We start from the raw sequence: 55,962 nt of genomic DNA, 5'->3' as shown, positions 1-55,962 counted from the left end.
TATTGCAGGCTCGGCCAACAGTCGCCAGCCTGGTCGGGTGCGGCATTTTGCAACAGTACCTGGCGCACGGCAGTGATGGCGCCGAGTAACGCGCAGCCCATGCTCGCCAGACCGTACAGGTAGATGGCAGAACGCTTGGGGCTGTAGAGCGCGGCGGCCAGGTTGATCAGCGTGAAGGCCGCCAGGAAGACCCTTTGCAACTGGCACAGGAAACAAGGCCGCAACGACGCGCCAAATTCCAGGTAGAAGGACGCACCCAACGTCAGCCCACCTGCCAGGAATGCAAGGAAAAACAAGGAACGTGAAGGGGCCAAAGACATGCTTTATCCGCACCGCGAAATATAGGTCAATACGGTAGAGGAAAGGCCCGACCCCTTTCAATACATGCTAGAGCAGACGATTCCGCAAGAGGATAAGGACAACCCGTCAGAGGATGGAAGACTTCAAACTATTGAACGTAGGAGCATGCCTATAAAGGCTCTAGCCAACGCGTTTGCGAGACATTGAAGGGTTGGCTATCAGATTTGTCTGAGCCAACCCTTGGATAACATCCTACTTCAAACTCGCGCAGGTACCGGCAGCGGTGACGCCAGCAAGCGGCTATCCAGCAGGCCCAGCCCCTCCTGGAACAGCTGGTTGCTGCGCTCGGTGTCGCCCAGTTGGGCCAGCAACCGCGCCAGTTCGGCACAGGCTTCCGGATTGCGCTGTACCTGCAGGCTGCTCTCCAGGTAGTCACGCGCCTTGCCCCACAGGCTGTTTTGCAGGCACAAGCGGCCCAGTGTCAACAGCAGGCTGGCATCGCCGGGATGGTCCTTGAGCCAACCTTCGGCAAACTTCAACTGGCGGGCGGGATCACTGCCACGCAACAGGCCGTAGAGACGGATCAGGTGGCTGTCGTAGCCGCGCTTGATTGCGCCACGCAGCGCTTCTTCGGCCTTCGCGTCGGCACCCAACTGACGCAACTGCTCGGCATAGGCCAGGACCAATTGCGGCTCCTGCCGCTGCGCAGAGGTGAGTTGTTGCCAGGCCCGCTCAAGTGACTGCAAGCCCGCTTCACCCTGGTCTTCGCGCTGTGCAGCCAGGCTCAGGTTTTCACCCCAGGCGCGGCGCTCGAGTTCGGCCAACTCGCTGGCAGGCAGCACCTTGTCCTTGCGCAGTTCCGGCAGCAGGCGGATCACTGATGACCAGTCGCCCCGCTGCTGATGCAGGCGCTGCAATTGACGCAACACCTGCGCGTTGTGCGGGTGACGTTCGTGCATCGCCTGCAAGGTGGTCAACGCGCCCTCCGTATCGCCTCGGTCCAGCTGCAGCTGCGCGTGGCTCAAGGCAACCGCCAGCTCGGCCTGGGGCTGACGCTCCAGGGCACGTTCCAGCAAGCCGTCAGCCTCTTCGTAGCGGCCTTGCTCATTGGCGGCACGAGCGGCGCCGAGGTAATACAGCAATGGCTGGCGCTCGGCTTCGGCGGCACGGTGCAAATGGCGCTCGGCGCTGGCCCAGCGGCCCTCGGCGAGGTCCATCTGGCCTTGTTCGATGGCAATCTGCACGCGGCGGCTGCGGTTACGCCGCGACCACGGGTTGACCACCCCACCGGAGGTGGTCACCAGGCTCAACAACACGCGGATCAGGTAGATCGCCAGGCCGATGGCAAACACGGCCACCAAGGTGGCCCACAGGCTCGACTCGTAATGCAGCACATGCGGGTAGGTAATCAGCACGTAGCCGGTGTGCTTGGAAATGCCCACGGCCAGTGCCAGGGCGATCGCAATCGCCAGCACCAGGATCACATAGAAACGCTTCATCGGCTCTACTCCTGGGTTGCCGGCGTGCCTGCGGCCGCCTTGGCTTCGTCGGCAGACAGATGACGACGGTCAAGGTACGCCTGCACGGCGGCCAGGCTCGCGGCCAGGTCCGGGGTCACCACCGAGACGGCCTTGGGCTCAAGCTCGGCGATACGTGCCAGCATCGCCTTGCTTTGCGGGTTGTCCTGGTTGAAGTTGTCCTGCAGCACGCTGCGCGCCTCGCCCAGCGAGCGGCTGTAGACCGCCGACTCGCCATTGAGCGCGGCCCACTGTGCTTGCTCCAGGGCCAGGCTCAGGGCCAGGCGTACCTGGTTCAGGCCTTGGCCGGCCAGCAACGGACGGATGTTGTCGTCAGGGTTGAAGTCGATGCGGAAGTACCGCGAAATCTGCTCCCACCACTGGCTCCAACGACTCTCGGTATCGGTGGTCGGGCGTCCTTGGGAAGCGGGATCGGTCAGTTGATATTCAGGGGCGATGGCCGCCAGTTGCACGACCTGGTCACGCAAGGCCGCCAATTGCAGGTACAGCCCGGTGCGGTCTGGCTGCTCAGTGCTGCGCAGCGCGGCCAGGCTCTTGGCCAATTGCTCGCGAGCGGCATACGAGCCCGGATCGTTTTGCTCGCGAAGGATCTCGTCGGCGCCCTGCACCAGCGACTGCGCACTGTTGATGTCTTGCAAGGCCGACAGGCGCAGGCTCGCCAGGCGAATCAAATGCTCGGCCTCAGCCAAACGCCAATCCTGGCGGCTGGCGCCCAGCACGGTTTCCAGCCGCTGGCTCAAGCGTTGCTGGTCACCCTGCAGTTGCGCGACCAGACGGCGACGTTCCTCCAGCTCATCGGCACCTGGCAACTGGGCCAGGCGCGCCGCCAGTTGCTGCTGGCTTTGCTTGAGGGTCTGGGACTGGTCGTCGAGGGTCTGCACCTGCCCCAGCTGTTGCTGGCTGCTGGCTTGCAAGGCGCGGACCTGCACGATCCCCCAACCGCCTGCGGCAACGCCGGCAGCGCCCAGCAGCAGGGCGACAATTGCCAGGCCATTGCCACGGCGCGGCGCGGTGACCGGTGACTCAGCCGGCGCATCGAGTGCGGGCTGGGTTTCATCTTTAGGCAAGGCTGTTTCGCTCACGTATCCGTCCTTTGCGTATCAGAGAGTGGGGGCGGCCGTCACAAGACACAGCTGCCCAACGCCACTAACAAAGCCGCGGCACTCGCGCCGCGACAATCCACCACTTTTTCTGCGCCTGCGGCCCGCGCCATCTCCTGGACTCGCGGACTGGGCACGAACAACGGAAGCCGGGCCACCTGAGACCAATCGGCGCCAGCCAGGGCCTGCAAGTGCAAGAAACCCTGCCCACTGCTGACCACCAGGCCGTTCAGGCGTTCCAACTGGATGCGTTGCATCAGTACTCCCGCCTGATAGTCCGGCAAGAAACGACGATACAACTCCAGATAGTCGACACTAGCACCTTGCTCACGCAAACGCTCAGCCAGCAACTCCCGCCCCCCCTCGCCGCGCAGGATCAACACCCGCGCATCCGGGCGCGCGATAGCCTCGCGCAACGCAGGCAATTGAAGCAAGGCCTCGCTGTCATCGCCAGACTGGGGGTAGTCAACGTTTAGGCCGTGCTCGGCCAACACCTGCGCGGTGGCGCCGCCGACGCTGAACCATGGCAGTTGCGGCCAGGCTTGGGTCAGCTGTTGCACGGCAAGGCGCGCAGCCGGCTTGCTTACCACGATCACTGCGCAGTAACGGTCGAGGTGGCGGAACACGGCCTGCTGCTCGGGGGTAACAGCAAAGGGCTCGATGTCCAGCAAGGGTAAGCTGCTGCTGAAGATTCCGGCGTCTGATAATGCCGAAGCCAGGGCTGCTGATTCCTCGGCAGGCCGCGTCAGCAGCAGTCGCCATCCGGTCACTGCGGGCCGGCCTCGCCATAGACTTTTTGCAGGATGGCGCCAGCGCCCTTGTCCAGCAGCTCCTCCGCCACCTGGATCCCCAGGGCCGTGGCATCACGCTGCGGACCACGCACCTCGGCAGTCAGCAGGGTGCCGCCATCCGGATCGCCTACCAGGCCACGCAGCCACAGATTGTCGCCTTCGAGCACGGCGTAGCAGGCAATCGGCACCTGGCAGCCGCCGTTGAGGTGCTTGTTCAGGGCGCGTTCGGCCGTGACGCGCACTTCGGTGTCGTGGTGGTCCAGGGGTTTGAGCAAGGCGTGAATTTCAGTATCGGCGGTGCGGCATTCGATGCCCACTGCGCCTTGCCCACCGGCCGGCAGGCTGTCCTCGACACTGATGGCCGAGGTGATGCGATCTTCGAAACCCAAGCGGATCAAGCCGGCCGCGGCGAGGATGATCGCGTCATATTCGCCGGCATCCAGCTTGGCCAGGCGGGTGTTGACGTTGCCGCGCAGGAAACGAATCTGCAGGTCCGGGCGGCGAGTGAGCAACTGTGCCTGGCGACGCAGGCTGGACGTGCCGACGATGCTGCCCAGCGGCAGCTCATCCAACGACGCGTAGGTGTTGGAAACAAAGGCGTCGCGCGGGTCTTCACGCTCGCAGATGCAAAACAGGCCCAGGCCTTCAGGGAAATCCATGGGCACGTCTTTCATCGAATGCACGGCGATGTCGGCTTCGTTTTCCAGCAGCGCGGTTTCCAGTTCCTTGACGAACAGGCCCTTGCCGCCGATCTTCGACAGCGGCGAGTCCAGCAGCTTGTCGCCGCGACTGACCATGGGCACCAGGGTCACCTTGAGGCCGGCATGGGCCTGCTCAAGGCGTGCTTTGACGTATTCGGCCTGCCACAAGGCCAAGGCGCTTTTACGGGTGGCGATGCGGATTTCGCGAGAGGACATGGATCAATCCGTACTGAATAGATACGGCAGATAATAACAGCTCAGGCAAATACGCTTTGATTTGAATCAGCAAGTGCGGGGCCTCCCTGGCCGCGTCGCACCGGGATAAGAGGTACAGGCATCGCCGCAGGCCCCAGGCTAAAGCTGTTGCATCATCTTGCGCACACCGGCGACATGGCGTCGGCTGACGATCAATGCATCGCCATTCAGCCCTTTGAGGAACAACTGGAAATGCCCCAGGGGTGTGCGCTGCAATCTTTCGATTCGCTCGCGGGCCACCAGCGCGTTGCGGTGGATCCGCACGAAGCGGTCGCCGAATTCATCTTCAAGCGCCTTGAGCGGCTCATCGAGCAGCACTTCGCCGCCCTGGTGGCGCAGGGTCACGTACTTGTGATCGGCAATAAAATAGACCACCTCGCCCAGCGGAATCAGCTCGATGCCTTTGCGTGTACGGGCGCTGATGTGGCTGCGTGGCCCGTTACCACTTTGGGCGGCGGGCTGGGTCAGTGCGGCGAGCTGGACACGATTGGGCCGCTCGGCCTTTTTCAGCGCCTTGAGCAACGCCTCGCCAGCCACGGGTTTGGTGAGGAAGCTGACACCGCTGGCTTCGAGCGTGTCGGCGGAAAACTCTTCCTGGGCCGCGCACAGCACCACGGCAGGTGGCGATTCTCGCTCACTCAGGCGGGCGGCAACTTGCAGGCCATCAAGGCCCGGCAGGCGGATATCGAGCAGCACCACATCGGGCTTGAGGCTGTCGATCAACGCCAACGCCTCCTCCCCGTTGGTGGCGCTCGGCTCAAGGACTGTATAACCCTCGAGTTCACTGACCAAACGGCTCAGTCGCTCGCGGGCTTGGGGTTCGTCATCAACGATCAGGACATTCATATTGCGCTGGATTCCTGCGTGAGTCTCGCACAAGGATAGCGTAGACAGGTGCGGTGACTTGCGTCACAGCGATCCACGCTAAGACTAGCGCGAGCGGCAAAAAGTGCCCCGACAGCGGCACCCATATTTACCCGGACCTGTTCAATAGCGCCCAAGACCTGCTGCCTGCGGGCACTGTCGTAGGGTTTGCTGATACACAATCCGAATACCCCCCTTTTTAATGGTTAGTCTGGGCTATGACCGCATCACCCGACTTTGGTGCATTCACACACTATCAGTCCAACTGTAGACGCTCACTGAGACGACATTGCTCAATCGTCAAATATCGTTTCAATAAAGCCTTGTCCCAGTCTCTTCCCGGACGCGTTCGACGGCAAGGCACTTAGCCAGCTTTGCACAAATAAAAATGCCGACGACCCGCAGCACCGCCTCAACGGGCAACCCTGTTATTATCGCCGGCACACTTCCATGCCTCTTTATTAAGCAGATCACGAGCGAATCCATGAGCACCGACAAGACCAACCAGTCCTGGGGCGGCCGCTTCAGTGAACCCGTCGACGCCTTCGTCGCCCGCTTCACCGCCTCCGTCACCTTCGACCAGCGCCTGTACCGCCACGACATCATGGGCTCCATCGCCCACGCGACGATGCTGGCCAAGGTCGGCGTGCTGACCGACGCCGAGCGCGACAGCATCATCGACGGCCTGACCACGATTCGCAGCGAGATCGAAGCCGGTACGTTCGACTGGCGCGTCGACCTGGAAGACGTGCACATGAACATCGAGGCCCGCCTCACCGACCGCATCGGTGTGACCGGCAAGAAGCTGCACACCGGCCGCAGCCGCAACGATCAGGTGGCTACCGATATTCGCCTGTGGCTGCGTGACGAAATCGACCTGATCCTGTCCGAAATCACCCGCTTGCAAAAAGGTCTGCTGGAGCAGGCCGAGCGTGAATCGGACACCATCATGCCCGGCTTCACCCACCTGCAGACCGCACAGCCCGTGACCTTCGGCCATCACCTGCTGGCCTGGTTCGAGATGCTCAGCCGCGACTACGAGCGCCTGGTGGATTGCCGCAAGCGCGCCAACCGCATGCCGTTGGGCAGCGCCGCACTGGCCGGCACCACCTACCCGATCGACCGCGAATACACCGCACAACTGCTGGGTTTTGACGCCGTGGGCGGCAACTCCCTGGACGGCGTGTCGGACCGTGACTTCGCCATCGAATTCTGCGCCGCCGCGAGCATCGCGATGATGCACCTGTCGCGCTTCTCCGAGGAGCTGGTGCTGTGGACCAGTGCGCAATTCCAGTTCATCGACCTGCCGGACCGCTTCTGCACCGGCAGCTCGATCATGCCGCAAAAGAAAAACCCCGACGTGCCCGAGTTGGTACGCGGCAAAAGCGGCCGCGTGTTCGGCGCGCTGATGGGTCTGCTGACCCTGATGAAAGGCCAGCCGCTGGCCTACAACAAGGACAACCAGGAAGACAAGGAACCGCTGTTCGACGCCGCCGATACACTGCGCGACTCGTTGCGCGCGTTTGCCGACATGATCCCGGCGATCAAGCCCAAGCACGCGATCATGCGTGAAGCGGCGTTGCGCGGGTTCTCCACCGCGACTGACCTCGCGGACTACCTGGTGCGCCGTGGCCTGCCGTTCCGTGATTGCCACGAAATCGTCGGCCACGCCGTGAAGTACGGCGTGGACACCGGCAAGGACCTGGCGGAAATGAGCCTGGAAGAGCTGCGTCAATTCAGCGACCAGATCGAGCAGGACGTGTTCGCGGTACTGACCCTGGAAGGGTCGGTGAATGCCCGTAACCACGTGGGCGGCACTGCACCGGCGCAGGTGAAGGCTGCCGTCGCGCGCGGCCAGGCCCTGCTCGCCAGCCGCTAAGCACTCTCTTGCCGGCGATGAGGTCCTTGAGATCGCAGTTGATCTTGAGGCCGCCATCGCCGGCAAGCCGGCTCCTACAAGTGTGATCGTCGCTATTTCTTCGCCGCCACCATGGCCATGAACGCCGGCATCGCCGCTTCCCTGTCCGCCGCCACTTTCTGCGCGTTGGGCATCCCGTGCAAACGTTCCAGCAACGCTTTAGCTTTCGGCATCTCAGCCAGCAGATCCAGGCCAAACAGCTTCTCGCCCACCGCGCAGGCGAGGTTCACGCTGTACATGAAATACAGATCCGCAATCGTGAAGCTCTCCCCCGCCACAAATGGCGCGAATTTACCGTGCCGGCCTAATGAGCCAACCCCGAGCAACAGCTCCGCCTTGGATTTTTCCTTGATCGCCTCCGGCACCGGCATGCCGAAAAAGGCCTCGGCGAAACAGGCGCGAGCCGGCAATTCGATATACAGCTCGATTTCTCGGCACAGCGCCAGCACTTGGGCGCGCTGGAACGGCTCGGCCGGGAGCAGCGAAGGCCCTTCCTGGGTTTGCTCGATGTATTCGAGGATCACGCTGGTTTCGTTGATAAAGCCCTGCTTCACGCCCAGCACCGGGACCTTGCCGCGCGGGCTGACCGCCAGGGCTTCGGGGGTTTGCCCGGCGTAAAAAGGCACCTCTTCGAAAGGCAGCCCCTTCTCCAGCAACGCCAGCTTGACCATGTTGTAGTAGTTGCTGACCGAGAATCCGTAGAGCTTGAGCATTGCGATTGCCTCCAGGCCGGGAATGGGGTTGGCTGCAAGCGTTATAGCTCCCCGGGCCTGGCCTTGCCAGCAGCATCAACCGCTTGAATGGGGGTAGACTGGCGCCCTTTCCTACAGGAGCCTGCCATGAGCGAGCCGACCGATATCGACAGCGACGAAGAAGAGTTCACCGAAAGTACGCTGACCCAGGCCATCGAAAACCAGATCGAAAGCGACAACCCGCCTGCCGCCAAAGCCACCTTCAACAAGCTGACGCTGGTGGGCTATGAGCGCGACGACGTTCTGAATCTCATGGCCCATGTACTGGCCGTGGAAATCGACAAGATGCTCGAAGAAGACCGCGCATTCGATACCGAATGGTACGAAACAGCGCTGCGGGCACTGCCAGAGCTGCCTCCGGAAAACAACTAAGTCACCAGACCTGGCAGGAGCCAGCCTGCGCGCGAAAACCGCCAACGCCAACACGAGCAGCCTGAATACACGCGGCGCTCTCAGGTTTTTCGCGAGCGCGCTTGCTCCTACTGGACAGCCCGGCAAAGTGCGTTCACCTTATGCCCTGCTAGCCTCTAATAAATTTTAGAAAGTCTGGAGTCCTTATGTCGTATACCCCTGAGTTGGTTGCCGAACTGGAAATCCTTGTACTCTTCCCCTTGGACAGCACCAAGGAAGGTCTGAAAGTCCACCAGACCGCCGCTCCCACTGCCATCGCCGCTGCCAAACGCCTTCATGCGAAAGGACTTATCGACCAGCCAGACGGGGGCTACCTGACCAGCCTTGGCCGGGACGCTGCAGAGCAGGCTCAAACGCTGCTGACCATCCTCACCACTGCCACCACCAAAGAAGCTGCCTGATCCCTGAGACCGCCCATGGAGTCCGCGCTCTGCGGATTCCGGGGGCGTTGCTGTGGACGCCACAAAATTCTGGCGCCAAAAACAATTTCGCTCTAAACCTCCTACGCTACTGGCTGTAAACTCCGACACGGCCGCCCACGTTGGGCCCTGCGAGCCAACGAATTCGACATGACCCGCACCCACGAAATCCGCCCCGACCTGGACGAAGGCATTGACCGCAAGGTACTGGCCCAACTGCGCGCGCGTTTCATGGCCCTCAATGAAGGCCGCATGGCCCGGGCCGTCGAGGGGCTGACGCCACGCCAGCAAAGCGTGCTGACCCTGTTGCCGCTGTTCTTTCACGTCAATCACCCGCTGCTGCCAGGCTACGTCTCGGGCAGCACGCCTGCGGGGCTCTCAAATTTCGAACCCGACCCCCAAGCCCTGACCGAAGCCCAGCGTCTGACACGCTCGTTCTCCTACAAGCCACGCCATGGCAACCCGCCACGGCCGATTCATGGATTGTTCCTGATGGGCAGCCTCGGCACCCTGGCCCAGGCGGATCAGAGCGATATGGACGTGTGGGTGTGCCATGCGCCGGACCTCGGCGAAACCGAGCTGGCCGAACTGCGCAAAAAATGCCAGCTGCTGGAAGCCTGGGCCCTGAGCATGGGCGCCGAAGCGCACTTCTTCCTGATCGAGCCGACGCGCTTTGTGCTCGGCGAGCGCGACACGCAACTGAGCTCCGACGACTGCGGCACCACCCAGCATTACCTGTTGCTGGACGAGTTCTACCGCACCGCCATCTGGCTGGCCGGGCGCACGCCGATCTGGTGGCTGGTGCCGGTGTACGAAGAAACCCGCTATGCCGAGTTCACCCATACGCTGATTTCCAAGCGCTTTATCCGCGCCGATGAAACCCTCGACCTCGGCCACCTGGCGCACATTCCTCCGGGCGAATTCATCGGCGCCGGGCTGTGGCAGCTGTTCAAGGGCATCGAGTCACCCTACAAGTCGGTGCTCAAGCTGCTGCTGACCGAGGTTTACGCCAGCGAGCACCCGAACGTGCAGTGCCTGAGCCTGCGCTTCAAGCGCGCGGTGTTCGCCAACCAGATGGACCTGGATGAGCTCGACCCGTACATCGTGGTCTACCGTCGCATCGAGGAATACCTCAAGGCCCGTCACGAGCCGGAACGCCTGGAACTGGTACGGCGGGCGCTGTACCTGAAGGTCAACCGCAAGCTGACCGTCGGCCAGCGTGCGACCAGTTGGCAGCGGCTGTTGCTGGAGCGCCTGGCGCATGAGTGGGGCTGGGACCAACGCCAGCTGGCGCTGCTGGACAGCCGCAGCCAGTGGAAAGTACGCCAGGTGGCGTCCGAGCGCCGCGCCCTGGTCAACGAGCTGAACTACAGCTATCGCTTCCTGACCCAATTCGCCCGCACCGAACAGACCGTCAGCCTGATCAACAAGCGCGACCTCAATGTGCTGGGCCGGCGCCTGTATGCCGCCTTCGAACGCAAGGCCGGCAAGGTCGAATTCATCAACCCCGGCATCGCCCCGGACCTGGCCGAAGATACCCTCACCCTGGTGCAATCGCCCAATCGCAAGGAGCCGGGCCAGCACCATTGGGGCTTGTACAACGGCAACCTCACGGCCTTGGAATGGGAACACTTCGCGCCGATCAAGCGCAGCCGTGACCTGCTGGAAATGCTCACCTGGTGCCACCGCAACGGCGTGATCGACAGCAGCACCCGCCTGGCGCTGCATCCAGGCGTCAGCGACATGACCGAGTTCGAGCTGTTCAACCTGCTCGGCAGCCTGCAACAGACCATCGCCCTGCCACTGGCCAGCGTCGATGAGGAACGCCTGCTGCGCTCGGCGGTGCCCGAGGAGGTGTTGTTGCTGATCAACGTCGGCGTCGACCCGCTCAAGCATCACCGCGACCTGAATATCCTGATGACCACCGAGCGTACCGACTCGCTGAGTTATGCCGGGGTGCGCGACAACCTGGTGCTGACCCTGGACCAGGTCACGCTCAATAGCTGGAACGAGGTGATGGTCAGTCGTTACGACGGCCCCCATGCGCTGCTCGACTGCCTGCGCGACTACCTCAACCAACTGCCGGCCGACCATTTGCCGCGGTTGCGGGTGCGCTGTTTCTGTCACAACCGTGCGCAGTTCATTGCCCAGCGGGTCGAAGAAATCTTCGACACCGCGCAGAACCTGCTGCTCGGCCAGGGCAATCACCGCTACCTGCTCCAGGTACAGCAGCACTATCACGTGATGGAATTGACGCCGGGCCAGGCCACCCATGTGTCGTTGGCAACCCAGGACGCGCTGATTGCCTACCTCAGCGAAGAACTCGCCAGCTACAGCCCGCTGCACCTGGACGCCATGGCCCTGGAAGACCACGACCTGGCCTTGTTGCTGCCGATGGGCATGGCCGATTGCGTGCAGGTGTTCTACCGGGTCAACGAAGGTTTCGCCGAGCTGTATGTGCTGGATGAGTTCAACGCGCTCTGGCAGCAACGCTTGCCGTTCCATGATGAGCAGAGCTTGTTGGCGCCGTTGCAGCGCTTCCTGCAATCGATCATTTATCGCCGGGATGCGCTGTCACCGCTGGACCCGCAACAACCGCTGGGCGAGGTGCAAATCTTTTATTACCAGCTGTTGCCGTCGGGCAGCAGTCGCGCACGCGGCATCGAGCCGCGGCCGGCACCGCAAAACCCGACAAACAAACCGTTTTATGACGTGCAGGCGATTATTGGCAAGGCGGCGCCCGGCCAAGTGGGCATTACCCTGTACTGCAATCAGCGGGAGTTTTGCGAACTGGAGTTTGGCGACCAGCTGTTTGCAGTGGTCGCCCAGGAGATTGTCGGGCAACGTCGGGAAGCCGAACGTTACCGCTGCTACATCACCGACCTGGACCTGTCGGGCCTGCTCGGTGATGTACAGAGCCCGAGCAATTTGTACCTGCGCTACAAGGCCGAGCTGGAGCTGTCGCTCAATGCGGCGCTGAGCCAGATTTAGAGAGGAAAGGCGCCGCCATCCTTGGGCTGGCCTTCAACGCTGAGCAATTCGAGCTTGAGCGTCTTGCCGCCTGGCGCTGGCCAGTCGATATGCTGGCCCACCTGCAGGCCGAGCAACGCGCTGCCGACCGGCGCCAGGATCGAGATCTTGCCTTCGTCGGCGTTGGCGTCCTTGGGGTAGACCAGGGTCAGGTGGTAGTCCTTGCCGCTGCCTTGCTCACGGCAATGCACGCTGGAGTTCATGGTCACGACACCCGCAGGCACTTCATCGTGACCGACCACGTCTTCGGCGCGGTCGAGTTCGGCTTGCAACGCTTCGACGCCGGGAGACTCGTCGCCCAAGCGGTCGATCAGTTGCTCCAGACGCTGCACGTCAAGACGGGTAAGAATGATGGACGGTGCGGTGGTCATGATTCAGGCAGACTCCTTTTTTCTGCACAAAAAAGCAAAACCCCGCCAGGAAAAGGCGGGGTTCTCACGGGCCTCGATGAGTTGAGGCGTACCCGGACACTACCACAGCGTCACAAATAAACAAGACGACCTCAGGCGCGCGCCCTGCGCTGCTCGGCATCCAGGCAGATCACCCGGCGCCGGGCATCGTCGGCGGAGCGCCATTCACGGATGTCTTCCACGTGGCGGAAGCAACCAAGGCAGACTTTATGCTCGTCCAGACGACACAAACTGATACAAGGTGACGGCACCGCCGGGCTGACATTACTGAACAGCGGCTTCGGCGGGCGGACAGGTACAGGCTGGGTCACGGTCAGATCTCGTCGAAATCCAGCTCGGCGCCGGTATATTCGTGGACCAGGCGCGCGACCATCTCGCCCAACAGCTCTTCACTCTTGTCACACTGCCACTTGCCGCTTTCTTCTTCGTAGTCGAAGTGCACGCCACCGGAGCGCGCCGCCAGCCACAGCTGACGCAGCGGCTCCTGGCGGCTGAAGATCAACTGCTGGCCGCTCTCGAACTTGACGGTCAGCACGCCGGCCGAGTTTTCCAGGTCCACGTCCAGGCCGCTGTCGTCGAAAATATCTTCCAGTGCCTGCTGGGTCGAATCCACCAGGTCGTGAAAACGGGCTTCGGTCAAACTCATTGTGGCAACCTCAAAAGTGTCTGGTTTTGCTCAAGCGCCGCACGATACGGGCGAGCCTCGCCGATTGCAAAGGATACCGATTTCATCACGATCGACGGAATGAAATATCCCCATCGAGCGTAGGACGTTTCCCGACTATCTCGGCAAACCCCCGCTGGACGGGTATTCCAGCGCATAGGCAAGCTGGCGGGTGGTCGGTATACTCGGGCGCAATTAATGCATATTCAAGGATTTCGCCATGAAGCGCCTGATCTCTTCCCTTGCTGCGCTCGTCGCGGTCGCCTGCCTCGTTAGTGCCTGTGGTCAAAAAGGCCCGCTGTACCTGCCCGATGACAGCAAAGATCCGAATGAACAGGCGCAATCGTCGCAAAAACCCGCTAAAGCGCATAAGCACGACACCTACTAAGGGAAGATCATGGACGCTTTTAACTACCGGGACGGCGAGCTGTTCGCGGAAGGCGTGGCGTTGTCCGCGATTGCCGAGCGCTTTGGTACCCCGACCTACGTGTACTCGCGCGCGCACATCGAAGCGCAGTACCGCTCGTTCACCGACCCGCTGAACGGCGTGCCGCACCTGGTGTGCTACGCGGTGAAAGCCAACTCCAACCTCGGCGTACTGAATGTCCTGGCGCGCCTGGGCGCTGGTTTCGACATCGTGTCGCGTGGCGAGCTGGAACGAGTACTGGCCGCTGGCGGCCAGGCTGACAAGATCGTGTTCTCCGGCGTCGGCAAGAGCCGCGAAGATATGCGCCGCGCCCTGGAAGTGGGCGTGCACTGCTTCAACGTCGAATCCACCGATGAGCTGGAACGCCTGCAGACCGTGGCCGCCGAGATGGGCGTTCGCGCGCCGATTTCCCTGCGCGTCAACCCGGACGTTGACGCCGGTACCCACCCGTACATTTCCACCGGTCTCAAAGAGAACAAGTTCGGCATCGCCATTGCCGACGCCGAGGACGTGTACATCCGCGCCGCCCAGCTGCCGAACCTGGAAGTATTGGGTGTCGATTGCCACATCGGTTCGCAACTGACCACCCTGCCACCGTTCCTGGATGCCCTCGACCGCCTGCTGGCGTTGATCGATCGCCTGGGCGAGTGCGGCATCTACCTGCACCACATCGATCTGGGTGGTGGTGTCGGCGTACGTTATCGCGACGAAGAACCGCCGCTGATTGCCGACTACATCCAGGCCGTGCGCGAGCGCACCGAAGGCCGCGACCTGACGCTGATGTTCGAGCCGGGCCGCTACATCGTCGCCAACGCCAGCGTGCTGCTGACCCAGGTCGAGTACCTCAAGCACACCGAGCACAAGGATTTCGCCATCGTCGACGCGGCGATGAACGACCTGATCCGCCCGGCGCTGTACCAGGCCTGGATGGACGTCACTGCCGTGAAGCCTCGCGACAGCGCCCCGCGCACCTACGACATCGTCGGCCCGATCTGCGAGACCGGCGACTTCCTGGCCAAGGACCGCCAGCTCGCACTGGAGGAAGGCGACTTGCTGGCCGTGCATTCGGCCGGTGCCTACGGGTTTGTCATGAGTTCCAACTACAACACCCGCGGCCGTGCCGCCGAGGTGCTGGTGGACGGTGATCAAGCGTTCGAAGTGCGTCGCCGCGAGACGGTAGCCGAGTTGTATGCTGGCGAAAGCCTGCTGCCGGAGTAAGCCATGCTGCTGCGTTTTACCAAGATGCACGGGCTGGGCAATGATTTCATGGTCCTCGACCTGGTCAGCCAGCACGCGCACATCCTGCCCAAGCACGCTAAACAGTGGGGCGACCGGCATACCGGGATTGGCTTCGACCAATTGCTGATCGTCGAGGCACCGAGCAACCCGGAGGTGGACTTCCGTTACCGGATCTTCAACTCCGACGGTACCGAAGTGGAACAGTGCGGCAACGGTGCGCGCTGCTTCGCCCGCTTTGTGCTGGACAAGCGCCTGACCGCCAAGCGGCAGATTCGCGTCGAGACCAAGAGCGGCGTGATCGAGCTGGATATCCGCAGCGACGGCCAGATCAGCGTCAACATGGGCGCCCCTCGCCTGGTGCCGGCGGACATTCCGTTCCAGGCCACCGAGCAGGCCACCAGCTACGCGCTGGACGTGGAAGGCAAGACTGTCGATATCGCCGCGGTGTCCATGGGCAACCCGCATGCCGTACTGCGGGTCAACGACATCAACAACGCGCCCGTGCATGAATTGGGGCCGAAGATCGAACACCACCCGCGCTTTCCGGCACGGGTCAACGTGGGCTTCCTGCAGGTGATCGACCGTACCCGCGCGCAATTGCGTGTGTGGGAACGCGGCGCCGGCGAAACCCAGGCCTGCGGTACCGGTGCTTGCGCCGCTGCCGTGGCCGCGATCAGCCAGGGGTGGATGGATTCGCCGCTGCTGATCGACCTGCCCGGTGGACGCCTGTCCATCGAATGGGCAGGCCCTGGCCACCCGGTGATGATGACCGGGCCGGCCTCGCGTGTATACGAAGGACAGGTCCGTCTATGAGTGAGCAAAGCTAATGACCGATAAGCCTCAAGTACCCGCACAAGCTACCCCGAGCGAAAGTCTGGAGGCCGCTGCTGTCGCGGCGTACCTTGAGGCGAATCCGCATTTCTTCGTCGAGCACGAAGAGCTGCTGCCGGCCCTGCGCATCCCTCACCAGCGCGGCGATACCGTGTCGCTGGTGGAGCGGCAGATGAAGATCCTGCGCGAGCGTAATATCGAAATGCGTCATCGGCTCTCGCAGTTGATGGACGTGGCCCGCGACAACGACCGCCTTTTCGACAAGACCCGCCGCCTGATTCTGACCCTGATGGACGCCACCAGCCTGGAAGAAACGGTGATCGCCGTCGAAGACAGCCTGCGCCAGGACTTCCAGGTGCCCTTTGTCAGCCTGATCCTGTTCAGCGACAACCCGATGCCGGTGGGTCGCTGGGTCAGCGGTGGCGATGCGCAAACCGCGATCGGCGGCCTGTTGTCCGAAGGCAAGACCATCAGCGGTACCTTGCGCGAGCACGAACTGGACTTCCTGTTTGGCGCCGAACAGCGCAAGCAGATCGGCTCCACCGCCGTGGTCGCGCTCAGTCATCAAGGCCTGCACGGCGTACTGGCCATCGCCAGCCGTGACCCGCAACACTACAAAAGCTCGGTAGGCACGCTGTTCCTGACCTATATCGCCGAAGTGCTGGGCCGGGTATTACCGCGCTTTACCACCGCCCTGCGCGCGGTGCGCTAGCCATGGAACGGCAACTGGACGCTTATTGCGCTCACCTGCGCAACGAGCGCCAGGTGTCGCCCCATACCCTGGAAGCTTATCGACGGGACTTGAACAAGGTCCTGGCGTACTGCGAAAAACACCAGATCAGCAGCTGGAAAGCCCTGGATATCCAGGGCCTGCGCAGCCTGATCGCGCGCCTGCACCAGCAGGGCCAGTCCTCGCGCAGCCTGTCGCGCCTGCTGTCGGCGGTGCGCGGCCTCTATCACTACCTCAATCGCGAAGGCCTGTGCGACCACGACCCGGCCAACGGCCTGTCCCCGCCCAAGGGCGAGCGGCGCCTGCCCAAGACCCTCGACACCGATCGCGCCCTGCAACTGCTGGAGGGTGCGGTAGAGGATGACTTCCTCGCCCACCGCGACCAGGCGATCCTCGAGCTGTTTTATTCCTCTGGCCTGCGCCTGTCGGAGCTGACCGGACTCAACCTGGATCAACTGGACCTGGCGGACGGCCTGGTGCAAGTGCTTGGCAAAGGCAGCAAGACCCGCGTGCTGCCGGTCGGCAGGAAGGCCCGCGAGGCGCTGCAACTCTGGTTGCCGCTACGCGCCCTGGCCAACCCGGTGGACGACGCCGTGTTTATCAGCCAGCAAGGCCGGCGCCTGGGGCCTCGGGCCATTCAGGTGCGGGTCAAGGCTGCCGGCGAGCGCGAGCTGGGCCAGAACCTGCATCCGCATATGCTGCGGCACTCCTTTGCCAGCCATCTGCTGGAATCGTCCCAGGACCTGCGCGCGGTACAAGAGCTGCTCGGCCACTCCGATATCAAGACTACGCAGATCTATACCCACCTCGACTTCCAGCACCTGGCAACGGTGTACGACAGCGCCCATCCACGGGCCAAACGCATCAAGGGCGGCGACTCATGAGTATCAAGCTGATCACCTTCGACCTGGACGACACACTCTGGGACAACGTACCCGTCATCATCAGCGCCGAGGCGTCGATGCGCGAATGGCTGGCGGTGAACGCCGCCAAGGTCGGCGACTTGCCCCTGGAGCATTTCGCCCAGTTGCGCCAACAGGTGCTGGAGCGTCATCCCGAGCTGAAATACCGCATCAGCATCCTGCGCCACCGGGTGTTGATGCACGCCTTTGAAGAGGCCGGTTATCCACAGCCCGAGGCCACGGAAATGGCCGATGTGTGCTTCGAGGCATTCATCCACGCACGCCACCAGCTCAGCGTATTCCCGGAAGCCGAGCCGATGCTGCAAGCCTTGCGCCAGCACTTTTTGCTGGGGGTGATCACCAATGGCAATGCTGATGTGCAGCGCGTGGGCCTGGCGGACTACTTTCACTTTGCCCTGCGCGCCGAAGATGTCGGCATCGCCAAGCCGGATGCGCGATTGTTTCAGGAAGCGTTGCAACGCGGTGGCGTGGACGCCAGCAAGGCAGTGCACGTGGGCGACCACCCGGGTGATGACATCGCCGGGGCGCAGCAGGCGGGCCTGCGTGCGGTGTGGTTCAACCCGACAGGCAAGCCGTGGGAAGGTGAAAAGCGCCCGGATGCCGAGATTCGCAGCTTGACCGAACTGCCGCCATTGCTGCGCAGTTGGCATACACACTGAAGCCAGCGCCCACACAGGAATGCGGTGGGCCAGCCAGTTTGCTACAGGCATGAAAAAGCCCGCAGCGACGGCGGGCTCTTTCAGCAAGCAGGTGGCAGACCTCAGATAGGTCGGCTGCCGTACTTGTTATCTGGCTTCTTCGGTGGATCGGCCACCACGTTGGCCTCGACTTCCTGCACTTTGCCGCCTTTCGCGAGGAATTCTTCCATCGCACGGGCCAGCGCGTCGCGCTCTTTGTTCTTGGCCTCGACGCTCGGCAGTTCGTCTACCGAAACAGCAGCCTTGGCCTTGCCCTTGGCAGCCGGAACAGGCGCATCATCGCCACCGTCGTCGTCAGCAACGTCTTCAGCCGCCGCTTCAAGACCTTCTTCGGTGTCGTCTTCGTCACCTACTTCCAGTTCGTCGTTTTCCAGATCATCGTCGCTCATGTTCTACCTCATGACTTGCGAAAAGCAGATTAGTTATAGCCCAGCTTCACCCTCTGTCGAGGTCGCCGGAAAAAAATCAACATCCACTGGATAACCAGTGGCTTATGCCCCATCACCGTGCAGAGTGGCGAGGACTTTACGAGCACCGCCATGATCACGGTGCTCGCCCAGATAAACACCTTGCCAGGTCCCCATCGCCAAGCGGCCGTTCTTCACCGGCAAACTCAGCTGGCAGCCCAGGAGACTGGCCTTGAAGTGCGCCGGCAGATCGTCCGGGCCTTCGTCGTTGTGCTCGAATCCTGCCCGGCCTTGCGGCACCAGCGAATTGAAGAAACGCTCGAAGTCACGACGAACCGCCGGGTCGGCATTCTCGTTGACGGTCAACGAGGCCGAGGTGTGCTGCAGCCACAGATGCAAAAGGCCCACGCGACATGCCTTCAATTCAGGCAGGCCGGCAAGTAACTCGTCGGTTACCAGGTGAAAGCCCCGGGGCTTTGCCCGCAGGGTGACCAGGGTCTGTTGCCACATACAGTTCTCCGCCCATCGGCGCGCATTCTAGCGCGCTCTGGGAAAAAACAAAGTGCCGAATACGCCTACATGCCTGTAAGACATTCGCACGCTGGAAAGTGCCGCGTGCGCCCCATCACAAACTGGGCGCAAAAACCGACACAGCTTGTTATGACTGACAAACGCCAGGCAAAAAAATGCCCGGCAAGCCGGGCATCTTTTTTTCGCGTACTTACAAGTTGTAGCCGCGCTCGTTGTGTTGCGCCAGGTCGAGGCCGACCGCCTCTTCTTCTTCGGTCACACGCAGGCCCATCACCACGTCCAGCACCTTGAGGATGATGAAGGTCACGATGGCTGTGTAGATCACAGTGAAGCCGACGCCTTTGCACTGGATCCAGACTTGCGCCGCGATGTCAGTGGTGGCCGCGTTGAAGCCGCCCAGCGAAGGAGCAGCGAACACGCCGGTCAGGATTGCGCCGAGGATACCGCCGATACCGTGTACGCCGAAGGCGTCCAGGGAGTCGTCGTAGCCCAGCTTGCGTTTCAGCGTCGTGGCGCAGAAGAAGCACACCACACCGGCAGCCAGACCGATCACCAGGGCGCCCATCGGGCCCACGGTGCCAGCGGCTGGCGTGATTGCCACCAGGCCAGCGACCACACCCGAGGCAATGCCCAGTGCGCTTGGCTTACCGTGGGTGACCCACTCGGCGAACATCCAGCCCAGCGCTGCAGCAGCGGTAGCGATCTGGGTGACCAGCATCGCCATGCCGGCAGTGCCGTTGGCTGCCGCTGCGGAGCCGGCGTTGAAGCCGAACCAGCCGACCCACAGCATCGCGGCACCCACCAGGGTGTAACCGAGGTTGTGCGGCGCCATTGGGGTGGTCGGGAAGCCTTTGCGCTTGCCGAGTACCAGGCACGCCACCAGGCCAGCCACACCGGCGTTGATGTGCACCACGGTGCCGCCTGCGAAGTCCAGCACGCCCCAGTCGCCCAGCAACGAACCCGGGCCGCCCCAGACCATGTGGGCAATCGGTGCGTAGACCAGGGTGAACCAGACGCCCATGAAGATCAGCATCGCGGAGAACTTCATCCGCTCGGCGAAGGCACCGACGATCAGCGCCGGGGTGATGATCGCGAAGGTCATCTGGAAGGTGACGAACACCGCCTCAGGGAACAGCGCCGCAGGGCCGGTGATGCTCGCTGGGGTCACGCCCGACAGGAACAACTTGGACAAGCCGCCGACGAACGAGTTGAAGTTGACGACGCCCGCTTCCATTCCGGTGGTGTCGAACGCCATGCTGTAGCCGTACACGAACCACAGGATGGTGATCAGGCCGGTGATGGCGAAGCACTGCATCATCACGGAAAGAATGTTTTTGGAACGCACCATGCCGCCGTAGAACAGCGCCAGGCCTGGAATGGTCATGAACAGCACCAGCGCAGTGGATGTGAGCATCCATGCAGTGTCGCCGGAATTGAGGACTGGAGCAGCCACTTCGTCTGCCGCCATGGCCAGGCTGGGCATTACGATGGACAACAGGGCTCCGAGCCCTGCGAATTTACGCAGAGTCATATTGTTTTCTCCTGGGGCGTTGGGGTTTGGCGGCTTAGATTGCGTCGGTATCGGTTTCGCCGGTACGGATGCGAATAGCCTGTTCCAGATTGACCACGAAGATCTTGCCGTCACCGATCTTGCCGGTGTTGGCGGCCTTGGTTATCGCCTCGATAACCCGGTCAAGATCCTTGTCGTCAATGGCGACATCAATCTTCACCTTCGGCAGGAAATCGACCACGTATTCCGCGCCGCGATACAGCTCGGTGTGACCCTTCTGCCGACCGAAGCCTTTGACCTCAGTAACGGTAATGCCCTGCACGCCGATCTCGGACAACGACTCGCGTACATCGTCCAACTTGAACGGCTTGATGATGGCAGTGACTAGCTTCATGAAAACTCTCTCCCGAATTGGTGGACTTGCCCCAGGAAAACAAACCCGTCTCAAGTCTAAGCGCAGTGCCTGGCTTTGTAACGCGTCGTCGCAAGGGCAATTGCCGTGGCGACGCCAGCGAACCACTGGTGACGAAACCTGTACCCCTGATCCGTCGGCGCACTGCATTCGTCACAGCGACTGCATCAGTGCATGGGTCATGATCGTCTAAGCAGAAACCTTGCCAGCTCCGTAAAAATCACTGAAATCAGTCCTTTGCTCACTTATGCCCACCTGCGGGGCTTTCTGGCGAACGCAATGCGCACAAAAACAGTGCGTCGCCCTACGGCCAGCTGCGCGAAAAGCGTGCGCGGCAGGCCGTGAAAATCACTATAGACGCTGCGTGATACACTGCCGGCCAACAGTTTTCCGGAATATTTCCCATGCTCGCGCCCAAAGATCTCCTCGATGCCCTGAGCGGCCACGCCTCTCGCCTGTTCAGCGGCGACACCCCGCTGCCCCGCAATGAAATCGAAAGCCAGTTCAAGGCGCTGCTGCAAAGCGGCTTCAGCAAACTCGACCTGGTGAGCCGCGAAGAGTTTGATAGCCAGATGGTCGTGCTGGCCCGCACACGTGCGCGGTTGGAGAGCCTGGAAGCCAAAGTGGCTGAGCTGGAAGCGCGGTTGACACCCCCGGCCGAGTAACTGACGCAACGGGGTCAAAATGTGGCAGCAGGCTTGCCCGCTCCCACATTTGTTCTGCGTCGTTCTCTGGATACGTTCTGTAAAACCTCCACGCCCCGCTCTAATCCAGCTCGTCTACCCTTGAAAAACCGCAGGAAGCGGCCCTCCCTTTCAAGGAACGAGCATGTCCCTCGCCATTGTCCACAGCCGCGCCCAAATTGGCGTCGAAGCTCCTGCCGTCACCGTCGAAGTGCATATGGCCAATGGGTTGCCGTCCCTGACTCTGGTGGGTCTGCCGGAAACCGCAGTCAAGGAAAGCAAGGATCGTGTACGCAGTGCCATTCTCAATTCAGCGCTGAAATACCCCGACCGCCGGATCACCCTCAACCTCGCGCCCGCCGACCTGCCCAAGGACGGCGGGCGTTTTGATCTGGCGATTGCCTTGGGGATCCTGGCGGCCAGCGTGCAGGTGCCGGCGCTGACCCTGGATAACGTGGAATGCCTGGGCGAACTGGCACTGTCCGGCGCGGTGCGGGCGGTGAAAGGCGTGCTGCCCGCGGCGCTGGCAGCACGCAAGGCCGGACGCACCGTGATAGTGCCTCGGGCGAATGCCGAGGAAGCGTGCCTGGCGTCCGGGCTGACGGTGATTGCAGTCGACCATTTGCTCCAAGTGGTGGCACACCTGAACGGGCATGCGCCGATTGAGCCCTACAAGTCCGATGGACTGCTGTACCTGAACAAGCCGTACCCGGACCTGAGCGAAGTGCAAGGCCAGTCAATGGCCAAGCGTGCTCTGCTGGTTGCCGCTGCAGGCGCGCACAACCTGTTGCTGAGCGGGCCGCCCGGCACCGGCAAGACCTTGCTCGCCAGCCGCCTGCCTGGGTTATTGCCCCCGTTGAGCGAACAGGAAGCCCTGGAAGTGGCAGCAATTCAGTCAGTGGTCAGCCTCGCGCCGCTGAGCCATTGGCCGCACCGACCGTTTCGTCAGCCGCACCACTCGGCATCAGGCCCGGCCTTGGTGGGCGGCGGCTCGAAGCCGCAGCCGGGGGAGATCACCTTGGCCCATCACGGGGTGTTGTTCCTGGATGAGTTGCCGGAGTTTGATCGCAAGGTCCTGGAGGTGCTGCGCGAGCCCCTTGAATCGGGGCATATCGTGATTTCCCGCGCCCGCGACCGGGTGAGTTTTCCGGCGCGCTTTCAACTGGTGGCGGCGATGAACCCCTGCCCCTGCGGCTACATGGGCGATCCCAGCGGGCGCTGTCGGTGCACGCCGGAGCAGATTCAGCGCTATCGCAACAAACTCTCCGGGCCGCTGCTGGACCGGATCGACTTGCACGTCACCGTCGCCCGGGAGACCACCGCGCTGAACCCGGCCCTGCAGGATGGCGATAACACGGCGAAGGCATCGGCGCAGGTTGCCGAATCCCGGGAGCGTCAGCTGAAGCGCCAGGGCTGCGCCAATGCTTTTCTGGATCTACCGGGGCTGCGCAAGCATTGCACGCTGGCAAAGGTCGACGAAAGCTGGCTGGAGACCGCTTGCGAGCGACTGACATTGTCGCTGCGCGCGGCCCACCGGCTGCTCAAGGTAGCGCGCACGCTGGCGGACCTGGAACAAGCAGACACTATCGCTCGCCATCACCTGCAAGAGGCGCTGCAATATCGTCCGGCAGCGATCACCTGAGCCTTTTGAGCATCAGCAGGGCCTGGGCAGGAAGTGTGCGCCAATCCAGTTTCAGCGAAACCGATCCACCTCATGCCGCAAGCTCGCTGCCAGCGTCTCCAACTCTTTGGCCGTAATCGCCAGGTTCGACACCACTTCACGCTGCTCGCTGTTGGCCAGCGCAATGCTCTGTAAGTTGCTGCTGAGCAAGGTCGCGGTGCTGCTCTGCTCCTGGGTGGCGGTGGTGATCGCGGCAAACTGCTGGCCGGCCGAGCGGCTCTGTTCGTCGATCCGTGCCAGGGCCGAGGCCACGTCGGCGTTGCGCGACAGGCCTTCCTGCATCAACACATTGCCGTGCTCCATGGTGCTGATGGCATTGCCGGTTTCCTGCTGGATACTCTGGATCATCCCGGAAATCTCATCAGTGGCCTGGCGGGTACGCGACGCCAGGTTGCGCACTTCATCGGCAACCACGGCAAACCCGCGGCCCTGTTCACCGGCCCGCGCGGCTTCGATGGCGGCGTTGAGTGCCAGCAGGTTGGTCTGTTCGGCGATCGAGGTGATCACGCCGACGATCCCGCCGATTTCCTGGGAGCGCTGGCCGAGGGTGTTGATCACCGTGGCGGTGCTGTTCAGCGCAGTGGCGATGTGCTCAAGAGACGACGACGCCTCTTGCATCGAGGTACGGCCAATCCGGGTCTGCTGCGCATTTTCCTGCGCCAGGCGCTCGGTATTGCCCATGTTGTCGGCGATGTTCAGCGAGGTGGCGCTGAACTCTTCCACCGCGCCGGCCATGCTGGTGATTTCGCCCGACTGTTGCTCCATGCCCTCATAAGCCCCGCCAGACAACCCGGACAAGGCCTGGGCACGGCTATTAACTTCTTCGGCTGCGCTGCGAATGTGCGAGACCATGGTCGACAACGCCTCGCCCATCTGGTTGAAGCTGCGTGCCAACTGGCCGATTTCGTCATGGCTGGACACGTTCAAGCGGGCACTCAAATCACCGGCGCCCAAGGCCTCGGCCTGACTCACCAGATCACTCAACGGCTGCAGTTTGCTGCGCAACAGCCACACCGCCGCGCCGACCGCGAACAGCATCGCCAGCACGCTGCCGATCACCAGGCGGATACCCACGGCCCAGGTGACTTCGCGGATCTCAGCCTTGGGCATGCTCGCGACCACCGACCACGGGCCGCCTTCGAAGGGCACCGAGACGCTGTAGAAGTCTTCGTTCTTGTCGCTCCAGAAACGGCCCTCGCCCGGCTTCTTCGCCAGGTCGAGCATCACCGGGATTGCCTGATCCAGTGCCTGCACGCCAGCGGGCGGCACCAGCCAGCGCTTCTGTTCGTCCAGCAACGCGAGGGAGCCGGTCTTGCCGATGCGGAAGCGCTTGAGGTTTTCGAATTGGGCATTCTGCGCGTCGGTGTAGTCGAAGCCGACAAACAGCACCGCGATCACCTTGCCGGCCGCGTCGCGCACCGGTGTGTACTGGGTCATGTAGGAACGTTCGAACAGCACCGCACGGCCCACATAACTCTGCCCGGCAAGCAGGCGCTGATACGCCGGGTGCTGATGGTCCAGCACCGTGCCGATGGCGCGACTGCCATCCTGCTTGGTCAAGGACGTGCTGACACGGATGAAGTCTTCGCCACTGCGCACAAACACCGTGGCCACGCCGCCGGAGGTGTCCTTGAATTCATCGACCTCATCGAAATCGTTGTTCAACACGTCATTGCCCAGGTACAGGCCTGGCGTCTGCATCCCGGCGACGGTAACCGGTTGATCCGCATGCACGCTCAACCCGGCGCCGAAGCGCTTTTCAAACAGCCCGCTCAAGCGCTGGGTACTTTCGCGCAAGGTGCTGTGGAAGGTGTTGAGTTGATCGGCGAGCAGCCGCGCCTCGCTGGCCAGGTGCTCTTCGCGGGTGTCGAGGTTGGCGGAGTCCAGTGAACGCAAGGCGAATACCGTACTACCGCTGATGACAACAGCCAGTATCACGGCTAATGCGAGGCCTAACTGTGAGGCAATCCGGGCGCGAGGTTGAGACATGACGGCTCCTGGCCGAGGCCAGGATCATCCTGATCTCATAGCGCTGCTCGGCAAATTATCTGATGGGAAACGTTGGTGCACGATGGTTCCAACACACCTACTTCGGCGGACGCGGGAAATACTTGAGCGAATCACAGGGGTATCTCGCAAACGGTTGCGCACCCGTGCCTCGGGCCACTCAATCGAGGCGCTCGACCGGCGGTAAAACCATCGCCCGCACTTCGCCCTGTAGGAAGTCTGCCAGCCGGCGCAAACGCTCGCCGCCGGGGCGGGTCTTCGGCCACACCAGGTAATAATTTTCACCACTGGCCACGGCGGTCGGCCACGGCAGGCTCAACCGCCCTTGGGCCACGTCCTCAGCCACCATCAGCAAGTCGCCCATCGACACGCCGTAGCCTCGCGCGGCAGCGATCATGCCCAGCTCGAGGGTATCGAACACCTGCCCGCCCTTGAGCGACACCTGGGATGACAACCCCATGCGCTCCAGCCAATTGCGCCAATCGCGCCGGTCCGGCGTGGGGTGCAGCAACTCGGCGGTGGCCAGCCGGGCGGCATCCCAGGGCCCATCCGCCAACAGGTTCGGGGCGCCGACGGGGATCAACAGTTCAGGAAACAGGTAGCTGGCCTCCCAGTCCGCCGGGAAATGCCCGTAGCTCAGCAGCACCGCGCAGTCGAAGGGCTCCTGGTTGAAGTCCACCTCGTCCACGCTCATCCAGGCGCTGGTCAATTGCACTTCGTTGCCCGGCTGCAACGCCCGAAAACGGCTGAGCCGCGCCAGCAGCCAACGCATGGTCAGGGTCGACGGCGCCTTCATGCGCAGGATGTCATCTTCGGCGTTCAGGGTATGGCAGGCGCGTTCCAGCGCGGCGAAGCCCTCGCGCACCCCAGGCAACAACAGGCGCGCGGCTTCGGTGAGCTGCAGGTTGCGGCCGCTGCGCTGGAACAGCCGGCAGGCGAAGTGCTCTTCGAGGGTGCGAATATGTCGGCTGACCGCACTTTGGGTAATCGACAGTTCCTCGGCCGCACGGGTGAAAGAGTTGTGTCGGGAAGCGGCCTCAAAGGCACGCAACGCGTAAAGCGGAGGAAGACGACGAGACATAGGGAAAGCTCCGACAGCGCAATGCCAAAACCCTACCAGAATCAATCAGGCATGAGTTTTAATCATGCAAGCGATCGCATTTATCCCTTTGTGCAATGCGCTGAGAGCGCCGAGAATCAACCCTCCCCCAACCCTCTGACTTTTTGAGCGTGATGATCATGCAGCATCCGGCACGTACCGAACTCTGGGCCATTCTGCGGCTGTCAGGGCCGTTGATTGCCTCACAGTTGGCGCACATGCTGATGGTGCTGACCGACACCCTGATGATGGCGCGCCTGAGCCCCGAGGCCCTGGCCGGTGGCGGCCTGGGTGCGGCGAGCTATTCATTCGTGTCGATTTTCTGCATCGGCGTGATTGCCGCCGTGGGCACCCTGGTCGCCATCCGCCACGGCGCGGGCGATATCGAAGGCGCCACCCGCCTGACCCAGGCCGGGCTATGGCTCGCGTGGCTGATGGCCCTGGCGGCCGGTTTGCTGCTGTGGAACCTCAAGCCGCTGTTGCTGATGTTTGGCCAGACCGAAACCAACGTGCACGCCGCAGGGCAGTTCCTGACGATCCTGCCGTTCGCGTTGCCGGGCTTCTTGAGCTTCATGGCCTTGCGCGGTTTCACCAGCGCGATTGGCAAGGCGAAGCCAGTGATGGTCATCAGCCTCGGCGGCGCGGTGGCCAACTACCTGCTCAACCACGCATTGATCGAAGGCATGTTCGGCCTGCCGAAACTGGGCCTGATGGGCATCGGCCTGGTCACGGCCCTCGTCGCCAATGGCATGGCGTTGGCGTTGATGGTCTATATCCACCGCAATCGCGCCTATGCCGCCTACCCGCTGAGCACCGGCCTGTTGCGCCTCAACACCCAGTACCTGCGGGAATTGTGGCGCCTCGGCCTGCCGATTGGGGGCACCTATGCGGTGGAAGTCGGGCTGTTTGCCTTCGCCGCACTGTGCATGGGCACGATGGGCAGCACCCAGCTGGCCGCGCACCAGGTCGCGTTGCAAATTGTCTCGGTGGCTTTCATGGTGCCGGCGGGGATGTCCTACGCGGTGACCATGCGTATCGGCCAACATTACGGCGCCGGGCAGTTGCTGCATGCACGCCTGGCCGGTCGCGTCGGCATCGGATTTGGCGCAGCGGTGATGTTGGGATTCGCCGCAGTGCTGTGGCTGTTTTCCGTTCCACTGATCGGACTGTTGATCGACCCCAACGACCCGGCGTTCCACGACGTGATCGTCCTGGCCGTCAGCCTGCTGGCCGTGGCCGCATGGTTTGAACTGTTCGACGGCGTGCAAACCATCGCCATGGGCTGCATTCGCGGGCTGAAAGACGCCAAGACCACTTTTCTGATCGGCGCGGGTTGCTATTGGTTGATCGGCGCTCCGTCGGCCTGGCTGATGGCCTTCACCCTGGGCTGGGGGCCGACCGGTGTGTGGTGGGGGCTGGCGCTGGGCCTCGCATGTGCGGCGCTCAGCCTGACCTGGGCGTTTGAGGCGAAGATGAAGCGCATGATTCGGCAGGAGCCGCAGACCTACAGCTCCCTGCAGGCTGTCCAGGCGGACTGAAGGCTGCATGGATCAATGTAGGAGCAGGCAAGCCAGCTCCTACAGTTTGTGGCGTTCGCAACTCGATTCAGCCCAGCAAGGCCTGCTGGCCTTTGCCGAAGGTCAGGTACTCCACAAGCTCCGGCAACGGCAGCGGTTTGCTGATCAGGTAACCCTGGGCCTGGTCGCAGCCGAACAAGCGCAGCAACGCCAGCTGCTCAGGAGTTTCCACGCCTTCAGCCACCACTTCCAGGTTGAGGTTGTGCGCCAGGTTGATCATCGCGTGTACCAGCTTGCGGTTCTCTTCGCGCTCTTCCATGCCGCCGACAAAGCTTTTGTCGATCTTCAGCAAGGCGATCGGCAGGCTGTTGAGGTGCACGAAGGATGAGAAACCGGTGCCGAAATCATCCAGGGAAAACCGCACGCCCAAGCGGCCAAGGGCGTCCATGGTCTGCTTGACCAGGTCACTGCGGCGCATCACGGCGGTTTCGGTGAGTTCGAATTCCAGCCACTGCGCTTCCACTCCGCGCTCACTGATCAGCCGGCTGAGGGTCGAGAGCAACTGACTGTCCTGGAACTGGCGAAATGACAGATTGACCGCCATGTGCAACGGCGGCAGGCCGCGTTCACGCAGGTCCTGCATGTCACGCAGGGCCCGGGAAATCACCCAATAACCCAGTGGCACAATCAACCCGCTCTGCTCGGCGAGCGGCACGAACTCGCTGGGCGGCAACAGGCCGCGCTCGCCGTGGCGCCAGCGCACCAGGGCTTCGAGTCCGACGATATGGCCGTCGTCCAGGTCCAGGCGCGGCTGGTAGTGCAGCTCCAACTCGTCGCGGCGCAAGGCGCGACGCAGCTCGGTTTCCAGGTCGGCCAGGCTGCGCGCGTTGCGGTTGATGCGTTCGTTGAAGATATGAAAGGTGCAGCCCTGAGTGCTCTTGGCTTGTTGCATGGCGATATGCGCGTGCCACATCAGCGGGTCTGCACCGGCGCGCGCGCGGGCATGCGCGACGCCCAGGCTGCAGCCGATCAGCAGGCTTTCGCCATCCACCCAGTAAGGCTCGGCCATCACTTCGGTGATGCGCTCGGCCATCCACTCGGCACGCTGGGGTGCGCGGCGGGTGTCGATCAGCAGGGCGAATTCATCGCTGCCGAGGCGCGCGAGTTGGTCGCCCGCTTCGAGCTGGCTCTTGAGCCGCGAGACCACTTGCAGGATCAGGCGGTCACCGGCCTGGTGGCCGAGGGCGTCGTTGGCATGGCGAAAATTATCGAGGTCCAGGTGACCGAGGGCCAGGCCGCGACCTTCATTCTCGGCCAGCCGCGCAGCCAGCAGGGTCTGGAAGCCCTGGCGATTGGCGATACCGGTCAGCGGGTCCTGTTCGGCCAGGCGCTGCAGGGTATTTTCCAGCAGGCCGCGCTCGCGAACGTGGCGCAGGCAGCGGCGCAAGGTGTCGGCGTCCAATACCGCACGAACCAGCCAGTCACTGACGCCCAGGGGCGAAACCAGGGGTTCCTGCTCCAGCAACAACACGCACGGCAGGCTGCAACGGCCAGGGCCGGGTTGCAGGCTGGGCGTGGTCAATAGAACGGCGCTGTGATCGTCATCGAACAGACGACTCACGGACTCCCAGTTTGGTGCGCTGATCAGCACAGCCCCATCGCCCATCGGCGCCAGGCACTCGCGCAACAACGCTGCCCACGCTGGCTCATCGGCCAGTAGCAGCAAACGCAAGGGTTCGACAGGCGTAGACAAGCTAGCTCCCTAGACTCTGCAAAATTTCGTTGGCGGCGGGCATTATGACGTGCGGCCTGATAATCACCAATGATAGGGGTTATCAAATACGCCATCTGTAAAGGTTAGTGGCAGCTAATCACAAAAAGCCTCCGACATCCTGCGGCAAAGTATCAAAACCGGCAAATTTAGATCGAGTGGTACGTCACACTGTCGTTCTGACAGAGCAGAATCCTGCCAGCCTGTTAAAATGCCCGCCCTTTTGAACAACGACTCCCTGAATTCTGTATGTCCCGACTCAATCCCCGGCAGCAAGAAGCCGTGAACTACGTCGGCGGCCCTCTATTGGTGCTCGCCGGCGCAGGCTCCGGCAAGACCAGCGTGATCACCCGCAAGATCGCGCACCTGATCCAGCAGTGCGGCATCCGCGCCCAGTACATCGTCGCCATGACCTTTACCAACAAGGCGGCGCGGGAAATGAAAGAGCGTGTCGGCACCCTGCTCAAGGGTGGCGAAGGCCGTGGCCTCACCGTGTGTACCTTCCACAACCTGGGGCTGAACATCATCCGCAAGGAGCATGTGCGGCTGGGCTACAAGCCGGGCTTCTCGATCTTCGACGAGACCGACGTCAAGGCCCTGATGACCGACATCATGCAGAAGGAATACGCGGGCGACGACGGCGTCGACGAGATCAAGAACATGATCGGCGCCTGGAAAAACGACCTGATCCTGCCCGCCGAAGCCCTGGAAGCCGCGCGCAACCCCAAGGAGCAGACCGCCGCCATTGTCTATACCCACTACCAGCGCACGCTCAAGGCGTTCAACGCGGTGGACTTCGACGACTTGATCCTGCTGCCGGTGAAGCTGTTCCAGGAGCACGCCGACATCCTCGAAAAGTGGCAGAACAAGGTGCGCTACCTGCTGGTGGACGAATACCAGGACACCAACGCCAGCCAATACCTGCTGGTGAAGCTGCTGATCGGCACGCGCAACCAGTTCACCGTGGTCGGCGACGATGACCAGTCGATCTACGCCTGGCGCGGCGCCCGCCCGGAAAACCTGATGCTGCTCAAGGACGACTACCCGTCCCTGAAAGTGGTGATGCTGGAGCAGAACTACCGCTCCACCAGCCGTATTTTGCGCTGCGCCAACGTGCTGATCTCGAACAACCCCCACGAGTTTGAAAAACAACTGTGGAGCGAGATGGGTCATGGCGACGAGATCCGCGTGATCCGCTGCCGCAACGAAGACGCCGAAGCCGAGCGCGTGGCCGTCGAGATCCTCAGCCTGCACCTGCGCACCGACCGGCCGTACAGCGACTTCGCGATCCTGTATCGCGGCAACTACCAGGCCAAGCTGATCGAGCTGAAACTGCAGCACCACCAGGTGCCGTATCGCCTGTCAGGTGGCAACAGCTTCTTCGGACGCCAGGAAGTGAAAGACCTGATGGCCTACTTCCGGCTGATCGTGAACCCGGACGACGACAACGCCTTCCTGCGGGTGATCAACGTCCCACGCCGGGAAATCGGTTCGACTACCCTGGAAAAGCTCGGCAACTACGCCACCGAACGCAAGATTTCGATGTACGCCGCCACCGATGAAATCGGCCTGGGCGAACACCTGGACTCGCGTTTCACCGATCGCCTGTCGCGCTTCAAGCGCTTCATGGACAAGGTGCGCGAGCAGTGCGCCGGCGAAGACCCGATCAGCGCGCTGCGCAGCATGGTCATGGACATCGACTATGAGAACTGGCTGCGCACCAACAGCTCCAGCGACAAGGCCGCGGATTACCGCATGGGCAACGTCTGGTTCCTGATCGAAGCGCTGAAGAACACCCTGGAAAAAGACGAAGACGGCGAGATGACCGTCGAAGACGCCATCGGCAAACTGGTGCTGCGCGACATGCTCGAGCGCCAGCAGGAAGAAGAAGACGGCGCCGAAGGTGTGCAGATGATGACCTTGCATGCGTCCAAGGGCCTGGAATTCCCCTACGTGTTCATCATGGGCATGGAAGAGGAAATCCTCCCGCACCGCTCCAGCATCGAAGCCGACACCATCGAGGAAGAACGGCGCCTGGCCTACGTGGGCATTACCCGCGCGCGTCAGACGTTGGCCTTCACCTTTGCCGCCAAGCGCAAGCAATACGGCGAAATCATCGATTGTGCCCCCAGCCGGTTCCTCGATGAGCTGCCACCGGACGACCTGGCCTGGGAAGGCAATGACGACACCCCGACCGAGGTGAAGGCCGTTCGCGGCAACACCGCCCTGGCGGATATACGCGCGATGTTAAAGCGCTAGAATCGACTACTTTTTAATCTACTTTCGGCGTACAACGCGCCATTAGAGGAAGCTTTCCGTGGAAGCACTGCACAAGAAAATTCGCGAAGAAGGCATCGTGCTTTCCGATCAGGTACTCAAGGTCGACGCCTTTCTGAACCACCAGATCGACCCGGCGCTGATGAAACTGATCGGCGACGAATTCGCCGCGCTGTTCAAGGACTCGGGCATCACCAAGATCGTCACCATCGAAGCCTCCGGCATCGCCCCGGCGATCATGACCGGCCTGAACCTCGGCGTACCGGTGATCTTCGCGCGCAAGCAGCAATCGCTGACCTTGACCGAAAACCTGCTGTCGGCGACGGTGTATTCCTTCACCAAGAAAACCGAAAGCACCGTCGCGATCTCGCCGCGTCACCTCACCAGCAGCGACCGCGTGCTGGTGATCGATGACTTCCTGGCCAACGGCAAGGCGTCCCAGGCGCTGATTTCGATCATCAAGCAGGCCGGCGCCACCGTGGCCGGCTTGGGGATTGTGATCGAGAAGTCGTTCCAGGGCGGCCGTGCGGAGCTGGATGCGCAGGGATACCGAGTGGAATCCCTGGCACGGGTCAAATCCCTCGCCGGTGGTGTGGTCACCTTCATCGAATAATCGCAAAACCCTGTAGGAGCCGGCTTGCCGGCTCCTGCAGTAGGTTTGTGGCGGGTTTTAATGCGCGGTGGCTTGTAGGCCGGCGAGCAGCAAGCGTTGATACAAATCTTCTTTCAGCCCCTCCGGCTTATCCAGGCGCATCCGCTGCAGATGCTTGGGAAACGCCTCCGGCTCCGGCGCGTCCAACGCCGCCTTGCCCAGCTCCAGGATCTCCGTCAGCTTGAATTTGCTCTTGAGCCAATTCAATGCCCGCAGCAGGTCCCGCTCCTCGTCCGTGAAGTCACTGCCCAGCGGATATTCCGGAAACAGCCGACGATGCCGTGCCTGGATGGCCTTGAGGCGCTCCGGCGTGTTATCGCTGAAACGCGGGTCCAGCTCGAAATCCTTGGGCAACTTGCCGGCCTTTTGCGCCTGCTCGATCAAGTCAGCCTGGAAACGTGAGTCAGTGATGTTGAGCAAGGCCTCGATCACCTTGGCATCGGTCTGACCGCGCAGGTCGGCAATGCCGTACTCGGTAATGACGATATCGCGCAGGTGCCGCGGAATCGTGCAGTGGCCATACTCCCAGACGATATTCGAACTGACCTCCCCCGCCGACTCGCGCCAGCTGCGCAGGATCAGGATCGAACGCGCGCCTTCCAGCGCATGCCCCTGGGCCACGAAGTTGTACTGCCCGCCGACGCCGCTGAGCACGCGGCCATCTTCCAACTGGTCCGCCACCCCGGCGCCGAGCAACGTCACCATGATCGCGCTGTTGATAAACCGCGCGTCCTGGCGCTGCAGGCGCTTGAGGTCTTCCTGGCCATACAGCTCGTTGATGTAGCTGATGCGGGTCATGTTGAATTCCAGGCGCTTGGCGTGGGTCATTTCCTGCAGGCGCTGGTAAAAACTACGCGGCCCGAGGAAGAACCCGCCATGGATCGACACACCGTCGGGCTGCGCGGCATCATCGATCAGGCCGGCATTGGCCTGCTCCTGGGTCGCCACATCCGGGTACACCTTGCGCCGCACGATCCCGGCGTCAGCCAGCACCAGCAAGCCGTTGACGAACATTTCGCTGCAGCCATAAAGGCCACGGGCGAACGGATCGACGCCGCCTTCATGGCTGATCAGGGGCGCCCACTGGTACACATCCAGATCCGTCAGCAGCAAGCGGTAGGACTCGTTGTCGGCCTGACGCGCCAACAGCGCAGCCGTCAGCGCATCGCCCATCGAGCCGATGCCGATCTGCAAGGTGCCACCATCACGTACCAGGGTGCTGGCATGCAGGCCAATAAAGTGATCCTGGAACCCCACCGGCATGTTCGGCGTGGAGAACAGCGTGGTGTTGTCCTTTTCGTCGAGCAGGTAGTCAAATTCGTCCATGCCCAACTCGGCATCACCGGGCATGTAGGGCAAATCGCTGTGCACCTGACCGACCACCAGGATGGTTTCCCCGGCGGCGCGGCGCTTGGCGATCATCGGCAACAGGTCGAGGGTGATATCGGGGTTGCAACTCAGGCTCAGGCGATCAGGGTGTTCGGCGCTGCTCGCCACCAGCTGCGCCACCAGGTTCAGGCCGGCGGCGTTGATGTCGCGGGCCGCATGGCTGTAGTTGCTGCTGACGTAATCCTCCTGGGCCGAGGTGCTGTGAAGCAGGCTGCCGGGCTGCATGAAGAACTGCTGCACGTGGATATTTTTTGGAAGGCTGTCCTTCTGCAGGTCGGCGAGAAAGTCCAACTCGGGGTAATCGCCAAACACGCGCTCGATGAAGGGTTCGAGAAAACGTTTCTGCAGGCCGTCGCCCAAGGTCGGGCGGCCCAGGCTCAGCGCGGTGTAGATCGTCAGCGCCCGGTCCGGCAACTTGGCGATGCGCCGGTACAAGGCATTGGCAAACAGGTTCGGCTTGCCCAGCCCAAGGGGCATGCCCATGTGGATATGCGCCGGCAAGCGCGCCAGTACGTCGTCAACTGCTTGCTCGATTGAACACAACTGCACCATCCGACCCTCCTGAACATTCCATGATTAGGGGTTGGACAGAGAGTGGCGGGTCTTTGCTGCAAAGACCAGACTCGAAACACAAATTGCAGGCACAAAAAAGCCGCTCGTAAGCGGCATTTTTGCCGAAGATCGGCGGTTACAGGCCGGACATTTTCTTGATCGCGCCCTTCAAATCATCATCCGTGCAATCCGCGCAGGTGCCTTTAGGCGGCATGGCGTTGATGCCGGTGATGGCCTTGGCCAGGATGCCATCAAGGCCGCCCTGGTGATCGGCACGTTCTTTCCAGGCCGCGGTGTCGCCAATCTTCGGCGCACCCAACAGGCCGGTGCCGTGGCAGGCGTTACAGTGCTTGGCAATGATGTCGTCCGGCGTCTTAGCAGCGCCTCCGCCAGCGGCTACCGCCACTTCCATCCCTTTGCATTCCTGGCCCTGGACGCAGACTTGGCCGACCGGCTCCAGGCGTTTGGCAATTTCATCATTGGTCGCAGCTTGAGCGCTGACAGCCCATAGGGCCAGTACGGTTGCTGGTGCAGCCAGCATTTTCATAATTAGGTTCACGCGTTCACCCTCAATGGTGGCTATTCACGCCTGCGGCCACGGTTTCGCAGGCGGCGAAAGTATAACGGTTAGCCCGTCTTGCCGAAACAACCCTATTAAATAAAGGGAGATTCAGCCTCACGGAATACTGCCACGGGAACCTCTGCAACGCTGGCAGGGCGCCTCTATTGTTAAAAGTTCGCGGGTGTGGCTGCGCTGATTAGTCGCGCCGGCACGTCGAACGGGTTGCGAAAACGATGCGGCTTGGTGCTTTCAAAGTAGTAGCTATCGCCGGCTTCGAGCACAAAAGTTTCAAGACCGACCACCAGTTCCAGACGACCTTCCACCAGAATCCCGGTTTCTTCGCCTTCGTGGGTGAGCATTTCTTCGCCCGTGTCGGCGCCCGGCGGGTAGATTTCGTTGAGAAAGGCAATGGCCCGGCTCGGGTGTGCGCGGCCGACCAGTTTCATGGTGACGGCGCCGTCAGAGATGTCGATCAGCTCATTGGCTTTATAGACGATCTGCGTCGGTATTTCCTGGAGGATCTCCTCGGAAAAGAACTCGACCATCGACATGGGGATGCCGCCCAGCACCTTGCGCAAGGAGCTGATCGAGGGGCTGACACTGTTTTTTTCGATCATCGAAATGGTGCTGTTGGTGACACCCGCGCGCTTGGCGAGCTCACGCTGGGAAAGACCCTTCAGTTTACGGATGGATTGCAGTCGTTCGCCGACGTCCAATGCAGGTGCCTCCTAGGATTCAGGCTTTGTTGTAGTTGAGCGTTATCATGGCGACAGCGTTCAGTATTTACAACACTTGGGCCTAAATCCCGGGCAGCGGCGTTCGTAGCATGCGATCAAGCGCCGGAATAGAGCCTTGGCACCCGACGCAGGTTGCAGAAGATCTGGTAGGGAATGGTCTCGGCGGCGGTCGCGATATCACTCGCGAGGATGTTTTTACCCCACAGTTCCACCGTGGAACCCAGGCCCGCTTCAGGCACGTCGGTGAGGTCGATGCACAGCATGTCCATGGACACGCGCCCCAGCAACTGGCTGCGCTGCCCTGCCACCAGCACCGGCGTACCGGTCGGCGCATGACGCGGGTAGCCATCGGCGTAACCCATGGCGACCACGCCGATGCGCATCGGTTTTGGCGTGATGAACTTGGCGCCATAGCCCACCGGCTCGCCGGCCGGCAGCTCGCGCACGCAGATGACTTTGGATTCCAGGGTCATTACCGGCTGCAAACGCGCGGCGATGGCCTGGTTTTCGCCAAACGGCGTCGCGCCGTAGAGCATGATGCCCGGGCGCACCCAATCGCTGGAGACATTCGGCCAGCCCATCACCGCCGGCGAATTGCGCAGGCTGACCTCGGCCGACAAGCCTTGGCGCGCCGCCTCGAACACCGCTACCTGTTCATTGCTGCGCACGCAATCGAGTTCATCGGCGCGGGCGAAGTGACTCATCAATACAATCTTGGCCACTTTGCCGCTGGCCAGCAGGCGCTGGTAGGCCTCGTGGTAATCCTTGGGATGCAGGCCGACGCGGTGCATGCCCGAATCCAGCTTGAGCCACACGGTGAGCGGCTTGCTCAACACCGCCTGTTCGATTGCCTCCAATTGCCATAGCGAATGCACCACGCACCAGAAATCGTGCTCGATGATCAGCGGCAACTCGTCGGCTTCAAAAAAACCTTCGAGCAGCAACACCGGCGCACGAATGCCGCCAGCACGCAGCTCCAGCGCCTCCTCGATGCACGCCACGGCAAACCCATCCGCCTCGGCTTCCAACGCCTGGGCAACGCGAACGGCGCCATGGCCATAGGCATCCGCCTTGACCACGGCGAGGGCTTTTGCCCCGGTCACTTCACGGGCCAATTGGTAGTTGTGGCGCAGGGCTTCAAGGTCGATCAGGGCACGGGCAGGACGCATGGCGGCAGGCTTCTAGGCGGCAGAGTGAAGAAAAAACCGGCACCGACCAACCACTTCGGCACCGGGAGAGGGATCGTTGTTTAAGGCAGCGCGGCCACGACGGACAGCTCGACCAGGATTTGCGGCTCGCACAGCTTCGCCTCAACCGTGGCACGGGCCGGAGCGACGCCTTTGGGCAGCCACTTGTCCCATACCGCATTCATGCCGGCGAAATCGGCGTCGATGTCCTTCAGGTAAATCGTCACCGACAGCAGTTTGGTCTTGTCGGTACCGGCCAGGTCGAGCAGCCGCTCGATATTGGCCAGGGTTTCACGGGTCTGCTGTTCAATCCCGGCATTCATGTCGTCGCCGACTTGCCCGGCCAGATACACGGTACCGCTGTGAACGACGATCTGGCTCATGCGCTCATTGGTGAGCTGGCGCTGGATTGACATGTTTTGCGGACTCCTGGTGATTGCCATAACGGGAAATATCGAGACCTTCGGCGCTGATTTGCGGTGTTTTCTTCGCCATCAAATCAGCGAGCAAGCGACCGGAGCCACAGGCCATGGTCCAGCCGAGGGTGCCGTGGCCGGTATTCAGGAACAGGTTCTTGAACGGGGTGGCACCGACAATCGGCGTGCCGTCGGGGGTGGTCGGGCGCAGGCCGGTCCAGAATGTGGCTTCGGTTAAATCGCCGCCCTGAGGATAAAGGTCGTTGACGATCATCTCCAGGGTTTCACGCCGACGCGGGTTAAGCGACAGGTCAAAACCGGCTATTTCAGCCATGCCGCCGACGCGGATGCGGTTGTCGAAACGGGTGATCGCGACCTTGTAGGTCTCGTCGAGAATGGTCGAAGTCGGGGCCATTGCCGGATTGGTGATCGGCACGGTCAGCGAGTAACCCTTGAGCGGGTACACCGGGGCCTTGATCCCCAACGGCTTGAGCAACTTCGGCGAGTAGCTGCCCAGCGCCAGCACGTAGCGGTCGGCCGTTTCCAGCTTGCCGTCGATCCAGACGCCGTTGATGCGGTCGCCGGCGTAGTCGAGGCGCTGGATGTCCTGTTCAAAACGAAATTCCACACCCAACTGCTTGCACATGTCGGCCAGGCGCGTCGTGAACATCTGGCAGTCGCCAGTCTGGTCGTTCGGCAGGCGCAGGGCACCGGCGAGGATATCGGTGACGCTGGCCAGGGCGGGTTCAACGCGGGCAATGCCGGCGCGATCGAGCAGTTCGAACGGGACGCCGGACTCCTTGAGGACGGCGATGTCCTTGGCAGCCCCATCCAACTGGGCCTGGGTGCGGAACAGCTGGGTGGTCCCCAGGCTGCGGCCTTCGTAGGCAATGCCGGTCTCGGCGCGCAATTCGTCGAGGCAATCGCGGCTGTACTCGGACAGGCGCACCATGCGCTCTTTGTTCACCGCATAACGGCTGGCGGTGCAATTGCGCAGCATCTGCGCCATCCACAGGTATTGATCGATATCGGCGGTGGCCTTGATGGCCAGGGGCGCGTGGCGCTGCAGCAGCCACTTGATGGCCTTGAGCGGCACGCCCGGTGCGGCCCATGGCGACGCATAACCTGGGGACACCTGGCCTGCGTTGGCGAAACTGGTCTCCATGGCCGCGGCGGGCTGGCGGTCGACGACAACCACCTCGAAACCGGCCCGAGCCAAATAGTAGGCACTGGTCACACCAATGACGCCGCTACCCAAGACCAGAACGCGCATTTTTATATCCTCATCACGGGCTTAGCCGCTGACGTGTGTTATTCGAGCAATGATGGGCGCAGTATAAAAAGCAATCGCCAGTGCATTTCACTATATAAATGCCTATATTTGGCGACAATTCTCGGCAAAAACCCTTTTCACAGAGGCGTATCCCCTATGCGTACCAACACCCAGACCAAGCGGGAGCTGGACAAGATCGACCGCAATATCCTGCGCATCCTGCAGACCGATGGGCGTATTTCGTTCACGGAGCTGGGAGAAAAGGTCGGGCTGTCGACCACGCCGTGCACCGAGCGGGTCCGTCGGCTGGAGCGTGAAGGGATCATCATGGGCTACAACGCACGGCTCAATCCGCAGCATTTGAAGGGGAGTTTGCTGGTATTTGTCGAGATCAGCCTGGATTACAAGTCCGGCGATACCTTTGAAGAGTTCCGCCGCGCCGTACTGAAACTGCCCCACGTACTGGAATGCCACCTGGTGTCAGGCGACTTCGACTACCTGGTGAAGGCGCGGATTTCCGAGATGGCCTCGTACCGCAAATTGCTCGGCGATATCCTGCTCAAGCTGCCCCACGTGCGGGAGTCGAAGAGCTATATCGTGATGGAAGAGGTGAAAGAGAGCCTGAACCTGCCGATCCCGGACTGACCTCACAGCGCAGATCACTGTAGGCGCCGGCTTGTCGGCGCTAGCGATTTTAGCGTCGATATCTTCATCGCCAGGCCAGCGTCTACCGCTTGATCGGGTTACACCAGCACCTGCCGGGTGCCCGCCATGTATTCGTGAATCTGCTTCTCGACCCGCGGGTGAATCAGCTCCACCGGCCGCCGCCCATTCGGGCATGGCAAGGTCTTCGTCGTGCCGAACAGGCGACAGATCAGCGGGCGCTCGTCATACACGGTGCAGCCATTGGGGCCCAGGTGCACACAGTTCAGCTCATCCATGGCCGCGTCCTGCTCGGCGGCGGTCTTGCGTGGCAGGCGCGACATTTCCTCGGGCGAAGTCGTCACCGGCCCACAGCAATCATGACAACCGGGGACACACTCGAACGAAGGAATCTGTCGACGCAGCGCGCTGATTTTCTGACTGTTGCAACTCATCGAAACACGTACCGAACGGCGAATAGGCGTGGATTCTGACGCAAAACGCCCTGCGCAGACAGCTTCGTCCGACCGCTGTATCCTGCGTCAAATTTTCCAAACAGGGATGCTCCCGATGACTGCCAGCGCCCGGCACACCAATTCCTACTACGCCGCCAGCAGCGTGCCGCAGCCCGATTACCCGGTGTTGACGGGGGATGTGCGCGCCGATGTTTGCGTGGTCGGCGGTGGTTTTTCCGGGCTCAACACCGCCCTGGAGCTGGCCGAGCGCGGCTTCAGCGTGGTGTTGCTGGAAGCGCGCAAGATCGCCTGGGGCGCCAGTGGGCGCAATGGCGGCCAGCTGATTCGCGGCGTCGGCCACGGCCTGGAGCAATTCACCCCGATCATCGGCAGCGACGGCGTGCGCCAGATAAAGCTGATGGGCCTGGAAGCCGTGGAAATCGTGCGTGAACGCGTCGAGCGCTACCAGATCCCCTGCGACCTGACCTGGGGCTACTGCGACTTGGCCAACAAACCCCGGGACCTGCAAGGCCTTGCCGAAGACGCCGAAGAACTGCGCAGCCTGGGCTATCGCCACGAGGTGCGCCTGCTGCAAGCCGGCGAAATGGGCAGTGTGATCGGCTCCGAACGCTACGTGGGCGGCATGATCGACATGGGCTCCGGCCATCTGCACCCGTTGAACCTGGCGCTGGGTGAAGCCGCCGCCGCGCAGCAATTGGGCGTGAAGCTGTTCGAGCAGTCCGAAGTCACGCGGATCGACTACGGCCCTGAAGTCAACGTTCACACCGCCCACGGCAATGTACGCGCCAAGACCCTGGTACTGGCCTGCAATGCCTACCTCAATGGCCTCAACCCCCACTTGAGCGGCAAAGTGTTGCCCGCCGGCAGCTACATCATCGCCACCGAGCCGTTGAGCGAAGCCCAGGCCGCCGAGCTGTTGCCACAGAACATGGCGGTGTGCGACCAGCGCGTGACGGTGGATTACTTCCGCCTGTCCGCCGACCGTCGCCTGTTGTTCGGCGGTGCCTGCCACTATTCCGGACGCGATCCCAAGGATATCGGCGCCTATATGCGGCCGAAGATGTTGCAAGTGTTCCCCCAGCTGGCCGAGGCGAACATCGATTACCAGTGGGGCGGCATGATCGGTATCGGCGCCAACCGCCTGCCGCAGATCGGCCGGCTCGCCGATCAACCCAATGTGTATTACGCCCAGGCCTACGCGGGCCACGGCCTCAACGCCACGCACCTGGCGGGCAAGCTATTGGCCGAGGCCATCAGCGGCCAGCAACAGGGGCGTTTCGATCTGTTCGCCCAGGTGCCGCACATCACCTTCCCCGGCGGCAAGCACTTGCGCTCGCCGCTGCTGGCGCTGGGCATGCTCTGGCATCGCTTCAAAGAGCTGCTCTGATCAATCCCGCCAGAACGGTTTCAACCCCTCCTGGCGCGCCTGTTCAGCAGACAATCCGACATCACGCAATTGCTCGCGGGTCAGGTGCAGCAAGGCCTTGCGCGTATGGCGGCGGTGCCAGAACAGACTCCAGCGGCTGATATCGCGCGGCGCCGTCGCCCGTTCCTGCCCTGCCTGCAATTCCTGACTGTGTAACATCAGTCGCACATCGCTCATGCCGTTCATTGTCTTGCCCCTCAATTGCCTGTTGCCATGAGTGACTAGAATGGGTGAGCGGGCAAAACCATTACAGATTCAACCAACTTTTATTAAATCCATACAGACACTGCCTATGCGCGGCTGAATCCTGTATTTTCCCCGTATCTGTACTGGTCTCCCGGGAGCGACCGCCATGACGCTTTACATCAATCTCGCCGAACTGCTGGGCACGCGCATCGAGCAAGGCTTCTATCGCCCCGGTGATCGACTGCCCTCCGTGCGGGCCTTGAGCGTCGAACATGGAGTCAGCCTGAGCACCGTGCAGCAGGCGTATCGGATGCTCGAAGACAACGGCCTGGCCATGCCCAAGCCCAAGTCCGGCTACTTTGTACCGGTCAGCCGTGAGCTGCCGGCCTTGCCCGAGATCGGTCGCCCGGCCCAACGGCCGGTGGAGATTTCCCAGTGGGACCAGGTGCTCGAGCTGATTCGCGCAGTACCGCGCAAAGATGTCATACAGATGGGTCGCGGCATGCCGGATGTATTGTCGCCCACCCTGAAGCCGCTGTTGCGCAGCCTTGCACGCGTCAGCCGGCGCCAGGATCTGCCAGGCCTGTATTACGACAACATCCTTGGCTGTATGGAGCTGCGCGCGCAGATTGCACGGCTGTCATTGGATTCCGGTTGCCAACTCACCGCCGAAGACATCGTGATCACCACCGGCTGCCATGAAGCGCTGTCGGCCAGCATCCACGCGATCTGCGAGCCGGGCGACATCGTCGCAGTGGACTCGCCGAGCTTTCACGGCGCCATGCAGACCCTCAAGGGCCTGGGCATGAAAGCCCTGGAAATCCCCACCGACCCGCTCACCGGGATCAGCCTCGAAGCCCTGGAACTGGCGCTGGAGCAGTGGCCGATCAAGGTTATCCAGCTGACCCCCAACTGCAACAACCCGCTCGGCTACATCATGCCCGAGGCGCGCAAACGGGCGCTGCTGACCCTGGCCCAGCGTTTCGACGTGGCCATCATCGAAGACGATGTGTATGGCGAACTGGCCTATAGCTACCCGCGCCCGCGCACCATCAAATCCTTCGACGAAGACGGCCGCGTGCTGCTGTGCAGCTCGTTCTCGAAAACCCTCGCGCCGGGCCTGCGCATTGGCTGGGTCGCGCCGGGACGCTACCTCGAGCGGGTGCTGCACATGAAATACATCAGCACCGGCTCCACCGCCACCCAGCCGCAGATTGCGATTGCAGAGTTTCTCAAGGGCGGCCATTTCGAACCGCATTTGCGGCGGATGCGCACCCAATACCAGCGCAATCGCGACTTGATGCTTGATTGGGTCAGTCGTTATTTCCCGGCGGGTACCCGCGCCAGCCGCCCGCAAGGCAGCTTCATGCTGTGGGTCGAGCTGCCGGAAGGCTTCGATACGCTGAAGCTCAACCGCGTCCTGATGGAACAAGGCGTACAGGTGGCGGTAGGCAGTATCTTTTCTGCGTCCGGCAAGTACCGCAATTGCCTGCGCATGAACTACGCTGCCAAACCAACCCCACAGATCGAAGAAGCGGTACGCAAGGTCGGTGCCGCCGCAATCAAGATGCTTGCCGAGGTTGCAGACTGACCTTTCACCGAAAATAGCCGTCATATACCCACAACCGCCCTGACCTGGAAGCAGTGCCCTTGATGATTCGACGGCTTTTACCGTTTTTACTGCTGGGCGCCTTGACGCTGGGCGGCTGCGCAACCATCGATTCCCCGCGCATCCCCAGCGATGCCCTGCCCGCTGCGCAGTCTTCCTTCGGTCGCTCGATCCAGGCCCAGGCGGCGCCCTATCAAGGTCGCTCCGGCTTTCGCCTGCTGCCCAACAGCAGCGAAGCGTTCATGGCCCGCGCCGAGCTGATCCGCAATGCCCAGACCAGCCTCGACCTGCAGTACTACATCGTCCACGACGGCATCAGCACGCGGATGCTCGTGGATGAACTGCTCAAGGCCGCCGACCGTGGCGTACGCGTGCGCATCCTGCTCGACGACACCACCAGCGACGGCCTCGACCAGATCATCGCCACCCTCGCCGCTCATCCCAAGATCGAGATCCGCCTGTTCAACCCCCTGCACCTGGGGCGCAGCACCGGTGTGACGCGGGCCATGGGGCGGCTGTTCAACCTGTCGCTGCAACACCGGCGCATGCACAACAAACTGTGGCTGGCAGATAACAGCGTGGCCATCGTTGGCGGGCGCAACCTGGGCGATGAGTATTTCGATGCCGAGCCCAACCTGAATTTCACCGACATAGACATGCTCAGCGTCGGGCCGGTGGCCGAGCAACTCGGCCACAGCTTCGACCAGTACTGGAACAGCGCGCTGAGCAAGCCCATCGACGACTTTGTCGCCAACACGCCGTCCAAAGGCGACCTGGCCGCTGCCCGTGTACGCCTGCAAGACTCCCTCGCCGAGTCGCGCCAGCAGAATCACGCGCTGTACAACCGCTTGCGCACCTACCAGACCCAGCCGCGCATGGACACCTGGCGCCGCGAGCTGATCTGGGCCTGGAACCAGGCGCTGTGGGACGCGCCGAGCAAGGTATTGGCCAAGGCCGATCCGGACCCGCGATTGCTGCTCACCACACAGCTGGCGCCGGAACTTGAGGGCGTCAATCACGAGCTGATGATGATTTCGGCGTACTTCGTGCCGGGGCAACCGGGCCTGGTGTACCTGACCGGGCGCGCCGACGCCGGCGTGTCGGTGAGCCTGCTCACCAACTCCCTGGAAGCCACCGACGTACCAGCCGTGCATGGCGGCTACGCGCCCTACCGCAAGGCGCTGTTGGAACATGGGGTGAAACTCTATGAACTGCGCCGCCAACCGGGCGACCCCAGCGCAGGCAGTGGTCCGCACCTGTTCCGACGCGGAACCTTTCGCGGCTCGGACTCCAGCCTGCACAGCAAGGCGATGATCTTCGATCGCGAGAAGTCGTTTATCGGCTCGTTCAATTTCGACCCGCGCTCAGTGCTGTGGAACACCGAAGTCGGCGTGCTGGTAGACAGCCCCGAACTGGCGGAACACGTGCGCAACCTGGCGCTGCAAGGCATGGCCCCAGCCTTGAGCTATGAGGCGAAACTGCAGGACGGCAACGTGGTGTGGGTGACCGAAGATAACGGCCAGCTACACACAATCACCGAAGAACCCGGCAGTTGGTGGCGTCGCTTCAATGCCTGGTTCGCCACCTCGGTGGGGCTGGAACGCATGCTCTAAAACGACACAGATCAACTGTGGGCGCTGGCAAGCCAGCGCCTACGGTGAATGCATTTCAAGTCAGGCCGGTTGTGCGGCGCCGAATGCGCCTTGACGCAGCAACAGCACGACCAGGCCCAGCGAGCCCGCCGCCATCAGCAACGGCAGTGCATGCCCGCTGATCCACTGGCTGCCGGCACCGGCCACCAGAGGGCCGATCAGGCATCCGATCCCCCACAGTTGCGCCACATGGGCATTGGCGCGCACCAGCGCGTCATCGCGGTAGCGCTCGCCGATCAGGATCAGCGACAGCGTGAACAACCCGCCGGCACTCGCCCCGAACAGCACCCACACCGGCCAGATCAGCGGCGTGTGCATCAACAGCGGAATCGCCAGGCTCGAAACCAGCAACAGCAGCGCACAACCCAGGAACAGCGTGCGCCGTGGCAGGTAATCGGCCAACGCGCCGATGGGCAACTGCAGCAACGCATCGCCGACCACCACCGTGCTGACCATTGCCAGGGCAATCTCGGCAGTGAAGCCCTGTTGCAGGCAATACACAGGCAGCAGGGTGAGAATCATCGCCTCGAAGGCAGCGAACAATGCCACCGCCCAGGCAATCGCCGGCAGGCTCAGGCAGAAGCGCCACAAGTCGCCGAAGGTCACGCTGAACGACTCGGCAGTCGGCGCGCCGGAGCGCCCCAGCAACAGCAACGGCGCGACCATCAACAAGCCGACGCCGACCCAGAAACCGTAGTCATGGTCTGTGCCAATCAGGCCCAGCAGCAACGGCCCCGACAGTTGGCTCAAGGCGTAGCTGCAGCCATACAGGGCCACCAGGCGGCCGCGCCACTGCTCCACCACCAACTGGTTGATCCAGCTTTCACCGAGAATGAACACGATGGTCAGGATCACCCCGATCATCAGGCGCAGCACCAGCCACACCGGATAGCTGGGCAGTATCGCCAGCAAGCCGATAGACACCGCGCCGGCCCACAGGCACAGGCGCATCAGGTTGGCGGTGCCCAGCCACGCGGCCAGCCGGCTGGAGACTTTCGCACCCAGCAGCACGCCGAAGGCCGGCATCGCCGCCATCACGCCGATGGCAAAACTGCCATAACCCCAGCCCTCCAAGCGCAGCGATACCAACGGCATGCTCACGCCCAGCGCCAGGCCGACGCTGAGCACCGAGGCCAGCACGGCGAAGTAAGTCGCCCAACGCATGTCCACGCTCCTGTGGATAATTTTCGAGTTCACACAAAACAGCGTGGGAGCGGGCTTGTGTGGGAGCCGGGCTCGCCCGCGATGCAGGCACCTCGGTTTTTCAGTTGCACCGAGGTGATGCTATCGCCGGCAAGCCAGCGCCTACACAAGCCGGCTCCCACATTTGGCCGGCGGTGTTGCCTACAGGCTTACAGCTTGATCCAGGTCGCCTTCAGCTCGGTGTACTTGTCGAACGCGTGCAGCGACTTGTCGCGACCATTGCCCGACTGCTTGAAGCCACCAAACGGTGCAGTCATGTCGCCGCCATCGTACTGGTTGACCCACACGCTACCGGCGCGCAGCGCTTTGGCAGTCAGGTGCGCCTTGGAGATATCCGCCGTCCACACCGCTGCGGCCAGGCCGTATTGGGTGTCGTTGGCGATGGCGATCGCCTCTTCAGCGCTGTCGAAGGTGATCACCGAGAGCACCGGGCCGAAAATTTCTTCCTGGGCGATCTTCATGGCGTTGGTCACACCGTCGAAAATCGTCGGTTCGACGTAGGTGCCGCCGGTTTCTTCCAGGGTGCGCTTGCCGCCCGCCACCAGCTTGGCGCCGTCAGCATGGCCGGCTTCGATGTACGAGAGCACGGTGTTCATCTGCTGGGTGTCCACCAATGCGCCGACGTTGGTCGCCGGGTCCAGCGGATTGCCCGGCTTCCAGCCTTTGAGGGCCTCGATTACCAGCGGCAGGAATTTATCCTTGATGGAGCGCTCGACGAGCAGGCGCGAACCCGCGGTGCAGACTTCGCCCTGGTTGAAGGCGATCGCCCCGGCGGCGGATTCGGCGGCGGCCTGCAGGTCCGGCGCATCGGCAAACACGATGTTCGGGCTCTTGCCACCGGCTTCCAGCCACACGCGCTTCATGTTCGACTCGCCGGAGCGGATCAACAGCTGCTTGGCGATCTTGGTGGAACCGGTGAACACCAGGGTGTCGACGTCCATGTGCAGCGCCAGCGCGTTGCCCACGGTATGGCCGTAGCCCGGCAGCACGTTGAAAACGCCTTTCGGGATACCGGCTTCAACAGCCAGGGCCGCGATGCGAATGGCGGTCAGCGGGGATTTTTCGGACGGCTTGAGGATGACCGAGTTACCGGTGGACAGCGCAGGGCCGAGTTTCCAGCAGGCCATCATCAGCGGGAAGTTCCACGGCACGATGGCACCGACCACGCCCACTGGCTCGCGGGTCACCAGGCCCAATTGATCGTGCGGGGTGGCGGCGACTTCGTCGTAGATCTTGTCGATCGCCTCGCCGCTCCAGCTCAGCGCGTTGGCAGCGCCGGGCACGTCGATGCCGAGGGAGTCACTGATGGGCTTGCCCATGTCGAGGGTTTCGAGCAGCGCCAGCTCTTCGGCATTGTCCTTGAGCAGCGCGGCGAAACGGATCATCGCGGCTTTGCGCTTGGCCGGCGCAAGGCGCGACCACACACCGGAATTGAAAGTGGCGCGGGCATTTTCCACCGCACGCTGGGCGTCGGCGACGTCACAGCTGGCAACGGTGGCCAGCAGGCGGCCATCGACCGGGCTGATGCATTCGAAGGTGTCGCCGGAAGCGGCGGCGGTGTATTCGCCGTTGATGTAGGCGCGACCTTCGATCTTCAGATCCTTGGCGCGTTGTTCCCAGTCGGCACGGGTCAGGGTGGTCATGCGAGTGTCCTCCTCTTATTGAATACAAGGGCCAGGTGATGTCCCCCGGCAGCCTCAAAGAATTCTTGCCCGGCCAGCCTGCTGTTCGGCTCAAGGCGGCTACCACCCTAAACCAGCGGCTGGGGATGTTTCAATATATTTGACATAACGCCGGTAAACGCCCTTGCGATGTTCATTTTAATAAACATAGACTTTGGGCTCTCCAACCGCAGGCCAGACGGGACACGCACATGAGCATCCAGGACATCGTCGACTTCAGCCAGGCCAATACCGCCCCAGACCGCTACCGCCCCGCCGCGGAAAAAATCCTCAAGGGCGACCCCGAACAAACGATCTACAACCACTACAACAGCCCGTGCGGCCAGATGAGTGCCGGGGTCTGGGAAGGTGAAGTCGGGCAATGGAAGGTCAACTACACCGAGCACGAGTACTGCGAGATCGTGCAGGGTGTTTCCGTGCTGCGTGATGCCGAGGGCAACGCCAAGACCTTGCGCGCCGGCGACCGATTCGTGATCCCCGCCGGCTTCAGCGGCACTTGGGAAGTGCTGGAGCCGTGCCGCAAGATCTACGTGGTGTTCGAGCAGAAAGCCTGATCCGGCAAATCCGAGGCAAAAAAAAGCCCGTATCGTGAGATACGGGCTTTTTCACAAGGAGGAAAATCAATTACTTGATTTTGCCTTCTTTGTAGATCACGTGCTTGCGAACGCGCGGGTCGAACATTTTCTTTTCGAGCTTGTCCGGGGTAGTACGCTTGTTCTTGTCGGTAGTGTAGAAGTGACCAGTACCGGCGCTAGAGATCATTCGAATCAATTCACGCATGATAGAGCTCCTTAGATCTTGCCAGCGGCGCGGATTTCGGCCAGCACGACAGTAATGCCACGCTTGTCGATGATGCGCATGCCTTTGGCGGATACGCGCAGGCGTACAAAACGTTTCTCTTCTTCAACCCAGAAGCGGTGATGCTGCAGGTTCGGCAGGAAACGACGACGGGTTTTGTTATTTGCGTGGGAAATGTTATTCCCAGTCACCGGACCCTTACCGGTAACTTGACAGACTCTCGACATGCCTCAGCCCTCTAAAACCACATGCCCAACCCGGCATGGGTTGGCCGCTTAATCTCTCAGTCATTTGGCGCCAGGCGCCGCGTTTCTTTAGGGTCTTACCGGCTACACCTACAAGCGAAGGAACCGGGCCCCTAGAAAAGAGCGCTGCTTTATACCAGAAAGACCCCAGTGCAACAACAGCCCGTGTGTTTTTCCCGGCGTAAATCTCGGCGACAGACGCCCGAACCGTTGCCAGGAGGGGCCGCTGGAACAGCCGACCGCTCGTCGCACAGAATGATTTACAGCGGCATTGCGCGCGGCAAAGCGCACGACGAAACGCGCTGAGGCGCCATCAAAACAGCATTTGAGGCAAAAGCACAGGCAAAAATGGGCTAGTCATTTATCCGGCAGACCACTACGGTAGGACTTTTCCAGACTGCACTCGCAGATGGGCCTTCGATCTGCAAAGGAAACCGAACATGCGCCTCGCTGCCCTACCGCTATTGCTAGCCCCTCTATTTATCGCGCCGCTGGCATCTGCCGCCAGCAACCTGAGCGTCTGCACCGAGGCCAGCCCCGAAGGGTTCGATGTGGTGCAATACAACTCGTTGACCACCACCAACGCCTCGGCCGACGTGCTGATGAACCGCCTGGTGGACTACGACGCCGCCAGCGGCAAACTGGTGCCCAGCCTGGCGGACAGCTGGGAAGTCTCGCCAGACGGCCTGACCTACACGTTCAAGCTGCACCCGGAGGTGAAATTCCATCGCACCGACTACTTCACCCCAAGCCGCACACTGACCGCCGAAGACGTGCGTTTCAGCTTCGAACGCATGCTCGACCCGGCCAACCCATGGCACCAGATCGCTCAGAGCGGTTTCCCGCATGCACAGTCCCTGCAATTGCCCACCCTGGTCAAGAAGATCGACGCCCTCGACCCGCTGACCGTGCGCTTTACCCTGGACCACGCCGACTCCACCTTCCTCGCCGCCCTGAGCATGGGCTTTGCCTCTATCTACCCGGCCGAATACGCCGACAAACTGCTCAAGGCCGGCACCCCGGAAAAACTCAACAGCCAGCCAATCGGTACCGGCCCGTTTATCTTCAGCCGTTTCCAGAAAGACGCCGTGGTGCGCTACAAGGCCAACCCGGACTACTTCGCCGGCAAACCGGCTGTGGATAACTTGATCTTCGCCATTACCCCGGACGCCAACGTGCGCCTGCAGAAATTGCACCGCGATGAATGCCAGATCGCCCTGTCGCCCAAGCCCCTGGATGTCGGCGAGGCCGAGAAGGATCCCGCACTCAAGGTGGAAAAGACTGCCGCGTTCATGACCGCCTTCGTCGCCATCAACAGCCAGCACCCACCGCTGGACAAGCCCGAAGTGCGCCAGGCGATCAACCTCGCCTTCGACAAGGCCAGCTACCTCAAGGCCGTGTTTGAAGGCACCGCCGAAGCCGCCAACGGCCCCTACCCGCCCAACACCTGGAGCTACGCCAAGGACCTGCCGGGTTATCCACAGGACCTCGCCAAGGCCAAGGCACTGCTGGACCGCGCCGGCCTCAAGGACGGCTTCAAGACCACGATCTGGACACGCCCCACCGGCAGCCTGCTGAACCCCAACCCTAACCTCGGCGCGCAATTGCTGCAGGCTGACCTGGCCAAGGTCGGCATCCAGGCCGAGATTCGCGTGATCGAATGGGGCGAACTGATTCGCCGCGCCAAGGCCGGCGAGCACGACCTGCTGTTCATGGGCTGGGCCGGCGACAACGGCGACCCGGATAACTTCCTGACTCCGCAGTTCTCGTGCGCGGCGGTAAAATCCGGCACCAACTTCGCCCGTTACTGCGACCCGGCGCTGGACAAGCTGATCAGCGCCGGCAAGACCACCAACGAGCAAGGCGTGCGCAGCAAGCTGTATCAGCAGGCCCAGGCGCAGATCCAGCAGCAGGCACTGTGGCTACCACTGGCACACCCCACGGCGTTTGCCCTGGCGCGCAAGAACGTCGAGGGATACCAGGTGAGCCCGTTCGGGCGCCAGGATTTCTCCAAGGTCAGCGTGAAACCTTGACCATCCTCTTGTAGAAGCCGAGTTGCCGACGATGGCGTCCGTTAAATCCCTGGTGATTTTGCGGATGTCATCGCCAGCACGCCGGCTCCTGCTGAAAGCACTTACATCCATCCATATTCGGCCATCGACAGTGGGTCACCATCGCCCACGATGATGTGATCCAGCACCCGCACATCCACCACTTCCAGGGCTTTTTGCAGCAGCTTGGTCAATTTTCGATCAGCCGCGCTGGGTTCCACGCTCCCCGACGGATGGTTGTGGCACAAGATCAAGGCCGCAGCGTTGTACGCCAGGGCGCGCTTCACCACCTGCCGGGGATAAACGGTCGCGGCGTCGATAGTGCCCTGGGACAGCGCCTCGAAACCCAGCACCCGGTGCTTTGAATCCAGGAACAGGCAGCCGAAGATCTCGTGGGGTTCATGACGCAACAGGGCCTTGAGGTAATCGCGCACCGCCACCGGATTTTCCAGCACCGAGTCGCTGCGCAGCCGCTCGGCCAGATGCCGTCGGGACATTTCCAGCACGGCCTGCAATTGCGCAAACTTCGCCGGGCCCAGGCCCAGATGCTGGCTGAACAGTGTCTGGCTGGCTTCAAGCAGCGGGCGCAGGCCGCCAAATTGCGCCAACAGATGGCGCGCCAGGTCCACTGCACTCCTGCCGGAAACCCCGGTCCGCAGGAAGATTGCCAGCAACTCGGCGTCGGACAGACTCGCCGCCCCCCACTCCAGAAGTTTCTCCCGCGGCCGTTCTGCCAATGGCCAATCGCGAATACTCATCTCACCTCCCTCTCCCTGTGCGCCACATGTACGCCGCTGTTGCACGGCAGGCGCTGTGTTATCGTAGGCCCTCTTTTTTGCATGCGATTTCACCTGGGGAGGGGGCATCGCACGCGTCACTGAACTGGCATCACTGAACTGGAAAGGCAAACCAATGCAGCGTCTGTATCGGAAACGCATCGTTCTCGGCGTCGGCGGCGGCATTGCCGCCTACAAGAGCGCAGAGCTGGTCCGCCGGCTCCTGGACCAGGGCGCCGAAGTGCGCGTGGTCATGACCCGCGGCGGCAGTGAGTTCATCACCCCGCTGACCATGCAGGCCTTGTCCGGGCACCCGGTTCACCTGGACCTGCTGGACCCGGCGGCCGAAGCTGCCATGGGCCATATCGAGCTGGCCAAATGGGCCGACCTGGTACTGATCGCCCCGGCCACTGCCGACCTGATCGCCCGCCTGGCCCAGGGCATCGCCGATGACCTGCTGACCACCCTGGTACTGGCCACCGACGCCACCGTCGCCATCGCCCCGGCCATGAACCAGGCCATGTGGCGCGACCCGGCCACCCAAGCCAATACTCAACTCCTGCAAAGCCGTGGCCTCAAGGTGTTCGGCCCGGCCTCCGGCAGCCAGGCCTGCGGCGACGTTGGCATGGGCCGCATGCTCGAAGCCACTGACCTGGCGCTGTGCGCCGCCGAGTGCTTCCAGCACCTGGCCCTGACCGGCAAGCACGTGCTGATCACCGCCGGCCCGACCCAGGAAAACATCGACCCGGTGCGCTACATCACCAACCATAGCTCAGGAAAAATGGGCTTCGCACTGGCCGAAGCCGCGGTCGAGGCAGGCGCACGCGTCACCCTGATCACCGGTCCGGTGCATTTGCCGACCCCCGATCGCGTCACGCGAATCGACGTAGTCAGCGCGCGGGACATGCTGGCGGCCTGCGAGGCGGCTATTCCCTGTGATTTGTTTATCGCGTCCGCTGCGGTTGCAGACTACCGCCCGGAAGTCGTCGCCCCGCAAAAGCTCAAGAAAGACCCTACGAGCGGTGACGGCCTGCTCCTGCAAATGGTGCGTAACCCGGACATCCTGGCCACCATCGCCACGCGTGCGGACCGTCCGTTCAGCGTCGGCTTTGCCGCCGAGACCGAGCACCTGCTGGACTACGCCGCACGCAAACTGAAAGACAAGAACCTCGACCTGATCGTTGCCAATGATGTCGCCAACCCGAGCATCGGCTTCAACAGCGAGGAAAATGCCATCAGCGTGATCGACCGCGAGTTGCACGCCACCGTTTTCGCCCAGACCAGCAAGGGCAAGATTGCCCGCCAACTGATCTCTTTTATCGCCCAACGGCTGAACCAGGTTTAATTTCCATGCACGCTTTGCAAGCCAAGATCCTCGACCCACGCATCGGCACCGACTTCCCACTGCCGGCCTACGCCACCCCGGGCTCCGCCGGCCTGGACCTGCGCGCCATGCTCAAGGAAGACACCGTCCTCGAGCCGGGCCAGACCATCCTGATTCCTACCGGCCTGTCGATCTACGTCGGCGACCCAGGCCTGGCGGCGCTGATCCTCCCGCGCTCCGGCCTGGGCCACAAACACGGGATCGTGCTGGGTAACCTGGTGGGCCTGATCGACTCCGACTACCAGGGCGAGCTGATGGTGTCGTGCTGGAACCGTGGCCAGACCGCGTTCAACATCGCGGTCGGCGAGCGCATTGCCCAACTGGTGCTGGTGCCCGTGGTGCAGGCGCATTTCGAACTGGTTGAGCAATTCGATGAAACACAACGTGGCGCAGGGGGGTTTGGGCATTCCGGCAGTCACTGACTAAGCTGATTCTGGCCGGGCGTCACTGCCCGGCTCGACGCCCACCGCAAGGCTTTTCAGGACGAAGAATGCGCGGACTTAATCATCAAGATTTCCCCTTTGAAATCAATGCATTACGGCATAGAACAGTCGGATCGCAAGCGCCGATGGCATTTTTGCACCACGAACTCTCTGCCGAAAACACCGTCATACCCTTCAGTTTGAGCCTGCCGGTCCGCCACTTTAAGGCCAGCCTTGCCCCCTTCAGATGGAGTTTCCCCCCGCGATGAGTACCGCAGCCCGAGTAGCCCCGACATTCCCCGACAGCATCTTTCGCGCCTATGACATCCGTGGCGTAGTGCCCAAGACCCTGACCGCCGAAACCGCCTACTGGATCGGCCGCGCCATCGGCTCCCAGAGCCTGGCCCAGGGTGAGCCCAATGTTTCGGTCGGCCGTGACGGTCGCCTGTCCGGCCCGGAGCTGGTGGAGCAACTGATCCAGGGCCTGGCCGACAGCGGCTGCCATGTCAGCGACGTCGGCCTGGTGCCCACGCCTGCGCTGTACTACGCCGCCAACGTGCTGGCCGGCAAGTCCGGCGTGATGCTGACCGGCAGCCATAACCCGTCCGACTACAACGGTTTCAAAATCGTCATCGCGGGCGACACCCTCGCCAACGAACAGATCCAGGCCCTGCATCAGCGCCTGAAGACCAACGACCTGACCAGCGGCAAAGGCAGCATCACCCGGGTCGACATCCTCCAGCGCTACTCCGATGAAATCACCCGTGACGTCAAACTCGCACGCCGCCTGAAAGTCGTGGTGGACTGCGGCAACGGCGCAGCCGGCGTGATCGCCCCGCAACTGCTCGAAGCCCTGAACTGCGAAGTGATCCCGCTGTTCTGCGATGTCGACGGCCACTTCCCCAACCACCATCCGGATCCTGGCAAGCCTGAGAACCTGGTCGACCTGATCGCCAAGGTCAAGGAAACCGGCGCCGACGTCGGCCTGGCCTTCGACGGCGACGGCGACCGCGTGGGCGTGGTGACCGAAACCGGCGAGATCGTGTTCCCGGACCGCCTGCTGATGCTCTTCGCCCGTGACGTGGTGGCACGCAATCCCAACGCCGAGATCATTTTCGACGTCAAGTGCACACGCCGTCTCACCCCGCTGATCAAGGAATATGGCGGCCGCCCGCTAATGTGGAAGACCGGTCATTCGTTGATCAAAAAGAAAATGAAGGAAACCGGCGCCCTGTTGGCCGGCGAAATGAGCGGTCACGTATTCTTCAAGGAACGCTGGTTCGGCTTTGACGACGGCATTTACAGTGCTGCGCGCCTGCTGGAGATCCTCAGCAAGGAAAAATCCACCGCGCAAGGGCTGTTTGAGACCTTCCCGAACGATATTTCTACGCCAGAGATCAATATCCATGTGACCGAGGAGAGCAAATTCAGCATCATTGACGCACTGCACGATGCGCAATGGGGTGAAGGCGCCAACCTGACCACCATTGATGGTGTGCGAGTCGATTACGCCAAAGGCTGGGGCCTGGTGCGCGCATCCAACACCACACCGGTGCTGGTGTTGCGCTTCGAGGCGGATACCGAGGCTGAGTTGCAGCGCATCAAGGACGTGTTCCACGCCCAGTTGAAACGTGTTGCCCCTGATCTCCAATTACCGTTCTGATTTTTTACCGGAGCCCTGAATGACCCTCGAACGCGAAGCCGCTGCCAATACTGCCAAGGTCCTGTCCGAAGCGTTGCCTTACATCCGACGCTATGTCGGCAAGACGCTGGTGATCAAGTACGGCGGCAATGCCATGGAAAGCGACGAGCTGAAAACCGGCTTTGCCCGCGACATCGTGTTGATGAAAGCCGTGGGGATCAACCCGGTAGTGGTCCACGGCGGCGGCCCGCAAATCGGCGACCTGCTCAAGCGCTTGTCGATCGAGAGTCACTTCATCGATGGCATGCGTGTCACTGACGCGCAGACCATGGACGTGGTGGAGATGGTCCTCGGTGGCCAGGTCAACAAGGACATCGTCAACCTGATCAACCGCCACGGCGGCAGCGCCATCGGCCTGACCGGCAAGGACGCGGAGCTGATCCGCGCGAAAAAACTGACGGTGACCCGCCAGACGCCGGAAATGACCCAGCCGGAAATCATCGACATCGGCCAAGTGGGCGAAGTGATCGGCATCAACACCGACCTGCTGAACCTGCTGGTCAAGGGTGACTTCATTCCGGTGATCGCACCGATCGGTGTGGGCGCCAATGGCGAGTCCTACAACATCAACGCCGACCTGGTAGCCGGTAAAGTGGCAGAGGCACTCAAGGCTGAAAAGCTGATGCTGCTGACCAACATCGCCGGCCTGCTGGATAAGGAAGGCAAGGTATTGACCGGCCTGACCACCCAACAGGTCGACGACCTGATCGCTGACGGCACCATCTACGGCGGCATGCTGCCGAAGATCCGCTGCGCACTGGAAGCGGTGCAAGGCGGCGTGGGCAGCTCGTTGATCATCGATGGCCGGGTTCCGAACGCGGTATTGCTGGAAATCTTCACCGATACCGGCATGGGCACGCTGATCAGTAACCGCAAGCGTCCTTAAGCCAAAAACAAAAAAGCCCCGCTCAATCGAATTGAGCGGGGCTTTTTTATGCGTGCGATCGCGATCCAACTGCTAAATGCATCCCCCTGTGGGAGCGGGCTTGCTCGCGAAAGCGTAGGGTCAGTTAGCACATGTGTCACTGACAGACCGCTTTCGCG

At 62.0% G+C, this 55,962-nt stretch carries 54 protein-coding genes and 1 pseudogene (1 of these 55 only partly in view); 25 read left to right on the top strand and 30 right to left on the bottom strand.

Going from position 1 to position 55,962, the window contains the following annotated elements:
• From QMX97_RS13625 to QMX97_RS13600, 6 genes are all read right to left on the bottom strand, one after another.
• Window positions 1–320, bottom strand: the 5' portion of a protein-coding gene (locus QMX97_RS13625) for a disulfide bond formation protein B (RefSeq protein ID WP_065902411.1). Its footprint begins 202 nt before the window's first position; 320 of the gene's 522 nt are visible here — the first part of the coding sequence; it begins with the start codon at window positions 318–320; its stop codon lies beyond the left edge, outside the window.
• 237 nt (window positions 321–557) lie between these two features.
• Entirely contained in the window at window positions 558–1,799 is a 1,242-nt protein-coding gene (locus QMX97_RS13620; RefSeq protein WP_201146119.1) for a heme biosynthesis protein HemY, read from the bottom strand.
• A 5-nt stretch (window positions 1,800–1,804) separates the two neighbouring features.
• Window positions 1,805–2,920 carry a uroporphyrinogen-III C-methyltransferase gene (locus QMX97_RS13615; RefSeq protein ID WP_282397066.1) on the bottom strand — a complete coding sequence of 372 codons (1,116 nt, stop codon included), beginning with the start codon at window positions 2,918–2,920 and terminating at the stop codon, window positions 1,805–1,807.
• A 38-nt stretch (window positions 2,921–2,958) separates the two neighbouring features.
• Window positions 2,959–3,708 carry a uroporphyrinogen-III synthase gene (locus QMX97_RS13610; RefSeq protein ID WP_065902419.1) on the bottom strand — a complete coding sequence of 250 codons (750 nt, stop codon included), beginning with the start codon at window positions 3,706–3,708 and terminating at the stop codon, window positions 2,959–2,961.
• Window positions 3,705–4,646, bottom strand: coding sequence for a hydroxymethylbilane synthase (gene hemC / locus QMX97_RS13605; RefSeq protein WP_120450471.1), 942 nt, complete (start codon window positions 4,644–4,646; stop codon window positions 3,705–3,707). The genes QMX97_RS13610 and hemC overlap by 4 nt, the downstream gene beginning before the upstream one ends.
• A 138-nt stretch (window positions 4,647–4,784) precedes the next feature.
• Entirely contained in the window at window positions 4,785–5,531 is a 747-nt protein-coding gene (locus QMX97_RS13600) for a LytTR family DNA-binding domain-containing protein (RefSeq protein ID WP_065902423.1), read from the bottom strand.
• A 502-nt stretch (window positions 5,532–6,033) separates the two neighbouring features.
• On the opposite strand from QMX97_RS13600, the gene argH reads away from it, so the two are divergent.
• Window positions 6,034–7,428 carry an argininosuccinate lyase gene (argH, locus tag QMX97_RS13595; RefSeq protein WP_282397065.1) on the top strand — a complete coding sequence of 465 codons (1,395 nt, stop codon included), beginning with the start codon at window positions 6,034–6,036 and terminating at the stop codon, window positions 7,426–7,428.
• Between the two features lie 92 nt (window positions 7,429–7,520).
• Here the strand turns inward: argH and QMX97_RS13590 are convergent, their stop codons facing one another.
• Complete coding sequence (locus QMX97_RS13590) at window positions 7,521–8,180, bottom strand: glutathione S-transferase (protein ID WP_120450476.1); 660 nt, start codon at window positions 8,178–8,180, stop codon at window positions 7,521–7,523.
• 126 nt (window positions 8,181–8,306) lie between these two features.
• On the opposite strand from QMX97_RS13590, the gene QMX97_RS13585 reads away from it, so the two are divergent.
• The 3 genes from QMX97_RS13585 (at window position 8,307) to QMX97_RS13575 (ending at window position 12,040) form a co-directional block, all read left to right on the top strand.
• Entirely contained in the window at window positions 8,307–8,591 is a 285-nt protein-coding gene (locus tag QMX97_RS13585; RefSeq protein ID WP_065902429.1) for a hypothetical protein, read from the top strand.
• Window positions 8,592–8,776: 185 nt separating this feature from the next.
• The gene (locus QMX97_RS13580; RefSeq protein ID WP_010207442.1) at window positions 8,777–9,031 is read left to right on the top strand and encodes a TIGR02647 family protein; all 255 of its coding nucleotides are present in this window, start codon (window positions 8,777–8,779) and stop codon (window positions 9,029–9,031) included.
• A gap of 168 nt (window positions 9,032–9,199) precedes the next feature.
• Window positions 9,200–12,040 (top strand): class I adenylate cyclase, encoded by a 2,841-nt coding sequence (locus QMX97_RS13575; RefSeq protein ID WP_282397064.1) that lies wholly within the window; start codon window positions 9,200–9,202, stop codon window positions 12,038–12,040.
• On the opposite strand, the gene rnk is transcribed toward QMX97_RS13575, so the two are convergent.
• The 3 genes from rnk to cyaY form a co-directional block, all read right to left on the bottom strand.
• Window positions 12,037–12,450: a nucleoside diphosphate kinase regulator gene (gene rnk, locus QMX97_RS13570; RefSeq protein ID WP_010207444.1), complete on the bottom strand. Its 414-nt coding sequence runs from the start codon at window positions 12,448–12,450 to the stop codon at window positions 12,037–12,039. The two genes, QMX97_RS13575 and rnk, sit on opposite strands and share 4 nt — an antisense overlap.
• A 131-nt stretch (window positions 12,451–12,581) precedes the next feature.
• Window positions 12,582–12,800 (bottom strand): DUF1289 domain-containing protein, encoded by a 219-nt coding sequence (locus QMX97_RS13565; RefSeq protein WP_106802310.1) that lies wholly within the window; start codon window positions 12,798–12,800, stop codon window positions 12,582–12,584.
• Window positions 12,801–12,802: 2 nt separating this feature from the next.
• Window positions 12,803–13,135, bottom strand: coding sequence for an iron donor protein CyaY (gene cyaY, locus QMX97_RS13560; protein ID WP_065902433.1), 333 nt, complete (start codon window positions 13,133–13,135; stop codon window positions 12,803–12,805).
• Between the two features lie 238 nt (window positions 13,136–13,373).
• Between cyaY and QMX97_RS13555 the strand changes: the two genes are divergently transcribed.
• From QMX97_RS13555 to QMX97_RS13530, 6 genes are read left to right on the top strand one after another with little or no spacing between them, the layout of a single operon-like run.
• A complete protein-coding gene (locus QMX97_RS13555; RefSeq protein WP_017845169.1) occupies window positions 13,374–13,541 on the top strand; it encodes a lipoprotein in 168 nt (55 codons plus the stop codon).
• A gap of 9 nt (window positions 13,542–13,550) precedes the next feature.
• A complete protein-coding gene (gene lysA / locus QMX97_RS13550; RefSeq protein ID WP_106802309.1) occupies window positions 13,551–14,798 on the top strand; it encodes a diaminopimelate decarboxylase in 1,248 nt (415 codons plus the stop codon).
• Between the two features lie 3 nt (window positions 14,799–14,801).
• The gene (gene dapF / locus QMX97_RS13545) at window positions 14,802–15,632 is read left to right on the top strand and encodes a diaminopimelate epimerase (RefSeq protein WP_282397063.1); all 831 of its coding nucleotides are present in this window, start codon (window positions 14,802–14,804) and stop codon (window positions 15,630–15,632) included.
• 13 nt (window positions 15,633–15,645) lie between these two features.
• The gene (locus tag QMX97_RS13540; protein ID WP_120450487.1) at window positions 15,646–16,362 is read left to right on the top strand and encodes a DUF484 family protein; all 717 of its coding nucleotides are present in this window, start codon (window positions 15,646–15,648) and stop codon (window positions 16,360–16,362) included.
• A gap of 2 nt (window positions 16,363–16,364) precedes the next feature.
• Window positions 16,365–17,264, top strand: a complete 900-nt coding sequence (gene xerC, locus QMX97_RS13535; RefSeq protein WP_065902437.1) for a tyrosine recombinase XerC — start codon at window positions 16,365–16,367, stop codon at window positions 17,262–17,264.
• Window positions 17,261–17,962, top strand: a complete 702-nt coding sequence (locus QMX97_RS13530; protein ID WP_282397062.1) for an HAD family hydrolase — start codon at window positions 17,261–17,263, stop codon at window positions 17,960–17,962. The genes xerC and QMX97_RS13530 overlap by 4 nt, the downstream gene beginning before the upstream one ends.
• Before the next feature lie 101 nt (window positions 17,963–18,063).
• Here the strand turns inward: QMX97_RS13530 and sutA are convergent, their stop codons facing one another.
• From sutA to glnK, 4 genes are all read right to left on the bottom strand, one after another.
• Window positions 18,064–18,390 carry a transcriptional regulator SutA gene (gene sutA / locus QMX97_RS13525; protein WP_015886504.1) on the bottom strand — a complete coding sequence of 109 codons (327 nt, stop codon included), beginning with the start codon at window positions 18,388–18,390 and terminating at the stop codon, window positions 18,064–18,066.
• A 102-nt stretch (window positions 18,391–18,492) separates the two neighbouring features.
• Window positions 18,493–18,918 carry a secondary thiamine-phosphate synthase enzyme YjbQ gene (locus QMX97_RS13520; RefSeq protein ID WP_065902441.1) on the bottom strand — a complete coding sequence of 142 codons (426 nt, stop codon included), beginning with the start codon at window positions 18,916–18,918 and terminating at the stop codon, window positions 18,493–18,495.
• Window positions 18,919–19,129: 211 nt separating this feature from the next.
• Window positions 19,130–20,470, bottom strand: coding sequence for an ammonium transporter (locus QMX97_RS13515; protein ID WP_065902443.1), 1,341 nt, complete (start codon window positions 20,468–20,470; stop codon window positions 19,130–19,132).
• Between the two features lie 34 nt (window positions 20,471–20,504).
• A complete protein-coding gene (glnK, locus tag QMX97_RS13510) occupies window positions 20,505–20,843 on the bottom strand; it encodes a P-II family nitrogen regulator (RefSeq protein ID WP_002555808.1) in 339 nt (112 codons plus the stop codon).
• A 422-nt stretch (window positions 20,844–21,265) separates the two neighbouring features.
• Between glnK and QMX97_RS13505 the strand changes: the two genes are divergently transcribed.
• Both QMX97_RS13505 and QMX97_RS13500 read left to right on the top strand, forming a co-directional pair.
• Window positions 21,266–21,526 (top strand): accessory factor UbiK family protein, encoded by a 261-nt coding sequence (locus tag QMX97_RS13505; RefSeq protein WP_027608312.1) that lies wholly within the window; start codon window positions 21,266–21,268, stop codon window positions 21,524–21,526.
• A 163-nt stretch (window positions 21,527–21,689) separates the two neighbouring features.
• On the top strand, window positions 21,690–23,186 hold the full coding sequence (locus QMX97_RS13500; protein WP_106802305.1) for a YifB family Mg chelatase-like AAA ATPase: 1,497 nt from the start codon (window positions 21,690–21,692) through the stop codon (window positions 23,184–23,186).
• Window positions 23,187–23,237: 51 nt separating this feature from the next.
• On the opposite strand, the gene QMX97_RS13495 is transcribed toward QMX97_RS13500, so the two are convergent.
• Window positions 23,238–25,214 (bottom strand): methyl-accepting chemotaxis protein, encoded by a 1,977-nt coding sequence (locus tag QMX97_RS13495; RefSeq protein ID WP_120450489.1) that lies wholly within the window; start codon window positions 25,212–25,214, stop codon window positions 23,238–23,240.
• A 178-nt stretch (window positions 25,215–25,392) separates the two neighbouring features.
• Window positions 25,393–26,313, bottom strand: coding sequence for a LysR substrate-binding domain-containing protein (locus QMX97_RS13490; protein ID WP_065902450.1), 921 nt, complete (start codon window positions 26,311–26,313; stop codon window positions 25,393–25,395).
• A gap of 152 nt (window positions 26,314–26,465) precedes the next feature.
• Here QMX97_RS13490 and QMX97_RS13485 point away from each other — a divergent pair, with 152 nt between their 5' ends.
• Window positions 26,466–27,869, top strand: a complete 1,404-nt coding sequence (locus tag QMX97_RS13485; RefSeq protein ID WP_282397061.1) for a NorM family multidrug efflux MATE transporter — start codon at window positions 26,466–26,468, stop codon at window positions 27,867–27,869.
• Between the two features lie 67 nt (window positions 27,870–27,936).
• Here QMX97_RS13485 and QMX97_RS13480 read toward each other — a convergent pair whose 3' ends face one another.
• A complete protein-coding gene (locus tag QMX97_RS13480; protein WP_065902454.1) occupies window positions 27,937–29,601 on the bottom strand; it encodes a bifunctional diguanylate cyclase/phosphodiesterase in 1,665 nt (554 codons plus the stop codon).
• A gap of 267 nt (window positions 29,602–29,868) precedes the next feature.
• Between QMX97_RS13480 and rep the strand changes: the two genes are divergently transcribed.
• The gene (gene rep / locus QMX97_RS13475; RefSeq protein ID WP_065902456.1) at window positions 29,869–31,878 is read left to right on the top strand and encodes a DNA helicase Rep; all 2,010 of its coding nucleotides are present in this window, start codon (window positions 29,869–29,871) and stop codon (window positions 31,876–31,878) included.
• Window positions 31,879–31,936: 58 nt separating this feature from the next.
• Entirely contained in the window at window positions 31,937–32,509 is a 573-nt protein-coding gene (locus tag QMX97_RS13470) for a xanthine phosphoribosyltransferase (protein ID WP_003195447.1), read from the top strand.
• 57 nt (window positions 32,510–32,566) lie between these two features.
• On the opposite strand, the gene QMX97_RS13465 is transcribed toward QMX97_RS13470, so the two are convergent.
• The 6 genes from QMX97_RS13465 to dadA all read right to left on the bottom strand — a co-directional run bounded on the left by QMX97_RS13465 (window position 32,567) and on the right by dadA (window position 38,664).
• The gene (locus QMX97_RS13465) at window positions 32,567–34,489 is read right to left on the bottom strand and encodes an acetyl-CoA hydrolase/transferase C-terminal domain-containing protein (protein WP_065902458.1); all 1,923 of its coding nucleotides are present in this window, start codon (window positions 34,487–34,489) and stop codon (window positions 32,567–32,569) included.
• Between the two features lie 136 nt (window positions 34,490–34,625).
• Window positions 34,626–35,036, bottom strand: a complete 411-nt coding sequence (locus tag QMX97_RS13460) for a c-type cytochrome (protein WP_065902460.1) — start codon at window positions 35,034–35,036, stop codon at window positions 34,626–34,628.
• 182 nt (window positions 35,037–35,218) lie between these two features.
• Window positions 35,219–35,767: a cupin domain-containing protein gene (locus tag QMX97_RS13455; protein ID WP_003176893.1), complete on the bottom strand. Its 549-nt coding sequence runs from the start codon at window positions 35,765–35,767 to the stop codon at window positions 35,219–35,221.
• 116 nt (window positions 35,768–35,883) lie between these two features.
• Window positions 35,884–36,957 (bottom strand): alanine racemase, encoded by a 1,074-nt coding sequence (gene alr, locus QMX97_RS13450; RefSeq protein WP_282397060.1) that lies wholly within the window; start codon window positions 36,955–36,957, stop codon window positions 35,884–35,886.
• 80 nt (window positions 36,958–37,037) lie between these two features.
• Window positions 37,038–37,391, bottom strand: a complete 354-nt coding sequence (locus QMX97_RS13445) for a RidA family protein (RefSeq protein WP_034110260.1) — start codon at window positions 37,389–37,391, stop codon at window positions 37,038–37,040.
• On the bottom strand, window positions 37,363–38,664 hold the full coding sequence (dadA, locus tag QMX97_RS13440; protein WP_120450497.1) for a D-amino acid dehydrogenase: 1,302 nt from the start codon (window positions 38,662–38,664) through the stop codon (window positions 37,363–37,365). Before dadA ends, QMX97_RS13445 begins: the two co-directional genes overlap by 29 nt.
• Window positions 38,665–38,820: 156 nt before the next feature.
• On the opposite strand from dadA, the gene QMX97_RS13435 reads away from it, so the two are divergent.
• Complete coding sequence (locus QMX97_RS13435; RefSeq protein ID WP_003176896.1) at window positions 38,821–39,309, top strand: Lrp/AsnC ligand binding domain-containing protein; 489 nt, start codon at window positions 38,821–38,823, stop codon at window positions 39,307–39,309.
• A 98-nt stretch (window positions 39,310–39,407) separates the two neighbouring features.
• Here QMX97_RS13435 and QMX97_RS13430 read toward each other — a convergent pair whose 3' ends face one another.
• Window positions 39,408–39,761, bottom strand: a complete 354-nt coding sequence (locus tag QMX97_RS13430) for a YkgJ family cysteine cluster protein (protein ID WP_282397059.1) — start codon at window positions 39,759–39,761, stop codon at window positions 39,408–39,410.
• 115 nt (window positions 39,762–39,876) lie between these two features.
• On the opposite strand from QMX97_RS13430, the gene QMX97_RS13425 reads away from it, so the two are divergent.
• Complete coding sequence (locus QMX97_RS13425) at window positions 39,877–41,169, top strand: FAD-binding oxidoreductase (protein ID WP_282397058.1); 1,293 nt, start codon at window positions 39,877–39,879, stop codon at window positions 41,167–41,169.
• Here QMX97_RS13425 and QMX97_RS13420 read toward each other — a convergent pair whose 3' ends face one another.
• Window positions 41,170–41,394, bottom strand: a complete 225-nt coding sequence (locus QMX97_RS13420) for a DUF1127 domain-containing protein (protein WP_120450501.1) — start codon at window positions 41,392–41,394, stop codon at window positions 41,170–41,172.
• A gap of 166 nt (window positions 41,395–41,560) precedes the next feature.
• On the opposite strand from QMX97_RS13420, the gene QMX97_RS13415 reads away from it, so the two are divergent.
• Window positions 41,561–42,985, top strand: coding sequence for a PLP-dependent aminotransferase family protein (locus tag QMX97_RS13415; RefSeq protein ID WP_065902472.1), 1,425 nt, complete (start codon window positions 41,561–41,563; stop codon window positions 42,983–42,985).
• Between the two features lie 62 nt (window positions 42,986–43,047).
• Window positions 43,048–44,616 carry a phospholipase D family protein gene (locus tag QMX97_RS13410; RefSeq protein ID WP_106802296.1) on the top strand — a complete coding sequence of 523 codons (1,569 nt, stop codon included), beginning with the start codon at window positions 43,048–43,050 and terminating at the stop codon, window positions 44,614–44,616.
• A 60-nt stretch (window positions 44,617–44,676) separates the two neighbouring features.
• Here QMX97_RS13410 and QMX97_RS13405 read toward each other — a convergent pair whose 3' ends face one another.
• Window positions 44,677–45,819, bottom strand: coding sequence for an MFS transporter (locus QMX97_RS13405; protein ID WP_120450503.1), 1,143 nt, complete (start codon window positions 45,817–45,819; stop codon window positions 44,677–44,679).
• A 188-nt stretch (window positions 45,820–46,007) separates the two neighbouring features.
• The gene (locus QMX97_RS13400) at window positions 46,008–47,501 is read right to left on the bottom strand and encodes an aldehyde dehydrogenase (RefSeq protein WP_065902478.1); all 1,494 of its coding nucleotides are present in this window, start codon (window positions 47,499–47,501) and stop codon (window positions 46,008–46,010) included.
• 230 nt (window positions 47,502–47,731) lie between these two features.
• Between QMX97_RS13400 and QMX97_RS13395 the strand changes: the two genes are divergently transcribed.
• Entirely contained in the window at window positions 47,732–48,094 is a 363-nt protein-coding gene (locus tag QMX97_RS13395; RefSeq protein ID WP_065902480.1) for a cupin domain-containing protein, read from the top strand.
• Window positions 48,095–48,164: 70 nt separating this feature from the next.
• Here the strand turns inward: QMX97_RS13395 and rpmG are convergent, their stop codons facing one another.
• Window positions 48,165–48,320: a 50S ribosomal protein L33 gene (gene rpmG / locus QMX97_RS13390; RefSeq protein ID WP_003176906.1), complete on the bottom strand. Its 156-nt coding sequence runs from the start codon at window positions 48,318–48,320 to the stop codon at window positions 48,165–48,167.
• Between the two features lie 11 nt (window positions 48,321–48,331).
• Window positions 48,332–48,565 carry a 50S ribosomal protein L28 gene (gene rpmB / locus QMX97_RS13385; protein ID WP_003176907.1) on the bottom strand — a complete coding sequence of 78 codons (234 nt, stop codon included), beginning with the start codon at window positions 48,563–48,565 and terminating at the stop codon, window positions 48,332–48,334.
• 458 nt (window positions 48,566–49,023) lie between these two features.
• Between rpmB and QMX97_RS13380 the strand changes: the two genes are divergently transcribed.
• Window positions 49,024–50,616, top strand: a complete 1,593-nt coding sequence (locus tag QMX97_RS13380) for an ABC transporter substrate-binding protein (RefSeq protein WP_065902482.1) — start codon at window positions 49,024–49,026, stop codon at window positions 50,614–50,616.
• 101 nt (window positions 50,617–50,717) lie between these two features.
• Here QMX97_RS13380 and radC read toward each other — a convergent pair whose 3' ends face one another.
• Entirely contained in the window at window positions 50,718–51,392 is a 675-nt protein-coding gene (radC, locus tag QMX97_RS13375) for a DNA repair protein RadC (protein ID WP_065902483.1), read from the bottom strand.
• Window positions 51,393–51,546: 154 nt separating this feature from the next.
• Between radC and coaBC the strand changes: the two genes are divergently transcribed.
• From coaBC to argB, 4 genes and pseudogenes are all read left to right on the top strand, one after another.
• The gene (coaBC, locus tag QMX97_RS13370) at window positions 51,547–52,755 is read left to right on the top strand and encodes a bifunctional phosphopantothenoylcysteine decarboxylase/phosphopantothenate--cysteine ligase CoaBC (protein WP_010207499.1); all 1,209 of its coding nucleotides are present in this window, start codon (window positions 51,547–51,549) and stop codon (window positions 52,753–52,755) included.
• 5 nt (window positions 52,756–52,760) lie between these two features.
• On the top strand, window positions 52,761–53,216 hold the full coding sequence (gene dut / locus QMX97_RS13365; protein ID WP_065902484.1) for a dUTP diphosphatase: 456 nt from the start codon (window positions 52,761–52,763) through the stop codon (window positions 53,214–53,216).
• A gap of 241 nt (window positions 53,217–53,457) precedes the next feature.
• Window positions 53,458–54,879 (top strand): annotated as a pseudogene (locus QMX97_RS13360) (phosphomannomutase/phosphoglucomutase); the annotation flags it as partial.
• Window positions 54,880–54,898: 19 nt separating this feature from the next.
• Window positions 54,899–55,804, top strand: a complete 906-nt coding sequence (gene argB, locus QMX97_RS13355) for an acetylglutamate kinase (protein WP_065902486.1) — start codon at window positions 54,899–54,901, stop codon at window positions 55,802–55,804.
• Window positions 55,805–55,962 lie beyond the last annotated feature (158 nt).

Source organism: Pseudomonas sp. PS01298, assembly GCF_029959745.1.
GTDB classification, from domain to species: domain Bacteria; phylum Pseudomonadota; class Gammaproteobacteria; order Pseudomonadales; family Pseudomonadaceae; genus Aquipseudomonas; species Aquipseudomonas aylmerensis.
This window is presented reverse-complemented; position numbering and strand designations above follow the sequence as displayed.

Bases quoted from the DNA above. Each gene is read 5' to 3' on its own strand.
- hemC (WP_120450471.1), bottom strand. From the start codon at position 4,646: ATGTCCTCTCGCGAAATCCGCATCGCCACCCGTAAAAGCGCCTTGGCC.
- QMX97_RS13435 (WP_003176896.1), top strand. From the start codon at position 38,821: ATGCGTACCAACACCCAGACCAAGCGGGAGCTGGACAAGATCGACCGC.
- dadA (WP_120450497.1), bottom strand. From the start codon at position 38,664: ATGCGCGTTCTGGTCTTGGGTAGCGGCGTCATTGGTGTGACCAGTGCC.
- rep (WP_065902456.1), top strand. From the start codon at position 29,869: ATGTCCCGACTCAATCCCCGGCAGCAAGAAGCCGTGAACTACGTCGGC.
- QMX97_RS13430 (WP_282397059.1), bottom strand. From the start codon at position 39,761: ATGAGTTGCAACAGTCAGAAAATCAGCGCGCTGCGTCGACAGATTCCT.
- QMX97_RS13420 (WP_120450501.1), bottom strand. From the start codon at position 41,394: ATGAACGGCATGAGCGATGTGCGACTGATGTTACACAGTCAGGAATTG.
- QMX97_RS13585 (WP_065902429.1), top strand. From the start codon at position 8,307: ATGAGCGAGCCGACCGATATCGACAGCGACGAAGAAGAGTTCACCGAA.
- dapF (WP_282397063.1), top strand. From the start codon at position 14,802: ATGCTGCTGCGTTTTACCAAGATGCACGGGCTGGGCAATGATTTCATG.
- radC (WP_065902483.1), bottom strand. From the start codon at position 51,392: ATGAGTATTCGCGATTGGCCATTGGCAGAACGGCCGCGGGAGAAACTT.
- QMX97_RS13505 (WP_027608312.1), top strand. From the start codon at position 21,266: ATGCTCGCGCCCAAAGATCTCCTCGATGCCCTGAGCGGCCACGCCTCT.
- rnk (WP_010207444.1), bottom strand. From the start codon at position 12,450: ATGACCACCGCACCGTCCATCATTCTTACCCGTCTTGACGTGCAGCGT.
- QMX97_RS13380 (WP_065902482.1), top strand. From the start codon at position 49,024: ATGCGCCTCGCTGCCCTACCGCTATTGCTAGCCCCTCTATTTATCGCG.
- glnK (WP_002555808.1), bottom strand. From the start codon at position 20,843: ATGAAGCTAGTCACTGCCATCATCAAGCCGTTCAAGTTGGACGATGTA.
- rpmG (WP_003176906.1), bottom strand. From the start codon at position 48,320: ATGCGTGAATTGATTCGAATGATCTCTAGCGCCGGTACTGGTCACTTC.
- QMX97_RS13520 (WP_065902441.1), bottom strand. From the start codon at position 18,918: ATGTGGCAACAGACCCTGGTCACCCTGCGGGCAAAGCCCCGGGGCTTT.
- sutA (WP_015886504.1), bottom strand. From the start codon at position 18,390: ATGAGCGACGATGATCTGGAAAACGACGAACTGGAAGTAGGTGACGAA.
- QMX97_RS13600 (WP_065902423.1), bottom strand. From the start codon at position 5,531: ATGAATGTCCTGATCGTTGATGACGAACCCCAAGCCCGCGAGCGACTG.
- QMX97_RS13425 (WP_282397058.1), top strand. From the start codon at position 39,877: ATGACTGCCAGCGCCCGGCACACCAATTCCTACTACGCCGCCAGCAGC.
- QMX97_RS13500 (WP_106802305.1), top strand. From the start codon at position 21,690: ATGTCCCTCGCCATTGTCCACAGCCGCGCCCAAATTGGCGTCGAAGCT.
- lysA (WP_106802309.1), top strand. From the start codon at position 13,551: ATGGACGCTTTTAACTACCGGGACGGCGAGCTGTTCGCGGAAGGCGTG.
- xerC (WP_065902437.1), top strand. From the start codon at position 16,365: ATGGAACGGCAACTGGACGCTTATTGCGCTCACCTGCGCAACGAGCGC.
- QMX97_RS13445 (WP_034110260.1), bottom strand. From the start codon at position 37,391: ATGTCAATCCAGCGCCAGCTCACCAATGAGCGCATGAGCCAGATCGTC.
- alr (WP_282397060.1), bottom strand. From the start codon at position 36,957: ATGCGTCCTGCCCGTGCCCTGATCGACCTTGAAGCCCTGCGCCACAAC.
- rpmB (WP_003176907.1), bottom strand. From the start codon at position 48,565: ATGTCGAGAGTCTGTCAAGTTACCGGTAAGGGTCCGGTGACTGGGAAT.
- dut (WP_065902484.1), top strand. From the start codon at position 52,761: ATGCACGCTTTGCAAGCCAAGATCCTCGACCCACGCATCGGCACCGAC.
- QMX97_RS13460 (WP_065902460.1), bottom strand. From the start codon at position 35,036: ATGAAAATGCTGGCTGCACCAGCAACCGTACTGGCCCTATGGGCTGTC.
- cyaY (WP_065902433.1), bottom strand. From the start codon at position 13,135: ATGAGTTTGACCGAAGCCCGTTTTCACGACCTGGTGGATTCGACCCAG.
- QMX97_RS13465 (WP_065902458.1), bottom strand. From the start codon at position 34,489: ATGGTGCAGTTGTGTTCAATCGAGCAAGCAGTTGACGACGTACTGGCG.
- QMX97_RS13415 (WP_065902472.1), top strand. From the start codon at position 41,561: ATGACGCTTTACATCAATCTCGCCGAACTGCTGGGCACGCGCATCGAG.
- QMX97_RS13495 (WP_120450489.1), bottom strand. From the start codon at position 25,214: ATGTCTCAACCTCGCGCCCGGATTGCCTCACAGTTAGGCCTCGCATTA.
- QMX97_RS13575 (WP_282397064.1), top strand. From the start codon at position 9,200: ATGACCCGCACCCACGAAATCCGCCCCGACCTGGACGAAGGCATTGAC.
- QMX97_RS13590 (WP_120450476.1), bottom strand. From the start codon at position 8,180: ATGCTCAAGCTCTACGGATTCTCGGTCAGCAACTACTACAACATGGTC.
- QMX97_RS13395 (WP_065902480.1), top strand. From the start codon at position 47,732: ATGAGCATCCAGGACATCGTCGACTTCAGCCAGGCCAATACCGCCCCA.
- QMX97_RS13485 (WP_282397061.1), top strand. From the start codon at position 26,466: ATGATCATGCAGCATCCGGCACGTACCGAACTCTGGGCCATTCTGCGG.
- QMX97_RS13530 (WP_282397062.1), top strand. From the start codon at position 17,261: ATGAGTATCAAGCTGATCACCTTCGACCTGGACGACACACTCTGGGAC.
- QMX97_RS13580 (WP_010207442.1), top strand. From the start codon at position 8,777: ATGTCGTATACCCCTGAGTTGGTTGCCGAACTGGAAATCCTTGTACTC.
- QMX97_RS13400 (WP_065902478.1), bottom strand. From the start codon at position 47,501: ATGACCACCCTGACCCGTGCCGACTGGGAACAACGCGCCAAGGATCTG.
- QMX97_RS13555 (WP_017845169.1), top strand. From the start codon at position 13,374: ATGAAGCGCCTGATCTCTTCCCTTGCTGCGCTCGTCGCGGTCGCCTGC.
- QMX97_RS13490 (WP_065902450.1), bottom strand. From the start codon at position 26,313: ATGTCTCGTCGTCTTCCTCCGCTTTACGCGTTGCGTGCCTTTGAGGCC.
- argB (WP_065902486.1), top strand. From the start codon at position 54,899: ATGACCCTCGAACGCGAAGCCGCTGCCAATACTGCCAAGGTCCTGTCC.
- QMX97_RS13405 (WP_120450503.1), bottom strand. From the start codon at position 45,819: ATGCGTTGGGCGACTTACTTCGCCGTGCTGGCCTCGGTGCTCAGCGTC.
- QMX97_RS13515 (WP_065902443.1), bottom strand. From the start codon at position 20,470: ATGACTCTGCGTAAATTCGCAGGGCTCGGAGCCCTGTTGTCCATCGTA.
- coaBC (WP_010207499.1), top strand. From the start codon at position 51,547: ATGCAGCGTCTGTATCGGAAACGCATCGTTCTCGGCGTCGGCGGCGGC.
- QMX97_RS13410 (WP_106802296.1), top strand. From the start codon at position 43,048: ATGATTCGACGGCTTTTACCGTTTTTACTGCTGGGCGCCTTGACGCTG.
- QMX97_RS13620 (WP_201146119.1), bottom strand. From the start codon at position 1,799: ATGAAGCGTTTCTATGTGATCCTGGTGCTGGCGATTGCGATCGCCCTG.
- argH (WP_282397065.1), top strand. From the start codon at position 6,034: ATGAGCACCGACAAGACCAACCAGTCCTGGGGCGGCCGCTTCAGTGAA.
- QMX97_RS13540 (WP_120450487.1), top strand. From the start codon at position 15,646: ATGACCGATAAGCCTCAAGTACCCGCACAAGCTACCCCGAGCGAAAGT.